The sequence below is a fragment of the Cocleimonas flava genome (assembly GCF_004339015.1).
Lineage (GTDB): Bacteria > Pseudomonadota > Gammaproteobacteria > Thiotrichales > Thiotrichaceae > Cocleimonas > Cocleimonas flava.
On sequence record NZ_SMFQ01000002.1, the window covers coordinates 1,153,433 to 1,210,628 of the forward strand.

The following is a 57,196-nucleotide window of genomic DNA, read 5'->3' on the forward strand; positions in this document are numbered from 1 at the left end:
AGGTTGCGGCATCTGTTTTAGGTATCGGCGATCAAATGGGTTATGCCAGATTGGTAGAGGATATGCTGGGTGTTAGTCTGGCAAAAACCCAATCGAGAACCGATTGGTCTAAGCGCCCACTCAAGCCAGCGCAATTGGAATATGCGATTGATGATGTGCGTTATCTTGCGCAAATTTATCCAAAGATGATTGATAAATTAAAAGAGCAGGATCGATTAAGCTGGCTTGATAAGGATTTTACGAGAGCGACAGACCCAGAAGTCTATGCCAGTAACGCACGTGAACGATGGAAAAAAGTCCGAGGCAACCAAGTATTAAAACGACCTCAACTGGCTATTTTAAGAGAGCTGGCAGCATGGCGAGAAGACAAAGCAGAAAAATCTGACAGACCCAGAAAGTGGATAGTGAGTGATGATATTTTGCTGGATTTGTCCAGACAACAGCCGTCAAATCTAACTGAGATTGGAGAAATCAGAGGTATTAATGCGGATAGAAGCAGTAATACTCACCAAATCTGGTTAGATTTGATTAAAAAAGGTCAAAATACGCCAGAAGAAGAATGGCCCGAACTACCGAGAAGCAAAAAGCCATCACCCAATCAAAATGCGCTTATAGATTTATTGATGATAGTGGTACAAATTCAGGCTAAAAAGCACAATATTACAGCAGCTGTGATTGCGACAAGAAAGCAATTGGCGACGTTGGTTCAATCTGGTGAATCAAGACTTTCTGATGATTGGCGTGGTGAATTAGTGAATGAGCAAATTCACAAAGTAATGTCTGGTGAAATGACGATAGGCGTAGAAAATTCCATCGTGAGTTTAATAGAATAATTTAACTGGCTAATCGACTCTTGATAAACGTTTCAAAATCGCCATCTTTAAACAATATCCATATTCAAAAGTCATCATAAAAACTAAGTGAGCATAGAAAAACAAATGAATTCTCCATTATTAGATATAAAAGATCTTCCAGAATTTTCAAAAATACAAGCTGAGCAGATTGAGCCAGCGCTTGATGAGTTAATAAAAGAAGCGCGAGAGCTTACCCAAACGTTGCTAGATGAAAACACAGAATACACCTGGGCGAACTTAATTGAGCCACTAGAAACAGTTGATAACAAATTAAGTCGCATGTGGTCACCAATTAGCCATATGAACGGGGTTGTGAACTCTCCTGAACTTCGTGATGCATACAACGCTTGTTTGCCAAAACTAAGCGAATACAGCACCGAAATGGGACAGAACAAAGCGCTATTTAAAGCAATCGAACAAATTCAAACGAATGCAGATGCATTAGGTCTTGATGATGCGCAACGCAAGTCACTGGAAGATTCAATCAAAGGCTTTCGTCTATCTGGCGTCGATCTCGAAAGCGATAAGAAAAAGCGTTATGGAGAAATCAGCAAAGAGCTTTCAACACTGACTTCTAAGTACTCAGATAATGTTTTAGACGCGAGCAATGCCTGGACGAAATTGCTGACTGATAAATCAGCTTTGAAAGGTTTGCCAGATACTGCAATAGAGCAAGCAGCAGAAGCCGCTAAGCAAAGAGATGCCGAAGGCTGGATGTTAACGCTGGAATTTCCATCTTACTATGCAGTAATGACCTATGCGGATGATCGCGAATTACGTGCTGAAATGTATCGTGCCTATAGTACGCGCGCTTCAGATCAGGGAGATAATGAAGCATTGGATAATAGCCAGAACATGGAAAAGATCTTACAGCTTCGTCAAGAAAAAGCGCAGTTATTAGGTTTTGATAGCTATGCAAATTTATCTCTAGATACAAAGATGGCAGAATCACCAGAACAAGTTCTGAAGTTTCTCTCTGAACTAGCTGAAAAATCTTTGCCGTTTGCAAAAAAAGAATACGAAGAGTTAAAGCAATTTGCCGAAGAAGAAGTCGGTATATCGGATCTTCAGGCTTGGGACGTGGGCTATGTTAGCGAAAAACTGAAACAGCAACGTTACAGCATTAGTGATGAAGATTTAAAGCCATATTTCCCTGTTGATAATGTATTGGATGGTTTGTTTGAGTTAGTTGAGAAACTCTATAACGTTAAGATCACGCAAAATAAAGATCAGGAAAGCTGGCACCCAGATGTACGTTTTTTCCATATCAATGATGCACAAGGTAACTTGAAAGCTCGTTTCTATTTGGATTTATATGCACGCCAGAACAAACGTGGCGGCGCATGGATGGCTGATTTCTGTAGCCGTTTTAAAATGGTGGATAAGCTACAAACACCCGTCGCATTTATGACGTGTAACTCAGCACCACCTGCAGGCGGCAAGCCAGCGTTATTCACGCACGATGAAGTGATTACATTATTCCACGAGTTTGGCCATGGCTTGCACCACATGATGACTCAGGTAGATTATCTGGATATTTCTGGTATCAGCGGTGTTGAGTGGGATGCAGTAGAACTTCCTAGTCAGTTTATGGAAAACTGGTGTTGGCAGCGTGAAGCGCTGGATATGTTTGCAGCACATTACGAAACGGGTGAAAAAATACCTGATGAGTTATTCGATAAAATGCAGGCGGCAAGACATTTCCAGAGTGCCATGGGTATGGTGCGTCAATTAGAATTTTCGATGTTCGATATGCGTCTCCACATGGATACTTCAATCAAAACATCGCAGCAAGTTCAGGATGTGTTAAATAAAACACGTGATGAAGTTGCGGTAATACACCCCCCCACTTTCAACCGTTTTCAGCATGGTTTCTCACACATCTTTGCGGGTGGTTATGCGGCGGGTTACTACAGCTATAAATGGGCTGAAGTGCTGTCTGCTGATGCTTTTTCGAGATTCGAGGAAGAAGGTTTATTCAATGAAACAGTGGGTAAAGCCTTTCTTACAGAAATTCTTGAAGTGGGTGGTTCGCGTCCGGCAATCGATTCTTTCAAAGCGTTTAGAGGCAGAGAGCCAAAAGTCGACGCCTTACTCAAGCATTCTGGATTGGCAGCATGAGTGAGAGTAGTCCCAGAATCTCTAAAGAAACCAGTATCTATGGCGATAAGTTCAAAATAGCGAGTTGGAATGTCAACTCGCTGAAGGTTCGTTTGCCTCATGTGGAACAGTGGTTGAAAAAAGCAGAGCCAGATATTTTGGTACTGCAAGAAACGAAAACGATCGATGAAAATTTCCCTGCTGAAGAAATTCAGAATATGGGCTATCAGGTCGTATTCTCAGGGCAAAAAACCTATAACGGTGTGGCAATACTCTGCAAAGATGAGTATTTGATTGAAGATGTGGTGATGGATCTTCCTGATCTGGATGATCCACAGCGTCGCATTTTAGCGGCAACTATCAATGGTATTCGCATTCTTGATTTGTATGTGGTGAATGGTTCGGAAGTGGGCTCGGAGAAATTTGAATACAAACTCCATTGGCTTGAAAAAGTAACCAACTGGATTGAAGAACAATCTAAGCAATACAAGAAATTTGTCATTTTGGGTGATTTTAATATCGCCCCTAAAGATAGAGATGTGCATAATCCTAAGTCCTGGCATGAGAAGATTCTCTGTTCTACGCCTGAACGCAATGCCTTACAGAAAATTCTTGATCTCGGTTTTGCAGATTCTTTCCGTTTGTTTGAGCAAGAAGACGAAACCTATAGTTGGTGGGATTATCGCAGCGGTGGCTTTGATAAAAACATGGGCTTACGTATTGATCTGGTTTTATCCAGTAAGCTTCTGGCCGAGCAATGCACCGCGAGTTATGTGGACCCTGAACCACGTGGTTGGGAAAGACCATCGGATCACGCACCAGTAGTGAGTGAGTATCGAAATCTCAAATGAATCTAGGCATTAAAAAAGTGCCTCAAAGTAGGGGGGTGGCTTTAATATTTATAGTTAAACACTCTTTTCTGCTTTAAGTATTTAGTTAATGAGCAATAAGTTTAAAGGAACCCTGTTTGTCTTAATTTGCGTGGCTCTTTGGGCGTTAATTCCGGTGGTTGCTAAGCTGGGTCAGGCGAGCTTGGATAATCACCAGTTTTTGTTTTGGTCGAGCCTGGTTTCTTTGATTGTTCTAAGCCTTACCGCTGTTATAAAAGGCGATATGTCTGAGCTGGGTAGTTATTCTCTGAAAGAATGGCTGTACTATGCTTTTTTAGGTTTGCTCGGCACGTATATTTACTATCTATTTCTTTATCTTGGTTATGCTAAAGCAGTAGGGATGGAAGTGTTGGTGATTCAATACACCTGGCCAATTTTCATCCTTGTACTTTCCTTATTTATTTTAAAAGAACAGCTTACCATCAGAAAAACAATCGCTATCGCCTTGGGTTTTATCGGCGTTATGCTGGTATTAACCAAGGGTGAGTTCGAAAACGTTCAGCTGAATAATCTTACGGTAATTTCATTAGTTGCTGCTGGGTCATTTTGTTTTGCACTGTTTTCTGTGCTTAGTAAAAATATCAAGCGACGAGCGCCGTTAGTAGTGATTAGCATTTATTTTCTGTCGGCAACATTGGCATCACTAATTTCGATGTTGTATTTCTCAGAGTTTGCTGTTCCATCTTCGGCTGAAATCATGCCAATTCTGTTAAATGGCATTCTTGTTAATGGATTTTCTTATCTATTTTGGTTGATGGCTTTAAGATCGGCTGAAGCATCGTATCTTGCGCCTTTCACCTTCATTACACCGGTGTTATCAGCAATCTACCTAATTGTATTCTTTGATGAGCCGATGCTGGGAATCTATCTGGTTGGTTTAGCTTGTGTAATTGTGGGAGGCTTGGTGAATAGCCTTGGTGCTTCAAAGAAAGCTTAAAAGCATTTCTTGCAGGCAAAAAAAAGCCGCTTAAAGCGGCTAAATTCACATCGAAGGAAATCATTATTATTAGAAGTTTAGCTATATTGAGAATCAATATCCTGTAAAGCCACCTGGTAGCGACGTATTCCTTTAAAGATCGCTTTGGCTAATTTTTCTTGGTGTCGTGCAGTTTTCAGGCGTTTTTCTTCCTGAGGGTTGCTGATAAATGCTGTTTCAATTAAAACGGAAGGAATATCAGGAGACTTCAAAACGACAAAACCTGCGCTTTCAACACGGCTTCTAAGTAAATTGTTTACGCTGCCTAGTTCTTTAAGCACTCCGTTCGCAATCTCCAGACTTTTAGTGGTGGTTGCCTCTTGTGCCAGACCCACAACTATTGAGTTTAGTGTTTTATTTTTGTGTAAGCGTGCGCCTGCAATTTTTGTCTCGTATGAGTTTTCACTCTTAGCAAGTAATCTAGCCGCTTCACTGGTAGCCCCTTTGTCCGACAATATGTAGACAGACGAGCCTGTTAATTTGCGACTAGGGTTAGCATCTGCATGTATCGATATAAAAAGATCTGCTCTGTTCTTTCTCGCTTTTTCGATACGTTTACGCAATGTAACGTAATAATCACCATCGCGAATCAAGACACCGCGCATACCCGGCTGTCGATCGATTTGTTTTTTCAGGCGTTTAGCAATTTGGAGCGCTACATTTTTTTCTTTTGTGCCGCGTTTGCCTACAGCGCCAGGGTCTCTACCGCCATGGCCAGCATCAATTGCTATTACGATTGGCTTTCTAATCACCCCCCCACTTACAGCGCTTATCGCCTGGCGGGTTTTTTGTTCGACTGATTTAGGTGCCTGTTTAGGGCTCAGTGCGACTTCAAGGAAAAAGCTTTTGTTATTCGCACTCATTCTGGATGATGGGTGCGCCTGTTGAGCCATGTCTAAAACAACACGATAGTCATTCTTGTTGCGTCTGGCATCTCTTAGTTTATTGATGAGTTGCTTAGAAGCCGCAGTGTTGCGATTTAATTTGAGTTTAGTGAGCGACGTTGTATCAAGAAAATCTATAACGACTCGATCTGGATTTTTTAACGTCGAAACTTTGTGGCGCACGGATTTATCAAGCTCAAATATAAGCTTTTGGCTTCCTTTAGCACCTTGCTTAAGAGAGACTGATTTGATATTCGCGCTGCGACCTTTAGCGAAAGTATGAGGTGCCACGCTAGTTGCTCCAGCGACACCTAATATTTTGCCTAATCTCAGTACGAAGTCTCTACGCTTCTGACTGGTAGTATCCATATTCCCCAATGATTTGTGAGTATCAAAGCCCTATCCGATATTCACATTCAAATGTTATAAGTATGTAGTTTGTAAAACACGAGCTGAAAATTATTTTTATTACTCGCGGTTTGTTTATATAGTAAAACTCAGTAGAGACTTAAATTCAAGTGATTTTTACTATAATTTCATAAGTCTTTGTTTTTAATCGTTATAGATGGTTTTGTAATTATCTCTCTCTGCGTATCTCGATAGAGAATATCGATAATTAAATCAGGCTCAGGAAGGAATCCTTGTGCTTTTTCAGGCCATTCTACAAGGCATAAAGCATCACTATTCCAGTATTCTCTACCGCCGATATATTCGAGTTCTTCAGGGTCAGCTAATCGATAAAGATCAAAATGATAAATCATCCGATCTTTGATTTGATAGGGTTCGACGAGCGTGTAAGTGGGACTTTTTACAGTGCCTTGAAAACCAAGGCTTCTGAGTAAGCCTCGTACTAAGGTTGTTTTGCCCGCGCCGAGATCTCCATTGAGGAAAACCATGCCGCCTTTGGGAAATTTTTCTGCAATTTGTCCACCAAAACTCATCATTTCGTTTTCATCGTGGATGATTTGTTTATCTGTCATCATTATCTTTCATAATTAATTGTCATCTTATCTGCCACTTATATTTTATCTTCATTGTTTATCTTAATTTAGCTTCAGTGTATGGCTGATAATTTGTTGTTCAAGAGTGCTCTCAAGTGAGGGAATAAATCACTGGCTAACATGCCTATTTCACCATTTTCGGCCGCTAAATCAGCGGCATGTGCATGGAGCTCAACCCCAACCGTTGCTGCATCAAAGATATCTAGCCCTTGAGCAACTAATGCTCCGATAATGCCGCTTAAAACATCTCCCATACCACCACTAGCCATTCCGGGGTTTCCATGGGTACACACGAATGTTTCACGACCATTACTGATTAATGTACCTGCGCCTTTAAGAATAATGGCACCCCCGTACTTACAGTGCATTTTTTTACTGCTTGAAAACCTGTCGGATTCAATTTCTTTGGTAGTTGTCTGCAATAGGCGCGAAGCTTCTTTGGGGTGCGGAGTTAGTATCCAGTTGTCTTTTTTGATGGGTTGTTCAGACAGTAAATTTAACGCATCTGCATCCATAATGATGGGTTGACTGGCGTTGATAGCATGTGAAAATAATTGTCGAGCCCATGGTGATTTTCCTAATCCGGGTCCTAGTACGATGGTAGTTGCTTTCGTTATAAGCTCATCAAGCTCTTGTGGTTCTTCAACGCCTTTTACCATCATTTCAGGTCTTGTCGCGTTAATATAATGCGCATGAGAAGGGTGTGTAGCGACATGCACTAAACCAGCACCAGAACGCAAGCAGGCTTCTGCAGCAAGTCGAATCGCTCCTGGCATACCTTCGCCGCCGCCAATTAACAAGACACTGCCGAAATTGCCTTTATGGCTGCAGCGAGGACGGGGTGTGATGGTATTGGTAATAATGTTTTCAGGAATGAGGTGTGTATTGGATTTTGTGCTTAATTGTTCATACACAGAAGTGGGTACTCCCAGATTATCAAAGATGAGTTGACCAACTTGATCCCTTGCTTGTCCGGTAAATAAGCCACGTTTCAGGCCGATATACGTTACCGTTAAATCTGCTTTAATACATGCGCCAAGAATCTGACCCGTATCAGAACTCAAACCAGACGGAATATCGACAGCGACTTTTTTCGCTGAACTTTGATTAACGGCATCAAAAAAGCCTATCCAATCATCTTTTACATTGCGAGTGAGTCCCGTACCTAAAATGGCATCTACAATCACATCAGCGTTCAAAAGTGTTTCTTCAAATTCAGCAGAAATCCCCCCAGCTTTGATGAATACATCTTTGGCAAGTAGTGCGTCGCCTTGTATGGCGTTGACATCCCCCAATTGAATAAGGGTAGTTTTTAGTCCTGCCTTTATGGCAAGCGTAGCAATTACATAACCATCGCCACCATTATTACCAGCACCACATAAAACACATACTGATTTACAATCTGGGTATGAATTTAGTATCGCGTCAAATGTTGCTTGAGCGGCTCTTTGCATTAAAGTAAACCCTGGAATGCCGAAGTCCTGTATTGCTATTCGATCTAGTTCTCTGGTTTGATCGGTACGATACAAGGTCGACACGGTTGATAAAGTAGATAAATTACGTGGTTTAGACATCACAATGCTATTATTACTGCTGGGTTTAAAGGAATGACATTGAATAATATCACGCAAATAAAACTTAAGCAGTGGGCACAACAACTGGGATTTCAGGGGTTGGGCGTGAGTGGTATTGATTTATCCACTCAAGAGAAGTATCTGAAGCGCTGGTTAGCAAACGGTTCTCATGGTGATATGGAGTGGATGGAGCGTCATGGCAATAAAAGAACACGCCCTGAAGAACTCGAAGAAGGGACCATGAGTGTCATCAGCGTGCGTATGGATTATTTGCCGCCACAAACCGTTGACCCAATCATGGTGCTGAATCACCCAGAGCGCGCTTACGTTTCCCGTTATGCTTTAGGCAGGGATTATCACAAGATCATGCGCAAGAAGCTGGAAAAGCTCGCGAAGAAAATCAATGAAGAACTCAGTGACTCCGAGCAAATGCAGTACCGTGTGTTTGTTGATAGCGCGCCTGTCATGGAAAAACCAATCGCGGTGAAAGCAGGTCTGGGCTGGATGGGTAAACATACCAATATTTTGAGCCAGAATGTTGGGTCATGGTTTTTTCTTGGTGAAATATATACCAATTTGCCATTAACTGAATCCCAGGCAGTTGATAATCATTGCGGAGATTGTACGGCGTGTATTGATGTTTGTCCGACCAAAGCGATTATCAAACCCTATGAATTAGATGCCAGACGCTGTATTTCTTATTTAACCATCGAGCATAAAGGCGTTATTCCTGTGGAATTTAGAGAGCCCATGGGAAATAGAATTTATGGTTGCGATGACTGTCAATTGATCTGTCCGTGGAATCGTTTTGCTGTAGATACCAAAGAATCAGACTTTTCAACGCGAAATAACCTTGATTCTGCAAGCTTATTAAGCCTCTTTGCGTGGAGTGAAGAAGCCTTTTTAAAGAATCTGGAAGGGTCTGCAATTAGACGAATTGGCTATGAGCGATGGCAAAGGAATATCTCCATTGCGCTAGGAAACGCGCCCTCATCAGAGAAAATTATCACTGCCTTAAACGCCAAATATGAGGTCTCATCCGAGATGGTTCGAGAACATATCTCTTGGGCACTTCAGCGCTTAAAATGATCCATCTGGCGAAATATTGATCAGTAAAGCTGGTATGTATTAGAATGTTGGCATATCTTACGCTGAACTTCTATCTATTGTGATGTTCTTAATAGCTGCGACATAATTATCAATTCTGTTATGCAAATATAACGATTTTGATTGTTGCTACTCTTTAAACAGTTGCAACGCTATAAGTCCTTCAAAAACCATCGATAAAACGAGAAACCAGGGAATGCTAAAAAAATCTTTGCTGATCTTGCTTCTGAGCTTTTTAATGAGCGCTCAAGCACAAGTAAATGCTGAATTGAATACTGCAAACATCTACACCAACGTTGAAAAATCAGTCTATCAAATACGTGTAATAAATAAAGAAACGGGAAAAAAATCAAGCATAGGTTCTGGTTTTGTTGTCACTAAAGATAATATCCTGGCGACTAACTATCATGTAGTTAGCGAATACATTAACGATCCTGATGTTTTCTCTTTAGAGTTTCTATCAACGACTGGTGCAACAGGTCCTTTAGAGTTAGTTGATTTCGATATCGTTCATGATCTTGCTGTCGTCAAAGCGAATCAACCAATGGGTGTTCCGTTAAGAATTTCTTACCTACCTGAAAAAGGCGCTAGCTTATATTCATTAGGAAACCCAATGGATTTGGGTTTTACCATCATCAAAGGCACCAATAACGGTATTTTAACCAAAGACGAAGACGGTAATATTCTGTTTTCTGGAAGCTTGAACCCAGGCATGAGTGGCGGTCCAACCCTTGATGAAACAGGCAATATCATCGGTATCAATGTTGCTACATCGGGCAATGATATTAGTTTTCTGGTTCCTGCAGAGTATTTAACGGTCGTGTTGGATCGTTTGAAAGAAACTAGCTTTGAAGCCGTAAGCGATCGTTTTGCACATAGTTCCGGTCAATTGCTGGCTAATTCAAAAAAAATCGTGAACAAGATGCTAAATAATAAATGGAGTGGTACCAAAATCGGTTCATTCGTGGTGCCGGCAGAAGTCGATAAATCGATCCGTTGTTGGGATGCGAGTAGAACACCAAAGAAAGATGATCTATTCCGCACGTATTTCACGCGTTGTTCTAATGAAGACAATATCTTTATTTCTAGCCGATTGAATGTTGGCAGTATCAATTATGAATATATGTGGCTAGAAACGGAAAAACTCTCGCCGACACGTTTCTACCGTCGTTATGAAAAAGTGAATAGCAGTGTTATTGGGGGGCATGCTGGTAAGCGTGATGTGACTAACTTCTCTTGTCATACTGATTTCACTAAGATTGGTGATCATGATTTTAAAACGTCTGTTTGTCGAAGAGATTACCTTAAATATACAGGTTTGAGCGATATGCTCTTTACCACCGCACTGGTTGGTCAAAAAGATAAAGGTTTTCTTTTCAATCTGGATTTAACAGGTACAGACCCTAAAGCCGCATTAGCATTATTTCAAAGCATGCTGGAGAAATTCAAATGGCAAAACTAATTCTTGAAACGATTCAGCGTGGCGTTCATCACTATCATAAAGTTGACTCATTTCCGGTAACGGTTGGTCGTGCTTTTGATAACGACGTTATCATTCAGGATGTTACGATCTCTCCTCATCATGTGGTGATTGATCAGGAAGGTGATGATCTCTACATACAAAACCTATCAACGGAGAATGGCACAAAACTTCGTAAAAAAGCGATGGGTGATGAGCGCGTAAAAATTGAAGCGCCGACTAGTTTTCAAATGAGTGGTGTCAAAGCTAGATTGCTACCGATAGATATGCCGGTTGAAAGTACGCATGTTAAAGATTGTAGCGGTTTTTTCTGTATCTTCAGTAATCCACTTTGGGCGATTGGGCTTTTACTGGCAACGATTGCCATGTTCTTCTACGAGCGTTATGTAACTACGCCCGTTCCCAAAGAAATATTCTTTTATCTAAATACCGTATTGCCATCGATATGGATAATTCTGGGTATTACCGTTGTTATTTCTGGCATTAGCCGTATTTCGACGCATCGCTGGGAAATTATCCCTGCGATTAGTATTTCCGCATTGATATTTTTATTGCCCCAAGTCTTTGAATACATTGGTCATTACGCAGCTTATCTGCTTACAGAGGATTCTGTGGGCTTGTGGTTAAAATATGCGGCTAAATTTATTGTGATCCCAGCGCTTATTGCAGTATTCATTGTGAAGACTATACATGCTAAGTGGTTGCCTGCTGCAGGGATTGCAGTACTCGTATACTCGCCATTCCTTGCTTATCAGGTATTGATTCTTGTTGATGAGTTATCACTGAAATCTGGTTTTTCTGAAGTGCCTTCATACAGTCAGACACTGTTACCTAGTGATACCCGTTTAAATGCAACAATCTCTTTGGATCAGTTCATCAAAGAAGCAGATAGAGAAACGACCCGAGATGTTGAGCAGATGTTAACGGAGGCTAAGAAGAAGGAACAAGAGTCTTAGTTGCTGTAAAAAAACTGCCCAAAGTAGGGGGGTGACTTTATCTAAGTACTTTCCCTGTTTGGTTCTATTTTCGCTTGTCGGCTCAATAGCGAGAATGTATAGAGTACCAAGCCAATCCAGATTCCACTGAACCCTATTAACTGATCTGTGTTAACCGTTTCTTTAAAGATAAATGCGCCGATCAGGAATTGCATCGTTGGCGTAATATAAAAAAGAATACCCGAAGTCGTCATTGGTAATAAACGCGCACCAGCGGTGAATAAAACCAAAGGAACAACCGTCACTAAACCGGCTAAGCCCAGAAATATATCAGTATTCAAATCCAGGTTTAGAAAAACAGCTTCACCACTGATTTCGATATAAACCAGATAACCCAAAGAAAGCGGGACTAACAGCAAGGTCTCGACCAAAAGCCCGGGTACTGCAGAGGTTTTAATGAATTTTCTTAAGATGCCATAGGCGGCGAAACTAAAGCCAACCACAAGCCCAATCCAGGGAAATACTTCCACGCTAAAAATGTAATACAGCACGCCTAAGGTAGCGAAGGTTATCGCCAGCTTGCGCAAAGGACCTAGTTGTTCTTTAAAGATGACTAAGCCGCCGAGGACATGAAGCAAAGGGCTTAAAAAATATCCCATGCTCGCTTCAACCACCCGATCATTATTTACAGCGTATACGTAAACACCCCAATTGATAGTAATCAGGATAGAGGTCAGTAATAGCCAGCCGAGCTCGCGTTTATTTTTTAAGGTGGAGAAAAAGTCCGATCGCCAGCTTGTGATGAGAACAACAAAAAGAATAAGTACAGGAACAGACCACAGCATGCGGTGTGATAAAACTTCAAAGGCTGGCACATGTTTCACAAGTGCCCAGTAAAGTGGGAATAAGCCCCAGCCAACGTACCCCAATAATATTAGTATTATGCCTTTATTCATAGGCAAGCATTATAGGACACTAATGTCATATTAACTGCTTTGTGAGCGGCTTAATTAGGTGGTAGATGCCTGAATAAGAGCAACTCCACGATACACTTTATAGATATCAATATGTTACGTTTCCAAACAACACTGTAAGTACAAGAACTTTGCGTGTTTTGAAAGACTTTATTTTACATGGCAGCATAATTGGCAATACCAGAAACGCTAGTTTGAACGATAACTAGCTTTCGCCAAGAGATTAAATTAATTCCTTGGCGCAGTATTTTGATATGCCGTTGATATTAAATAAATGTACTAAAAAACATCACCCAGCTGAAGATGATTAAACCAACGATAAGAATTGAAGGAAATGTGAAATCCCACATAATAAACTCCGATAACTAACTATTTAACGAAGTTTAAATTTACACCTATGCGATTTTTAGAATAATGACTTGGGTCAATACTTTGATTTTTTTTATTATTTAAGTCAGTTTTTACTTGAATACTTTAATCACTTCATCATGTTTGAGGTGACGAGCCAACCCTTTAGGGGTAATGCCGTCACTATTAGATGAGTTTCTGCTTAAACCTCTGCCAATCAAGTATGCAGCGGTTTCAGGGTGTCCAAAACGAGCAGCTTCATGTAATGCTGTCCACTTCTTCTTTGTTTTGGCGTTAAGTTTTGCCCCTTTTGATAGCAGAAGCTTTACGACGTCTAACCGACCTTTAGCTGCAGCTTCGTGCAAAGGTGTTTCATCGTATTGATCTCGCGCATTTACGTTGGCGCCATTTTCGATAATGGCGCGTGCAAAGCCAAGTTGTCCATTAGCAGCTGCTTTGTGCAATAAAGATTCGCCGATACTATCGGTGATGTTTACATCTGCGCCATTGCTGGCTAATAGATTAGCGATGCTCACATTGCCGTTTCTTAAAACCACTTGAAGAGGTGTGCCTTTCTGGCTGCCAGTGTTTGCATTGGCACCAAACTTTAATAGTTTTTCTACAACATCTACTTGTGCCTTTGCAATTGCAAGGTGAAGTGGGTTTCCGCCTCTGCCGGTTTTATTAGGATCGGCTCTGTAATAAAGCAGTTTGTTGATAATGCCAGTCTGGTTTCTCTCAATAGCATTTAGTAGGGGTGTTTCGCCCGCATTACTTGATTTGTCCGGATCAGCGCCATTTTCTAAAAGCAGTTGAACATTACTATCACTGCCTTGGTCTACGGCTACTAGTAATGGCGTGCGTCCTCCACGGTTCGTCGCGTTAACGTCTGCACCGTAAAGTACAAGTTTGTCGGCGATATCATACATTCGTAGTCGAAGTGCGGTGTATAGAACAGGTTCGCCGTTCGCCGCAATTGTATTTGCATCAGCGCCTTGTTTAAGGAAACGTTCTGCTTCTTTTTTTCTCGCAGCCATTAAGTTGTCTGCGAACGCTTTGTTAGAAACGGGATTAGCATTAGGACGACCAGGTATTTTACGTTTTCGTAAACTGCCGTATTTTGATTCAACTTTCTTTTCTGGCTTGGCCTCGGCGCCTTCCTCAGAACTTTTACTGTCCGAAGACGAGGTTGAATCTGCAGATGATTCCGCAGTTGCATCTTCCGAACTTGTAGATTTAATACCAGCTCCCCCGCAACCTGCGAGAAAAGTGATTGTAAAAAATACACTGAAAATAATTCGTAATGAATTAGCTGACATTACTCCACCCTTATTAGATTACCGCTTGATTAGCGGTCTGTTTTTGCCCCTTAGTGGTCGACATAATAGCCAAAATAGTGAATTCTGTCATTTAGAATTCATCTCAATTTGTAATATCGAGTGATACAAAAAAGTATTTTTATCAATATATTGGAAAATATTGGGTAATTTTAACCCTTAAATCCTTATTAGATTTATATATGCCTTTTATAAGACGATATACTTCAGCGCATTAATATATCTGGAGTTCAGAATGAATAACATCAAACCAATAGTTTTAGGTGGTTTTTTATTAAGTTTTTTAACCGCGTGTAATGCCAATACCAATGCTGATAAAAGCGTTGAAATACAATCAACCAAAGCAGCCAATGTAGAAAAGGTAAACACAAAGGGGGCCGATCCTATTCCTCAGCCTGGTGGTTATAGCAATATAGATAATGCTAAATTGAAAGAGCTGGCTCAGCAAGGCGTGCTATTAGTGGATATTCGTCGTAAAGAAGAGTGGCAACAAACGGGAATTATTGAAGGCAGTAATACTATTACCTTTTTCGATAGAACCGGTAATATCAATCCGAATTTTGTACCAGAATTCACCGCGCTAGCTAAGCCGAATCAGCCAGTGATGCTCATTTGTCGCACAGGTAATCGTACTCAGGCAGCGAGCCGAGCGATTGCAGAACAGCTTGGTTATCGAAATGTGATGAATGTAACGAATGGCATTACTGGATGGATGGCTGAAAGACGTCCGATTTCGTCTTTTAACTAATCTGTAGTGTTAATTAGCCACCCCCCTACTTACAGGCACTTTTTTAGAAAGTGATATCAATAAGTCACATCAATAGGTCACATCAATAGGGGGTGGCATTGTTTTATCTGCAAGCTACAAATTTACCATTAGGCCAACATGGCGCAGAAATGGCTTCACCCAGATTAGCCGCAATCAATCTTTCTCTGGCTTCTAATAATCTTTCTACCAGCGCAGCTTCTTTTTTCGAATAAGCATCGGTGTCTTCAACGCGATTGATGACCAATCCTAATAATTCTGTAATCGCATTGCCGACAGAATTTTGAGAAATGGTTACAATCAAGCGGCCTTTATCGTCCCGGTAAAGAATTTGCTTATAAGCAGGGCGCCAACGAATATCATTGGCAAATTGTGGGTCCTGTATAACTTGCTCGCGAAGGTCTCTGGCAACCCGTAAAAAACGATTACTGCTAAGCAGCACATCCGATATTTGAGCAGGGAAATTTGCATTGGGTGGAATCTGTTCTTCGCCGGTTGCGACTAAAGTAAAAAATGTTTGATAGAAATCCAGAAAGCCTCTCAAAACTTGTTCGAACTCATACCAAAAGTATTGGTCGTTGAGTTTCTTGGCGCCTCCTGTTAACTCCCAGCTTGGTAGACCTTGAGGGTAACCGGTGAGTGATAATGCGCAATCTTCTGAAGGCAAGAACGATAGCAGTTGTAAATCAAGAACTTCTAGAAATTCGTGGTAAACGTCGCTTAAATGCCTTAAAAAGAGGGTGTTGTGTCCACTATCGGTTAGGTTGGGGTTGTTTGCATCCGTTAATTTTGCTGCTTTGATATCAGCAATGGGGAATACCATAAAATGATTGTGTATCATTCTAATGCTTGGAACACCGGGTTTATTTAACGGCCAGGTTGAGTCTAGGCTGGCTTCACCGCAAAGGATTAAATGTTGTTCTGGGTCGGGGTATTTTTCCAGCATATATTCGATCAATATGGTGGTCATTTTTGCCCAGACTTTCTTCTGTTGACGGCTCATTTGATCACGGCGCACAGGACGGCCAAGCGGGTCGAGTATTCGTCTGGATGTGTCTAAAATAATTGAAGTATCGAACTCGGTACTGTGGCCGATTAATTTGCGATACATCAGTAAATCTTCAGGGGTTCTGAATAAACCGTTTTCTTCGGCGAGGTTTTTCAAGTTGGCGGCGCTATTGAAAAATTCTGCGCGCGACATGCCATCGGGTATCTTGAGCGACATTGATGGCCTGGGTGTGACTATTTCTCTAGGTTGTAGCGCAATCATGGCTTTTCCCTGCTTCTTTATAGTTTCACTTTGTTTTGGTATTCGTCTTTAAATATTGCTGCTGTCTTTAATCCATTCGATAGAGCATGGTTAATGACCTAATTTCATCAAAACTTTCACAGGTTTCTTTAAGTGCTTGAATGGTTTCACCAGGGAGCTGTGCATTTACAATGATTTCAAGTTCGATTTTACCCTTGATGTAGTGCAAATTAATATTATGTACAGCCTGATCAATATTCAGCGTTTGCAACACTGGGTAGACCTTCACCATGAGCTCGTGGCGATTCGGTAATGTTTTGGATAACGAAGAAACCTCGTCATCTTCCGGGTCTATATGAACAGTAATATCATTCATTTCAGGAAAGTTACGGCGTAATTTAGTGATGACGCTATCCGCAATATGGTGCCCTTCCGAAACGCTTAAATAAGGATTTACCTGCACGTGAATATCACCTAAAACCGAATCTCCCATTTTTCGAGTTCGTAGCATGTGCATTTCTTCTACACCCTCTATCTCCCCGATAAATGATTTGATTTCATCGGTTTTCTCAGGCTCCCATGCAGTATCCACCAGTTCCATGGTGCTATCCATAATGAGCTTTAAGCCCATGTAGAAAATCATCATGGCGACAATGATCGCGGCTGCGGCATCAAGCCAGGGGATTTTTAAAAAGACACTGCCCGCAACACCGATCGCAACCAGGATTGAAGAGATCGCATCCGACCTGTGATGCCATGCATTCGCTTTTAACAGTTTGGAGTCGACTCGCTTGGCGACACTCATGGTGTAGTGGTAAAGACCTTCTTTGCTGATAATCGCAAGTGCTACAAAGAGTAACGCTAAAGGTTTCGGTTGCAATAATGTTTCGGGTTGCATTAAGCGGTTAATGGCATTCATCGCGATACCAATTGCAACAGAACCGAGAGCAATGCCAAGAATGACGGTTGCCACCGTTTCAAAGCGACCGTGCCCATAAGGATGGTCTTCATCTGCATCTTTAGAAGCTGCTTTTGCCGCAAACAATACAACAAAGTCACTCGCTAAATCAGACAGTGTGTGAACACCATCTGCAATTAATGCTTGAGATTGTGCAAAAAAACCACCAAGCAATTGTGCGATAGATAATAACGCATTAACTGCCACCCCTATGAGTGTTACATTGCGGGTGGCTGTATAGCGTGCTTGTTTTTTTTCTTGAGTTTCCGCCATTGGACGTTTTTAGCTGTCGAGGCAGATCTGGACTAGAATGTGATACTCATCATCTTTTTCGTATTTTTCGATGACTTTATGGCCGTGCACTTTGGACCAGGCAGGGATATCATATAACGTGCCAGGGTCCGTACATTTTACTGCTAGATAGTCACCGTCTGCTTCTGGTCCTAATTCAACGATTTTTTTTTGTACTTTAATCACCGGCATTGGGCAAAGTAAATGCCGCGCATCCAGATCATGTGTCGTTATATTTTCGTTATTCGAGGTCATTTTTATTTACTACGCTTCGTCTGGTGTTTTTGCCGTAATTGTAAGCGCATGTAATTCACCCGATGTAATTGCTGAATTTACTGCCGCGTATACCGCTTGGTGGCGTTTTAAAGTATTTAGCCCTTCAAACGTATCACTAATTACTGTCGTTTCGTATTTGTAGCCATCACCATCCACGGTTACAGTTGCACCTGGAATGCCTGTTTCGATGAGTTTGGTTACATCTTCGTTGCTAATACTCATTTTTATCCTTAATACTGAAAGTTCTAAAAAAATCTAAAAAACAATGCGCTAGATTATAAGTTACCTAAGTCTAGATTTATAGCTGTACCTAAGTTATCGATCGTTTGAGGTAGTTCTCTAAATATTATTAAGACAATAAGGTATTGAAAACACACCCCCCTACTTTAAGCGACTTTTTATTTTGCTGTTTAAAATGAGCGAAGGAATTTATACAGGCCTCAGACTCTTTTTTACGCTATTTTTTTGGAGGGAGTCGCTTTCGTGGAGCATTACGGAAACCCAGTTTCATATTACCCCCAATACTGACACCGCTTTGCCCTGAACTTTGATCGTACAAAAGCCCGATTTGTCTTCTGCCTTGGGAAATTCTGCGTTTGGTATCAAATAGTTTTTTATGTAATTCCCGTGAATAAGCTAATACATAAGACCGTGGAGGCCCATTATCTTCCGGTCTAACCCATAAATGTATATTGCCTTCGATATCTTTTAATGGGTTAGGTTCCTGAATATCTGCACTGATGAGTTCAAATTGTGTTGGTAAGGTTTGATCTGAAGGCCAGCCTTTGCTTTCCTGAAGTCCTGTCCAATGTAAAAAGTAAACAAGCGGCAGCAACATAGCCAGAATAATTTTACTTAACACCGAGAGTCGCTTGCCAAAGCCCAACCATGCAACAAAAACAATAAGACTGATATAACTGATGCTTATAAGAATGAGATAGCTATTCATTCTGGCTTACCTAACATTGCATCAGGTATCAGTGAAGGCATGTGATCCAGAGAATAGGGCGTTAATTCAATCGGTAGTTTACTAATGTTGTGTACGCTGCCATCTTCTTTAATGGTGAATCTTACGGCGGTCTTTTCCTGATTCACTTTATCCAGGTTTATGGTTTGTCGGTAGACAGTTTCGTACTTGGGGTTAATTCGATCGACACGAATATCCACCGGAACTGGTTCGCGAGATTTCTTCGTGTAGTAAAAAAGATTGACGATGTATTCGCCTGCATTGCGTTTGCGGATGGTGATGATTTCCTGATTGATGGGATGGATTTCCTCTTTACCATCTATCATCAAGGTGTCATTGAGTTCGCCCCTATCATCACGCTCTAAATGTAACCAGCCTGTTTCTTTTTCCAGATATGAAACAGTATGACCGGTAGGTGCTCGCATCCATAAATCGATGTCATCTTCGAGATCTTGTGGCCAGGTGGCAGAAATAATGTACTCGGCTTGTTTTTCGACTTTGGCTTGATCCGCTTTCGGGTTGATAAACAATAGACTGACTAAAAATAAAAAGCTGAAGCCCATTAAGGTATTGAAAAGCAGGTCTATGAAAGGATCTACTTTGGGTGTATTTCGGCTTTGCTTATAGAGGCTTGGCATGGTCTATTGCTTGGGTGTTTGCATCCCCAGTTCTATAATTTTACTCACTAGGGTATCTGCACAACGGTCTAACCATTGGCACTGAAGACTCACCAACAAGCCGCAGCCTAAGCCAGAAAGCGTGGTATAGAGGGCGACCTGCATGCCACTCCCCATCGTACCCAGAAGCTGTTGTAAGGCTTGAATATCATTGTCCTTAAGTTGGTAAACGGTACTTAGCATTAGGACGAAACCGATTACTGTGCCGATTAATCCCAGCCGCATTAACACGTCAGAAAAGAACCAGCCATTGACATGCCCCCGATGAATTTTCTCGATAAGTCTCGCAAGTAACGGTTCTGATTCATTGTGAGCTTGTTGCCGCTGGAAATGTAATAACGAGAGATGCTCCGACGCCCAACTCTTGTCAATCTTGCCATCATCTGAGTAATTTTGGGTGAACTGTAGTTGCCTGGAAAGTTGCCAGGAGGCAAATCCTAAGTAGAGAGTAATGATGATGAATAAAAGTAAAATGATAGAAGAAAGATAGGTGATATCGTTTTCTACCAGTTGTTGAAATAGACCGAAGTCCCAGAGTAAATAACTACTGAATAGAATTACGCCGGTCATTAGTAACCAGCCATAGAAAGGGTAGTAGCTATCACGTGTCATAACAGAGCCTTTGGTTTTAAAGTGTAAAAATCAAGCTTGTATTGCCATTAAGACTAGCAAATGGTCGTTCGCTTCTCCTATTTATTATTATGAATATAACGATAGATTTTTTAGAAGATGTTTCATAGGTGTGGTTAAAAAGGACCATAAAAAAAGGCTGACAAACGCCAGCCTTTTTTGTGAATATAACGTCTATTACTTAGCCGTTGATAATCCAAGAATTTCCCAGTCTTGCATACCTCCACGGTAGTATTTGATTCTGTCAGCTGGGTAACCGAATTTTCTTAATGCAGCGATACTTGCAGGAGACTGTCCACACCACATGCCGTTACAGAACATGACCAGTGTTTTCGCGTCGGTGAAGTCGAATACTTCAGAGGTGTCGCCGTTTGCGATGGCTTCATCAACATCAACGTCGTCTTTACCGTCTGCTAATTTAACACCAAACTGCTCAGTCATAACCTTCATAATGCCTTCGGTTGTTGCACCTTTGCTTGGTGTTAATTCAACCCAGGATACGTTTATTGCACCAGGGATAGTTCCTTTTGCAACCCAATCCGGTGTACGTGAATCAACAAGCATGATGTTCTTGTCACCTTTACTCATCTTATCTGCGTAATCGATAACTTCTACTTCACCGATAGTCTGGATGCCTTTACCCAGACTCATTGGCTGGATACAAAAAGGAGGACAAGGACGTGAAGTCTTAGCAAAAGCAGGATTAACAGTATTTGCATTATCCTGAACGCGCATAATTTTCGTTTCTTTGCCTTTATGCATCACAGTAACGCTTTCTAATTTTGGCGTAATGTTTACTGGTTTACCATGTGATGCTGCTTGAGCAGATGTTACCGCTACAGTTAAACCGGCAGTTACGAATAATGCAGTTAGGGTTTTTGATAATTTCATAAAGTTTCTCCTCCTAGGGATATCTTAAGGGCACACTATATCTAAATCGTGTTTTTATTTTAATACGTAATTATACGAAGAAAAGCATGGGTTGCTGTTCAGGGTATTGGGTTAGTCGCAGTCAGGCTCTTCGTCTTCTTCGACTTCAGTTTCTTCCTCATTATCATCTTCTTCTTTCTTGGTTTCCTCTGCAGCATCACTAGTTGCTTCAGAGGTAGCTTCAGCTTTTTTTTCTTTATCTGAGTGGCTAGCAGCGTAAGCGGGGGTAAAGGCTAGTAGCATCGATAATATAAGAAGAGATATAAGGTTTATAGTTTTAGTCATAAAAATTCTCTATGGAAAATATTTATCCAACCAATAAAAAATATCATGCCTATCGTTCAAATTCAAGCAGCCCTTGGCATACTGTAAAAATAATAAACATTAAGTATGAAAAATTATCATGATAATTGGCGGTGAAGTACAGGAGAAATTAGCCTGACATCGCTCTCGTAAAGCTTTTTTGTTGGTTATTGGATAACGCTTCTATTTGCGGTTTTATAAAAAAACGCCTCAAAGTAGGGGGGTGGCTTAAAGATTAAGCGTCTAAGTGTTTAGGTCGTTTTGATAGTTCACTTATTTCTTAAGCCAAAAAGTAACGGGGCCGTCATTGCACAAGCTGACTTTCATGTCTGCGCCAAATTGTCCCGTTTGTAGTTTGGACACTTTATTGGAAGCGATTGAAACGAAATAATCGAATAATTCATTTCCAAGTTGTGGTGGGGCTGCTGAAGCAAAGCTTGGCCTTGTGCCCTTTTGAGTATTGGCGGGTAGCGTAAATTGTGGAACCACCAACAGACTGCCAGTAATGTCTAAAAGCGAAAGATTCATCTTCCCGATTTCGTCTTCGAAAATTCTAAAATTCAGAATTTTATCTAAAAGGTTTTTAGCGTTTTCCTCAGTATCCTCTTTCTCTACACCTAAGAGAAGAAGGATACCTTGATCGATCTTGGCTATTTCTTTATCTTCAACGACAACATTTGCATGAGTAACGCGCTGGATTAAACCAATCAATTTTGAAGCAACTTTATCATGTCGTTGCCGGCTTTAATCAAGGCTGCAGTGATGCCTTGTTCGCCTGCAGAATGACCAGCACTTTGAACCACAAAAAATTCAGATTTAGGCCAGGCTTTGTGTAAATCGTAACCTTGCTTGATAGGACAAATCATGTCGTATCTACCGTGTACAATGAAGCCTGGTATATCCTGAAGGCGATCCATATTGTTCAGGATCTGGTTTTCTTCTAAAAACCCATTACTCATAAAGTAATGCGTTTCAATACGGGAGATGCCCATGGCATTTTTAGGGTCGTGGTATTTTTTGATTCCAGATGGGCTAGGTTGCAAGGTTGCTGCTCTGGCTTCCCAAAGCGACCATGCTTTGGCTGCTCCCATTTTTGCTATTTCATTATCGCCATTCAAGCGCTTGTGATACGCAAGTAAGAAGTTGTCTCTTTCTTCTTCTGGAATAGGCTCGACAAAGTCTTCCCAATAATCAGGGAAAATCTGGCTGGCACCTTCTTGATAAAACCAGCTAATTTCTTTTGGTGTACTAAAGAAAATACCCCGAAGAATCAGACCTAGAACATTTTCTGTGTGCGTTTGAGCATAAACCAAAGATAGAGTACTTCCCCACGACCCACCAGAAACGACCCACTTATCTATATTTAATTCATTACGAATTTTTTCGATATCAGAGACCAGGTCTTGAGTGGTGTTGTTATCAATCGATGCATGCGGAGTTGATCTGCCACAACCTCGCTGATCAAAAAGAATGATCCAGTATTTTTCAGGATCAAAGAATTGGCGGTGTACCTCACCACATCCTGCACCTGGGCCACCATGCAAGAAGATGACTGGAATGCCGTCAGGATTTCCGCACTCCTCTACATAGATTTTATGTTGATCTCCAACATCTAGATAAAAATGGCGGTTTTCATGGATAGGTGGGAATAGTTCACTCATTACTTAGAGATGTCCTTAACATTTAGGTGAAGTTTTATGCATAATACCGTTATGACAAAGAATCGTAAATCTATACCGAGCATTGACTTGCCTAAAAAGCTTCGAAAGAACGCGGGAAAGGCGATAGTTGACTTTGAGATGATCAAAGAAGGTGACAAAGTATTATTAGGCCTGTCTGGCGGCAAAGACTCATTGAGCTTATTGCATTTGTTACTGCATTTTCAACGACATGCGCCTATTAAATTTGATGTTGGGGCAATGACTGTTGACCCTCAATCTGGCGAGTATGACCCCTCTCCTTTGATTCCTTATTTGGAAGAAGTCGGAGTTGAATATTTCTTTAAGCAAGAGCCCATTCTGGAAATGGCAGATGATCACATGAATGGTGATTCATATTGTTCATTTTGTTCGCGAATCAAACGCGGAGTGATGTATAGCACCGCCAGAGAAAACGGATATAACGTTATTGCTTTAGGGCAACATCTGGATGATTTGGCTGAAAGCTTTTTAATGTCTGCATTTCATGGCGGTAAACTCAAAACAATGAAGGCGCATTATGTGAATGATGACGCTGACCTTAGAATCATTCGTCCTTTGGTTTATGTGCGTGAAAAAGAATTAGCGAGTTTTGCAAAAGAGCAAGAGTTACCCGTGATTATGGAAAATTGCCCAGCGTGTTTTTCTATGCCTACTCAACGAGAAAGCATGAAGCAGTTATTGGCTCAACAAGAGCAGCAAGTGGATAATTTATTTGGGACTTTATTAACGACAATGAAACCGTTAATGAGTGTGGGATTACCAAAGGTATAACTACCTTTGGTAATCCAGTATTGAATTTCTTATAAATTGCTTATTTTGATGCCATTTTAAGAGATTGAATGATTCTTTCTTTTGTTTCTCTTTTTGCTTCTGAGAACTTCTCTGCAAATAACGTCATGTAATATTTATCTTTCTTCTCTAGAGGGAAATCTAAAGTAGTGATTTCACCTTTAGGAGAAATATATTTCTTCTCGATAATGGTAAGTTCAGACTGATCTGTGCCCAGGTCTTTACGAGATACAGGTTCACCTGTTTCTACATAACCGACTGATAACAAAGCTTTGTTTATATCTTCAAAAGAAAATAGCTCTTTATTATCACTGGTTTGAACCATTACATCAGTGGTACAGCCATCTTCTTCAGGAGACACAGCAAAACTAATACCATTTACATGGACTTCATAAACACCATTGAAATCTTTTGCGGGGGCAAGTTCGGGTGCTTTATCAAGAGAGCTTTGTAATGATTCAGGAGTATCGTATTTCTTTTCACAGTATTGGTTATGAAGAGATAAAAACGTAGAAAGATGTGGCTGTGGAGCTTGTACATTTGCCGACGCAGTCTTATCACAACCATTCAATAGAATTGTTGTTAGAATTGCTGCGCTACAAAGAGCAACTATAGGTAACATTTTATTCATTGGGTTTGCCTTTTTTATTTTTATTATTTTATTTTTATTGGGTTTTAAGTAAATATATCCAATCTTATTTGTTATCACAAGATTTCCCAGACTAGCGGATTATACCGTTTGTAACTTAATTAAATGTTAACCAAAACTTTTTAATAGCCGAGCTGTAGGATTTATATGATTTTTTTAATACCCAATTGTTTGCTATGAATAAAAAGGCATGGTTAATTGATTCCAGTATCTATGTTTTTAAAGCCTGGTTCACTCGTGAAGACATTTATGATGTTAACGGTAATCCAATAAATGCCGTCATGGGTTTTATGGATTTTGTTTACAAACTATTGTCGGTTGAAAAACCACAATTAATTGGTTTCGCTTTTGATGAAAGTCTGGAAACCTCCCATCGTCGTGATATTTATCCAGAATACAAAGCAAATAGAGCAACGGCTCCGGAGTCACTCAGGTTACAGTTTCGTTTGTGTAGAGAGTTTTTACGTCATCTCGGCATTCTAGAAAAGGCTAGTCCGTTTTATGAAGCAGATGATCTGCTCGGCACATGGGGTCAGCAGTTCTATACCGATTTAATTCCCGTAAATTTTATCACCGCAGATAAGGATTTAGCGCAACTAGTAAAAGAGGATGATCACTGGTGGGAGTATTTGAGAGGTGAGATGCTCGACACTAAAAAAATCACCAAACGATTTGGTGCAAAGCCGAGTCAAATTGCCGACCAATTAGCGATAGCGGGTGATAAATCGGATAACATTCCTGGGGTGCCAGGTGTTGGCATGTCGACGGCAGGTAAATTACTAAGAAAGTTTGAAACGCTGGAAAACCTTTTGGCCAATACCAGTGAAATTTCAACCATGCAAATTCGTGGAGCCAGTCGTATCCAGCAATTAATTTCAGATCATCAGGATACGATATTACTTGCGCGTCAATTGACCGGAATTGTGTGTGATATTGAAGCAGTGAAATCCAAAGATTTCGAAATATCAGCTATGAATAACGATGCTTTTGGGGCGTTTTGTGATCAGTTAAATGTCTCCGAAGAAAATCAGCATAGATGGTTAAAACTACACCATGATCTTTTGCAAAATGCAGATAAATAACCCGTTTTTAATTGGGTTGCTTAAAAACTATCCGGTATTTGCCTGACTTATTTCCACTAATCCCTATTCTCCCCCCTGTTATCTTATCCCTTCGAACTTTTTCTTTAGTTGTTGTTAAATTTCCAGCTTCTACATAAAACAAACGGTTACTTGAAATGCTGGCAGAGGGTGAAACATCAAAGAGTCCATTAACTCTGCTTCTATTAATAGGAATATTGGTCATTGCTACGCTAGTGGTTATATCCAACTATTTTTTGCGACCCGGATTGGAATTAAGCATCAAAGATGAGGTTCATGGTGGCCTTATTGATAGTGGTATAAAAACGGTCAAAGTAAGTGTTGAAGGCAGAAATGTATTACTGGAAGGGTTTATTCCAACCCATGAAGATAGAAAGAGAGCCGAAAATATCGTGAATAACATCAGCGGTATTAGTCAGGTAAAGAGCCAGCTTGTGGTTAAAAACCAAACAAACGACTAAAAACTATACAGATTCTCTGATAAACAAGCAGCTAGTACTGATGAACAGAGACACATATTTTACGTTTCGTTGCTAAACTAATAGTGATGGAAATATAAATAAAGATTTATGCAGGAAACATTATTACAAAAAAAGATAAGACTAATTTAACGTTTGTTACGTTGGTCGAAGAGCAAACAATCAAGCAAGGATTGCTGGTTGTTTATAACTGAGAGACATGCGCAGTACTGCGTAAGGTAAATTAACGATGAATCAAGGGTTAGATGCATCGTTATTAATCAAGGATGATATTTATGACATACTTTTTATTTCAGATAGCACTTATTAGTACGGTTGCTATTGTTACTGGTTCACTAATAGGTTGGTGGTTGCATCATTTCTACGGACAGAACAGACAACAAGAGTCAGATAAAGATTTAACATTGGTAAAAGACTATTTAGGGGAATCTATTAAAGAAAACGCACGGTTAAAATTACAGTTAAAACAAATGGAAGAGAAGCTGGAAAAATTATCCTACGAAGAAGTGCCTAAAATTAGTGGTGTAGATTTCGAAGCTTATAAAGCGTTTGAAAACACAGTAAAAGAAGCTAATTTACAAAAGTATTTAAATTAAAAAAACATCAATCAATAAACATCAAATAATGTATTTCCAATAAAAAAGCCCCGCATTGCAGGGCTTTTTTATTGTCAGAAACGAAATATTATTTCATCTTAAATTCAGATAATTTCTTTTCAACCAGTTCTTTTTTTAATGTGACATAGTTCGGCATACCATTTTTATAAGGTGGGTAAGATTCACCTTCAATCAATGGCAGTAAATATTCACGACAAGCCGCTGTGATACCGAAACCATCTTCACTGATGTAATCCATTGGCATCATTTTTTCTACATTTGCAATATCAGCTAAATTTCCTGAACCAATTTCCCATTTATATGGATTGTTAGAAGTGCGAATAATTGCAGGCATCACAGAATTTTTTCCTGCTACTGCCATTTCAACAGCAGCTTCGCCTAATGCATACGCTTGTTCAACATCAGACTGTGATGCTAAATGACGTGCTGCACGTTGTAAGTAATCGGCTACAGCCCAATGGAATTTGTATCCAAGTGCTTCTTTGATCATATTCGCCACGACAGGTGCCGCGCCACCCAGTTGCGCATGGCCAAAATCATCCCGCGTTCCTTGTTCTGCTAAAAATCTTCCATCAGGCCAAGCGGTTCCTTCGGAAACCACAATGCTGCAATAGCCATGACTTTTTACTTTTGAATCAACTAACGCCAGGAATTTTTCTTGATTAAATTCGATTTCGGGGAATAACACGATCACAGGAATATCGTTATCTTCATCAGCCGCTAATGCGCCAGCAGCAGCGATCCAGCCAGCATGTCTGCCCATGACTTCAAGAACAAAAACTTTCGTAGAGGTTTCGGCCATAGAAGCTACATCGTAACTGGCTTCACGTGTTGAAACGGCAATGTATTTAGCTACAGAACCAAATCCAGGGCAGTTATCTGTCACTGGTAAGTCATTATCTACTGTTTTAGGCACATGAATCGCCTGAATTGGGTAACCCATTTTTTCTGACAATTGAGAAACTTTTAGACAGGTGTCTGCTGAATCTCCACCACCGTTGTAAAAGAAATAGCCAATATTGTGCGCTTTAAAAACTTCGATCAGACGATCGTATTCCACTTTGTTTTCTTCAAGACTTTTCATTTTATAGCGACAAGAGCCAAATGCGCCAGAAGGCGTGTGCAGTAGTCCTGCGATATCTTCGTCGGATTCTTTGCTTGTATCAATCAGGTTTTCGGTGAGAGCGCCTATGATGCCGTTTTTGCCAGCGTAGACAGTACCAATTTTATCACTGTGTTTTTTTGCAGTTTGAATGACGCCACAAGCCGAGGCGTTAATGACTGAGGTGACTCCACCCGATTGTGCATAAAAGGCATTTTTTACCGACATACTCTCTCCTGACGATTATTTATGTTTAGGTTATTAATTAGTTATTCCTGTTCTGCGCGATATTTAATTAGAGTCAGGATTTTATTATTATTGTTCACAAGATACATTAAAGTATTACTCACTTAATTAGAATATATCTCAATATTTGAGGTACTTGCGGTTCTAAAAGCACAGGATAATACGTGACTCCAGTGAATAAATCATTAATTGCGCGCGAATTAGTATTATAAGTAGATGACAGGAATGTCTTTTTGTCTAAAAATGTGAAGAACGACTAGCCAGTTATTATCACAAATGACTGGCTATTAATTTTTAAGATAATAGAAAAAAGTGCCCCAAAGTAGGGGGGTGACTTTTAAATATAATTAACCGTTTGCCTGCATTTCATCGGGCTTAATAACTTCGTTCCCTGATTGATACCAAGAGATAATCCCACCGCGAAGGTTTAATGCTTCAATGCCTGTATTTTCAGCAACATATAGACATGCCTGAGCAGATCTCGCGCCACTGCGGCAATAAAAAACGATCGTTTTATCTTTTGGCAAATCGTGCATTTTTACCGGTATCGTATGCAGTGGAGCAAACTCTCCTCCCCTGATGATGCCTTGTGCAAACTCAGCTTGTGAACGGACGTCATAAAGACAAATGTCTTCACCATTATCCATCATCTCTTTTAGGGCAGTTGCATCAATTTCTTTTACAGACATCATTATCGGAACACCAATATAAGCTAATACTAATTTACTTATATTACATTTGCCCTGTTTATTAGTCAAGATCATTGTCTTGGATGGCAAAGCTTTTATGACAGTTATTCCGCAGATATAGAAGATATTGATAGCGCTTTTTAATCAAATCCTTAACGGAACTATCTAACTACGCTACTATCATAAAAGTATGAATAAACTAAATACATTGCTGCTTTCTGTGTTGTTGTCCACGCCTTTATTGCTGAGCTCATCTGTAAAGGCCGATTTGAATTTGGAATTGCCTGATTTCAACTTGCCACAACTTGGTGGTCATACAGGCAGTATTGCAGCATCAATTAAGGAGAGAGAAACGGGACTGGATGTACTGCGTAGCTTAAGAGCGCGTGGACTTCTCATCGAAGATCCTGAAGTGAATTTATGGATTCGCTCACTGGGTAATCGTTTAACAGCGCGTGCGCCAAGCTCTCCAAACCCATTCTATTTTGTTGTCGCCAGAGATACTGCTATTAATGCATTCGCTACATTGGGCGGTGTCATTGTAATAAATTCAGGTTTAATTCTGAATACCAGCTCAGAAAGCGAATTAGCAGCAGTGTTATCTCATGAAATTGCGCATGTTACTCAACGACATATTCCGCGAATGATTGAAAAAGCTAAGAATAATAAATTTGCTACCGGAGCCGCTTTATTGGCCGGTGTGATTGCCGCGACTAAAGATAGTCAGGCAGGTGGTGCAATCATAAATGCAACTCTTGCAACTACAGCACATCAACAATTGGCATTCGGTCGTGAAGCAGAGGCTGAAGCTGATCGTGTGGGATTAAGAATACTGGCAAGTGCGGGCTTAAACCCACAAGGGATGCCTAAATTTTTGCAAAAATTAGAGGAATATGGCGACAGTAAAACCGCGGAGATCAGAGAGTTTTTACAGAATCATCCGCTTACCATAAAACGCGTGAGCGATACTTCCTTTAGAGCGAGCCAGTTTGGTGTGTTTAAAGGTAAAGAAAATATAAGTTATCAATATATGCGAGAGAAAGTGAGATCGCTTGCTAATACTACCTCGCGTGCGCCAGTTTCTGTTTCTGCGCAGATTAAAAACTATTCGAATATTCTGCTTCTCAGAAAACAGGGTGCTTTCCAGCAAGCCTATAATCTCGCAGAAAAACAACTCTCAACGAAAAATATTTCTGAAGCTGCTTTATATGCTGAGTTAGCGATAAAACAGAGACAATACAATAAAGCTATTTCTATACTTTTGCCGCTATCTAAAATCTATCCAGGCAATGAAGTCATCGCCATTCCGCTATCACAGGCATATATTTCTTTAGGTCAGATAGGACCAGCGTGGAAAATTATTCGAGAAATACATACCACCGAACAAACGAGTCTTGAGTTTTTTGAAGTACTGCAAGAATTGTCGAGACTGCGTGGTAATAGCTCTTATGCCTACCGTGCAGTGGCTGAACGCAATATACGCACGAGTCATTATCAGTCTGCCAGAATTCAACTGACCAAGGCGATGAGACTGCCTGGTTCTAACGTCAATGAATTGCAGGAAATGCGCCAAATGCTTGATCAGATTAAGCATAAAAAACTTAAAAAAGGTAACTGAAAAAAACGGCTATAAGTAGGGGGGTGTATTTCATTAAATATACTCTAGTAACAACCTCTAGATTTTATTAACGGCTGCCTTTTCGGCTCAACCTTTTAATTACTTGCAATTAATCAGCCGTACCTTAAGATAAATCTAGGTCTTTTATTTCTATAAATTCAGGGTTATCGCATGGATATGGAACAAGCACGTTTCAATATGATCGAGCAGCAAATACGTACATGGGAAGTTTTAGACGATACGGTGTTGCAGACGATGGGTAGTGTGCCTCGTGAAATTTTTGTCCCTGAGTCTTTAAAATCCTTGGCTTATGCCGATATCGAAGTGCCTCTGGGAAATGACGAAGCGATGATGTTCCCGCGCGTAGAAGGTCGTATGCTTCAAGAACTAGAAATTAACATTGATGATAACTGTTTAGAAATAGGGACAGGCAGTGGTTATGTAACGGCATGTATGGCGAATATGTCGAATCACGTACATAGCATTGATATATACGAAGAATTTCTGCTTTCGGCTGAGAAAAATTTGGCTGAAGTGAATGTGGCTAATGTCGAATTAGAGCAGAAAGATGCGTTTTTTGATTGGGGAGCTGGTAGAAAGTACGACGTTATCGCGATAACAGGCTCAATTCCTGAGTATCTGCCAATGTTTGAAAATTTATTAGAGCCAGAAGGGCGTTTATTCGTTGTTGTGGGAAGTAAGCAGGTAGCGCATGCAATGAAAATTGTAAAAATGGATGATGATTTCATCCGCTCTAGCTTATTCGAAACCGAACTCAAGCCTCTTGTTGGTAAAGAGGCTAAACCTACGTTTCATTTTTAAACAGACTTCTCTTGATACAAAAAACTACAAAGGATAAGTATCGTTTTCGTCAGTCTCCGGGACAATAGAAAGCTTAGGATTATCAGTTATGCGTTGTCGGGGATGTTTATGATTTGCGTGCTGTTTGAGGGTTAAAATCTCCCCTTTCTTATGAATGCTGTAATTAAGGCCCATTTTGTAACAGGTCTGTGCATTGTCATCTTCATTAAGCTCTTCTAATAGTCCTGCAAGTTCCAGATACACCGCTGCAGATGGCGAGAAATTAAGACTGGTATTGTAGAACGTCTTACTCTTACCCCAGAGTTGGTATTTTCTATTGAGGCGAGCCAAGGCAAGTAGCAACATAGGGCTTCTTTCATTGCCCTCTAACCACTTTTCGGCCTGTTTGATAGCATCACCTAAAACGGGGTGATCAATTAATCCGTATCGTTCTACGAGCTTTTCATCAAACGTTTTATTGAGTTGCGAAATTAATAATTTATTACTCGTATTTTCATCGCCAGCATCTGTCAACGCCTCGCAGTATAATAAAACTGCTTGCGGGTTTTCTCTTAGATTAGCAGGCAACTTTTTCCATAATGCGTTAAGACTTGTAATATCCTTTTTGTGTGAAAGAGTATGAAAAATACCCGACAACGCTGTCGTTTGGTATTTCTTATGATCTTTCTCTTTAATCAAAGACAGTTTTTCAAGGTCTGGTAATAACTCAAACAAGTTGGCCCAATCTTCCTGTTGATAGTAGACCTTTGCTAATAACTTAATCGCATAAGGGTGCTTTGGAGAAACTTCCAGCAAATGGATCAACGTCGCTCTGGATTGCTCCAGTTGATCACTATTAAATTGCATTTCTGCCTGCGAAACTGATACCGCAATCTGGGCGTCATCGCCTTGTTCGCTGGCTACTTTCAAATAACGATCTCTTCTGTCATAAGCACCTTGCATGTGCGCCGCTCTTGCGGCAGCAAGATAGTTCAGTAATGGTGCTTCAGAATGATCAACATTATTCAATAAAGTATCTTCAGACTCAGACCAGTGCCCTTCAGTGAAAGATACAAGACCTTTAGTGAGTTCCTGATTTGCTTTGGCGGCTAACTTTGCTGCTTTTCTTTGCTTTAGGCGCTTACTTAATCCGAATAGAAATTTGGATATTGAAAACAGAAAATATAAACCAATCAGCCCGATAATACTTGCGATGAGTAGCGTCGTACTCGTCAAACTTACGCTGATAGGATTTTTGTCCCACTGATAATTGATAGTGACATCAGATGAATGTTGGACTGCAAATATACCCAACCAAAATGCAGCAACAATTAAAAAGAAGAACAGTATATATTTCATTATTCAGTGCCTTTTTTAGCAGTTTCGGTTGGCTCACTGTCTTTCGTTGATTGTGTTTCAACCATCAGTTTTTCGAGTAGCTTTAATGAAGATGAAATGTCAGGGACGACCGGTGCTAAATTAACAGTCGATAATGTATCGAGTTGTTTATTGAAGGCAATGGCGTCCGCCTCAGAATAGTATTTTTCTAATAAGGTTTTGATTCTGGCAATTTGCTTATGGAAATTCTCATCATCGCCTTGAAGTAACATAATGCGCAGTGTTTCAAGTCGTAAAGAGAATAACTGAAACAGATTTTCTTTGGCATCTGCATTCATCTCTTCTTGTAGAGGTTTATCAAACTTCTTGATGATTACGGCGTTATTAATAGTGTTTTTAACTCTGGAAACAATGGACGGTTTTTCTTTCTTTTTTGTGATGTCTGTCGTCGTGTCTTCATTATTGTCATTTGATAGCAACTCAACTTTTTCACCGGTCTCGATCGCTTTATTTTCAGCCGGTTTCAGTTGAAGCATTAAGGCATCAATTTTTTGTGAAAGCGCGCTAATGTCTGCTATTTCGAATTGATTCACCGTCGCAATGTCGTTACTGATTTGTTTACGCACTGGCAACAAATCAATTGAGCCACGTTCTAATAACAAATTATCTGCCAGTTTGAGTGCGGCTATTGCCCCGGACTTATCCTTTTTCAGTTCAAAGTTCTGTACAGCGGTTTGTAGCAGAAAATGTACTTCGCCTAATGACCAGTCATTTATCGTCGGCGTTTGTACTTTTAAGGGTGCTTGTTGTTTAGTAAGTTGTTCAACTTGAACATAAACAGTTTCGGCGATGTGTTGCGTACTATCCTGAATACTACGAAGTTCGTGCATCGCTTCGTTTAGATGTGTTTTATTTTCTTTGATGTTTTCGTTGATTTCTTGTTGTAACAATTCCACTTTGGATTTTTGGGCAAAATCAGGCATATCACCGCGAATTTCTTCAATCTGTTTTAAGCTTAGTTTTGCTTTATCGTGAATTCGTAGCCAGTTTTTATAGCCTGCAGCAATTCCCACCGCAGTAAAAAAGAGGGCTAGCCATGCTAAAAACTGAGTAAACCGAGTTCGTCGATTGATTTTTTTTAGTAGTTTTATTTGGTCTTCGTTGTTCATAATTTATTATCAATCGTTAACTCTTTTAAGAGTGTGTCATCATTCGGGTCTTCGGCAAAAATCACTTTGCCTTTAAAACTATCGGGTATATGTGATTTCAATCTTTCACTACCAAGCAGTAATGTCACTGAATTCATCCAGTTGTTTTCGTTACTTTTGTTGTTACTGTTTGCTACAGCAGTCTCAGAATGTTTATCGGCCAGCTCAAAGAAATGATCAATACTGAAACCGCTCGTGAGAATGATTATATCAAGCTCTTGGCGTTGTTGGTGATTTTTCAGAAGCGCTAAATTATGCTGTGGACACGTTCTGCGATAAACATTAATACTATCAACGTCACCCCCCCACTTTAGAAGGCTTTTTTGAAGTAGGTCTCTGCCACCTTCTCCTTTAATCAGCGCTATTTTTTTACCCGGTATAAATTGTTGGAAAGCATCTAGTGCGAGTAATGCTTCGCTGTTAAAAAAACGCTCGGGGCAAAAGTCACTATCAAGACCATGTTTTTTTAGAGCTAACCCGGTTTTTTTACCGACACATGCAAGCTTCAGCTTTTTTAAAGTGCTTACATCAACCTTATCCAAGGTGCGCTCAACAGCATTGGTGCTAATAAATATAGCCAGATCATACTGTTCCAGTGCTGATAGTTGATGCTCGACATCTTCATAATTTTCAGGAGCATCTATTTCGAGTAATGGAAAGTTGATAACAGTAGCGCCGGCATCTCTTAATTTTTCAGTTAGTGGCTGAGCTTGATGCGCAGCTCTGGTATTGACTATCCATTTGTTTTTTAACGGCAGAGAAGCTTCCATTTTCGACTAGGTATCTATACCAAGCTGTTTCAATATCTCATCACCGCCTTGAGCGAGTAAGTCTTCTGCGACTGCAATACCGAGACTTTCTGGATCAGCTTGAGGTCCCGTTTTTTCACAACGGTATATTTTTGACCCATCCGGGAATCCGATCAATCCACTTAAGTGAATATCGTTACCTTGCAAGGTAGCAAAGCCGCCAATCGGTGCCTGACAGCCACCGTTTAAGCGTGTATTTAGCGCTCTCTCTGCATAGACGCGGGTAGCAGTTTTGTCGTCATGGAGGGGCGCGAGCAGGGCATTCACTTCTTCGTCATCACTACGACATTCTATGCCTACAGCTCCTTGTCCAGCGGCTGGTAAGCTTTGCTCTACAGAAATTCCGTGTTTGATTCGGTCTTCAAAGCCTAAACGAATCAGTCCGGCAGAAGCGAGGATGATTGCATCGTAGTCGCCGTTATCCAGCTTTGCCAAACGCGAATTCACATTACCACGTAAGTTAAGAATTTTGATATCAGGTCTTTTCTCGACGAGTTGCGTCTGGCGCCTTAGACTGCAAGTACCCACTTTTGCGTATTGTGGTAACTCATCTAAAGACGATACAGTATTAGAGACGAAAGCATCAGTTGGATCTTCACGTTGCATAATGACGGAGAGATGTAAGCCATCAGGTAATTGCATGGGAACATCTTTCATTGAATGTACGGCGATATCTGCGCGACCTTCAAGCATGCCGGTTTCAAGTTCTTTTACGAACAGGCCTTTGCCACCAATTTTGGCCAAGGGTGTGTCTAAGATGATATCTCCCTGAGTGGTCATGGTGACTAACTGGACCTCTAAATCAGGGTGATGGAGTTTTAATTGTCGTGCAACTTCCTCAGCTTGCCATAAGGCGAGTGGGCTTTTTCTGGTTGCTATGCGTATCGTTTTCGTCATAAATTTATTCTGTTGTGTGCACTGAAAACGTAAATAATACGTAATGAATGTGCAATAAAACCGTTAGATAAGAGTCGAATGAGACTGTGTGTTATAAAGCTTGCATCTGGCTCAAACAGGATAACGTAAAAAAGTTATGTTATCCCTCCGAACTTTACGTGAATTAGTCTTTAGAGGCAAAAACCCTCCATGAAATTCTTTACATATTTTCTACTTTTATTGATCTCCGTTAACAGTAGTGCATCAAATGACAGTGTTGTCATTGAAGAAAATGATTTCCAGCAACTTGCTCAACAAATGAAGCAAGAAAATCGTGGTCTGGTTTTAATGCTACATGCGGAATACTGTAGTTATTGTAAACAAATGGACGAAGAGATTTTATCGCCGATGGTACTCAGCGGCGAATACGATAAACGTATTTTTATCAGGAAGTTACAGATTGACGATGTCAGAGATGTGGTTGATTTTTCAGGTAAGACAGTAGAGCCTGCCGATATCTCGGGTGAATATCATGCGATGTTAACGCCTACCCTGGTGTTTTTAGACTATCAAGGTAAAGAAGTCGTTAAGCAAATGATGGGAATTAATACCATCGAATTATTCGGTGCCTATCTGGATCGAGAGATAGACAATATGATGGATAAATTGACTAAAGATTGAGAAGATCAAGCTAGTCTAAACCAGATCAAATAAATACCAAAAAGAAACGGCCCAATAAATTGAGCCGTTAGCGGATAAACGTTTTTGTTAAAAAGTCATTAACTAAAGATAATTATTAACTAACAAAAATCCGTTTAATCGTATTAACGATTTCGTACAAAGCGACGAATTTCCGCCACGTGACGACGACTTACTTCTAGTTGATCGTCAATCTTCTCAATTTTCACTTGTACTCGACCGATATTATTCTTAGCTAAGCCAGTAATACGGCTTTTAGCTACTAATGCATTTCTGTGAATACGAATAAACTTATCCGCTAAATCCGTTTCCAAAGATTTAAGTGATTCTTCAATGATCACTTCTCCCTGCTTGTGTCTTACCGTTACATATTTTTGATCAGCCTGGAAATAATAAACATCTTCAATGGGAATCAGTTCCAGATTACCGCGCATTCTTGCGCAAATGTGTTTGCGTCCTGCACCTGTTACTTCGTTGTCATCCAGTACTTTAGATCGCTGTGCACGGTTAAGTGAGCGGGCCTGTTGTAGACTTTTTAATAGTTGTTCTTGTCTTATTGGTTTCATGAGGTACCCTGTTGCTTTGGTTGAAAAGGCTTCTAATGCATACTCCCCATATGCAGTAGTAAAGATTACGGCTGGTGGATTTGGCATGCCTGATAAGTGTTTTGCTACTTCTAACCCATCCATCACAGGCATAGAAATATCGAGTAATATCAAATCGGGCTGATGGCGCTCAACCATCATTAATGCTTCGGCTCCGTTTTCTGCCTCTGCACAAATTTTGTATTCAGAATTTTCCTGAAGTAAGCTTTGTATTCTTTGTCGAGCTAGTTCTTCATCGTCAACGACTAGGATATTCATTGTCATTATTATGTCTCCTTCGGTATAGAAAATGAGACGCGGTATTGGTGTTCGCTTTTTGTTATTTTTAGATTAGCGCGATCACCGTATGCGAGTCTCAGACGATTCTTTAGGTTTTCTTGGGCGATGTGGTTGCCCTTTTGGTGTGAATTGGTTCCTACTGGTGGCACAGGATTCGTTACAACAACATCTAAACGAGGTCCTGCATCATATAAACTGATTCCTAAAGTGCCGCCGTCTTTACAAGGTTGAATGCCATGGTAGATAGCGTTTTCAACTAAAGGTTGTAATAACAGAGGCGGAATTTCCATATTAAAAGGAAGCGTTTGACGATCCATATCCCAAACGATGTTTAATCTGCGTTTTCCTAATCGTAAACCTTCCATACGTAAATAACGTAAAGTCACATCAAGCTCTTCGCCTAGTGAAATACGGTTTCGGGTATCGAGGGTCGATCGGAAAATATCAGCGAGGTCTAACAAAGCATCTTCAGCCTTGTTTTGGTCAACTTGAATCAGTTGAGCAATGCTGTTTAAACTATTAAAGAGAAAGTGAGGACGCATTCTAGATTGAAGTGCATCGTATTTAGCGCCTGAATCAGCACTCAAAAGCTCAGCTCTTTGGCTATGCACATAAAAATAATGCAACGTCATAAGACTAATAACCAGTGCTACAAATACATTTCTAAGAATAAAAGGCGTATCCCAAAAGTACATCACGCCAACTTTCTGGTAACTATCCATCATAATGGCAAGAACAGAAGCTCCAATGGTAAATGCAACTACGATTCCACTTACTGCTGCCGCAAATTTAATAACAGGTAATCGTTTGATTTTATTGGATAAAAGACAGATCGTTAATGTCGAGCTTAAAGCAACCCATTGCACAAACAAAGAAGTTAAACCTAAACGTAAAATCGATGCCTGATAAGTCGCAGAAGAACTGGTTAACGCTAACACCAAAGCCAACACTTCAGCACCAACCATAACGCGAAGCACTGCCTGTGGCGTGCAAAGCTCTGGTAGGAAACCGATAGAGTTTTCAGTGGTGGTTATATTCATTTATTATTATTAACTTATTTATTGGATCTAAGGTTTACAGGCTTTGCTATAATGCGTAGCTTGATATAAATACCTTAAATCTTATTTTTATTTAAAGTAGCGTAAACGCTACGACTATCATTTTTTTTATTATATTCGTCGCTTTTTTTGTAGCGTTCGTCATATTGTATGTAAACCTTACTGACTGGAAACTGAACAACCATGCCTGATAGCAAAAATTCTTCAAATGATAACCAAAATAGCCTTAATCCCGAAAAGAGCGGTACTGCGGACAAGCTTTGGGGCGGACGTTTTACTGAATCTACCGATGCGTTTGTAGAAGCATTTACCGCATCAATTAATTTTGATCAACGTTTATACAAGCACGATATCGCAGGTTCAAAAGCACATTCGCAAATGCTGAATAAAGTAGGCATCCTGACTGATGAAGAAATGAATGATATCCATCAAGGTCTGGCTGAGATTCAGGCAGATATTGAATCAGGCAATCTGGAATGGTCAATACAGTTAGAAGATATTCACATGAATATCGAAGCACGTCTGACTGACAAGATTGGCATTACGGGTAAAAAATTACACACTGGACGTTCAAGAAACGACCAAATTGCTACAGACATTCGTCTTTGGTTACGTGAAGAAATCGATGCAATTTCAGCTGAATTAAAACGCTTACAAAGTGGTTTATTAAAAGTAGCCGAGCAAGAGGCAGAAACGATTCTACCTGGCTTCACTCATTTACAAGTCGCACAACCGATTACCTTTGGCCACCACATGCTTGCATGGTACGAAATGCTGGTTAGAGATTTCGAACGTCTGCAAGATTGCCGCAAGCGCGTAAATATCATGCCATTAGGTTCTGCAGCATTGGCAGGTACCACTTACCCAATCGACAGAGCTTACACTGCAGAGCTATTAGGTTTTGATAGACCTTGTAACAACTCGCTAGATGGCGTGAGCGATCGTGACTTCGCCATTGAGTTTGTCTCAGCCGCGTCTTTAATCATGATGCACCTATCACGTTTCTCAGAAGAATTAGTGCTGTGGACATCAGCGCAGTTTAACTTTATTAATCTGCCAGACCGTTTTTGTACCGGCTCATCCATCATGCCGCAAAAGAAAAATCCAGACGTGCCTGAGCTAGTACGTGGTAAAAGTGGCAGAGTATTCGGTAGTTTATTCTCACTGCTGACATTAATGAAAAGTCAGCCACTGGCATACAATAAAGACAACCAGGAAGATAAAGAACCACTTTTTGATACGGTTGATACCTTATTAGGTAGCTTGCGTGCGTTTGCCGATATGGTGCCAAATATCACTACTAATAAAGACGCCATGCGTGCAGCAGCGATGCAAGGCTTCTCAACCGCGACTGACTTAGCTGATTACCTCGTAGGTAAAGACATGCCATTCCGTGATGCGCATGAAGTGGTAGGTAGTGCGGTTGCTTACGGTGTGGAAACAGGCAAAGACCTAAGTGAAATGAGTCTTGAAGAATTACAGAAATTCTCAACCATCATCGATCAGGATGTATTTGAAGTATTAACGCTAGAAGGTTCGGTAGCAGCGCGTAATCACTTAGGCGGAACTGCACCAGAGCAAGTTAAAGCGAGAGTAGCTGAAGCCAAGAAGAATGGATAAATTGAGCTATATCGTTGCAGCGGTATTATTGATAGCTACCTTTACTATTAGTTATCTTTGGCTGTTTGATTAGCCATTTGTGAAAAACAGGCGTGTGATTTTGTATTTAAAATCACACGCCTGCACTTTCTGACAGTACTTGAACATTGAGGGTTTGATTGATTTGGCCTGAGTTTTTCAACAACTCAGCAAAACTCTCAAGCATCATTTTCGATCAGCGACTCGTTTGCGCGTTAACGCTATCCCCAAAATTATCAATAACATCGCCGCTAGGCTAGTCCATTCAATCGCTTCGCCCAAAATAAGCGCACCAGTGAAATACGCCACTGCAGGAATCACGTAATTAATATATGAAAGAAAGGTTGGGCCTGCCGAGCTGATAACGGCAAACAAAATAATGGTGGCAAATGCCGTTGGACCGACACCTAACCACAATAACGATAAGGTGGGTTTTAAAGAGTAGCTTTGTTGCCACGGTAAATCTTGCCACAACCACAATGGCACGATAACAATGCTGGAAATTATCATTACGCCAGCTGCCGTTACAATAGGGTTATAGGAAGGCAAGCGCCGCACCAAAATGGCATTTATCGCATAGCTAAAGGTGGCGAGTAAAATCAATAGACCACTCAGTAAGTTACTGTGAACGCCGACTATAGATGGCCAAAGCACAATTGCCACACCAGATATGCCCAATAGAAAACCGAGTATTTTAAAGCGGTTGAGACTTTCCCCTGCCACAAAATAATGCGCCAAAATCATCGTCGCCAGCGGCATAAACGCCATCAATAAACCCGCGATGCCCGAGCTAACATCCTTCTGACCTGTAGAGATCAGAAAAAACGGTAACAGGTTGCCCATAATTCCCAATAGTAGAAACACCGCCCAGGCCAATGGGTCGGAAGGCAATCGCAAACCTTTAGTAAATAAGAAAAGCGTCAAAATAATCGCTGCAATCAACACCCTAAGAGAGACTATACCCACAGGGCTAAAACTTTGCAGTGAGACAGCGGTAAACATAAATGATGTTCCCCACAGAAGAATAAGCAACAGTAGAGAAAACCAGTCTTTAACAGTAGGTGTGTCGTTGAGAGTCAAGAGTATGAGGCGGTTAACATGATTAGTGGAGTGTAGACGACGCCTTCTTATTTTGTTGATCTTTTTAAAGATTAAATACCTTTTAATGACTTGCTAAAAAGCGATGAATAATGGGTTCAGTGTATGTGTTAATTGCAGGCAATTTTAAGCATCTTGTATGGTTAGTAAAACTAACATAAGGGTAGAGAGCCCAAGAAAACGCTAAATTATTCCAAGAAAGATATTTATCTTTTAAGACTATTGGATTAAGATTTTTTCCGTAAGTCTTCGGGGTTGGGTGTAATTCCCTACCGGCGGTAAAGTTTTCAACATTGTTGATGAAAACAAGCCCGCGAGCGTCAAAGTGATAACTTTGAGTCAGCAGATTTGGTGTAATTCCAAAGCCGACGGTTAAAGTCCGGATGATAGAAGTTTACAGGTTGTAAGTCCTATCTAAGGTCTTAGCGCGTGCGTTCTAGAAATGCCTTCGCGTTTTCCTGCGTTATTTCTTCATGCCCATTATTGTTAATTGTAAAAATGGTAGTGAAAAATGAATAATCATAATCAAGCAAAAATTTGTTATATCCAATCCTCATGGCATAAAAACATTGTCAATGAGCTTAAAAATTCGTGTATAAATACTCTAATTGAGCAAGGAATTGCAAAAGAGAATATTAGCGAAGTTGATGTACCCGGCGCTCTTGAAATACCTTTGCAGGCAAAACTGCGAGCAGAAACAGGGCAGTACTCTTTAATTATCGTTGCAGGATTAATTGTTGATGGCGGTATTTATCGTCACGAATTTGTCGCTGATAGCATAATTAAATCGATTATGGACATTCAGCTAGATACTCGAATCCCCATTATTCACTCCATAATGACGCCAATTAATTTCCACGAAGGCGCTGAACACGAAGCGTTCTTTTTTAAACACTTTGCGACAAAAGGCAAAGAGGCCGCGGAAGCCTGTATCCAGACTTTAAATAACTGCGAAGATGTTAAGCAGTATTCCCATGAAAAATTGAAAATTGCCTAAAAGTAGAAATGTTTTCACAACACACTAAAGCCCAGCGACGATTTCTTATGGAATCGTCGATGGGTAATGGTCAAACCAGCTTAAATATTATGTAAATAAGATTTAAGCCACCCCCCTACTTATAGAGGGTTTTTTGCTTAAGGTCGGTTAAACACCTATAACAAAGACTGACATTGATCTATCTAATCGGATAAGCCTTTTGAAAGAAACCACAAATTTTCTTATCGCAGGTGCCACAGGTGGCATCGGCCATGCAATCTGCGAAGCATTAGCAATTCGTTATCCTGATGCAACCTTGATTCGAATGGCGCGCAATCTGGAAAAATTAACTGCCCTGAGTTGCAAAACTATCGATATCCAGTTTGATCTGGCTTCGGAAGATTCTTTACTGCAAGCAATAGAACAAATCCCTGCGGATATTAATATCGACTGGGCCTTTATAGCCTCAGGTTGGTTGCACGATGAACATACGCAACCAGAGAAAACCTATCGAAGCCTGTCGGCTGAACAACTAGCACAATCGTTTAGTTTAAATGCCATTGGCCCGTCATTGCTGGTGAAGTATTTATTAGAACAAAACGACAAGAAACATCCGCTTAAAATCGGCGTGCTATCTGCGCGAGTCGGGAGTATTAGCGATAACCGCCTTGGTGGCTGGCATTCGTATCGCGCCAGTAAAGCCGCTTTGAATATGCTGATAAAAAATTATGCGATTGAGCTTACTCGTATGAAAAGACCCGTGGTTATCGTTGGCTTGCAACCCGGAACAACAGACACCTTATTATCAGCACCGTTTCAACAAGGCGTTCCAGAAGGGCATTTACAAATGCCAGAATTTACCGCCAGTAAATTGATTGATGTTGTGGATAATTTAAAGCCCGACGATAGTGGTTACCTATTCGATTTCTTAGGTGAGAAATTCGAGCCTTAAAGCGTGTTGTTAACTGCATATCGGAGGCTTGGAATCTGTTGGCTGATTTAGCCACCCTCCTACTTTAGGGCACTTTTTTCTATACCTTTACAAAGCAACTGAATTATTAACGATGATATCAAAGCTCAAAAAGGTTCTTATCATGATCAGCCTGAGTATTCAGATAGGCGTTTACTCTGTTTTATAAACCCTATTGAATGCGGCCTTCTATCGTAAGTATTTGATTTTAGGTATCGAGAAAAGTATATTTACCTTTCTAGCAAATAATTTTCGTATGGTTTTTTAAGAGCGAAAAATAAGCGCGGATAGTTTCATCTGAATCACTGAAGCAAGCAACTTTAACAGTTCTTCTTTATACGTTGTGCGTCGACTTGGTTTTGTATGAAATGATGTAATACCCCTCACGTTTAGTACTTTCCCATTGTAAGAAGTCATAATAATGGACAAGGTATGGTCTAGGTTCAGGTCTAAATATAAATTTCAAATCAAATTTCACAAGGACAGAAATTTGAAAACACGGCCTAAAGTAGGGGGGTGGGTAACAAACTGGTAATTAATGAACAATAAATAAAGAAAAAAGGAAATAAGGATAAATCCTTATGGTTTGTTAAGCCGGTAAAATATGTACTTTTTAAACTAACACTTTGTCTTTTAACGTTAAATTAAATTAATTTGATCTGAATTTCAAAATGTGTCGTATAACACTACAGATATCAAATGATGTCTTAAACCATTATTAATTAAGAGATTTATTACTATGAAAAATTCTACGAATTCTGCACTAATCGCTGGCGCTGCTCTAGCTGTTCTAACTTCTGTTGCTACTGCAAAGCCTAACGACCAATTAACAATTTCTGCAGATGCTTCTGATAGCGCTAAAAAGAGCTTTAATTCTTGGGTTGCAGGTGCTGAGATTTCAGGACGTAAAGATAAATGTTTCGGTATTGCATTAACAGCTGAGAACGATTGTGCAGCAGGTCCAGGTACAAGTTGTCAGGGTACTTCAACAAGTGATTTCCAGGGTAATGCATGGACTTATGCACCAAAAGGCACTTGTGAATTCATCAAGACACCAGTAGGCATGGGTTCTAAGTCTGAAATTAAAGCGTAATATTTCTAAGCTTTAATACACTGAATATGCAAAGTCATTTGGCCCAATTTGATTCGAAGCAGTCAACGCTGACAGGCGCGGGGATAAACTTGAAACCCCAGCACTATGAAGCAGCACTTTTATTAGCTGATGGACATTTTTCAGCTGACGCAGGCTCCCAGCCCAATGCTGTATCAGAACTCTGGTTTGAAGTTCATACCGAGAACTACTTCGTACAAGGCGGGCCAAGACTTCGTTATTTACAAGAAATCGCCGATCGCTTTCCGCTTAGCTTTCACGGCGTCGCAGGTTCTCTCGGATCCTTTAACGAGAAACCTGCCACTATTACTACCAGTCATTTGGCACAGGTATCCAGTTTAGTTAAACGTTTTAGCCCTGTGTTAGTGTCTGAACATGCGACTTGGTCAACAAGTCAGCATGCTTATTTTTCTGACTTATTGCCTTTGCCGCGAACACAACAGGCTTTGAATTGCCTTTGTGATGGTATTGATCGCTATCAAGAGGCGATAGGTCGTACTATTCTGATTGAAAATCCAACCAATTATTTAGATTTTATCTCAGAAATGGATGAAGCAGATTTCTTGATGGAAGCTGCAAACCGAACCGGAGCAGGATTACTGGTCGACGTAAATAATTTATACCTCAGCTACCGTAATACTGCTTTAAACCCTCAGCAATACCTGGAATCTTTAAATCCTGCCAAAGTCGGTGAGATTCACATAGCCGGTTTTGATGCCGACCCTAATTTTCCCGATGATTTATTAATCGACAGTCATGGAGCTCCAGTAGATGAAGCTGTGTGGGATTTATTAGAAACGGCTATTTCAATTTTAGGGCCTAAACCGGTGCTATTAGAACGTGATGATAATGTGCCCGAGTTTAGTGAGTTAATGACCGAGCGTAATCGCGCTTATTCGATTTTGATGGACTCATCCAGAATGGCTCAACAGCCTCAATTGGCGGTGACTAATGCCAGCTGATCATTCTTCACACAGTGAGTATTTGCGTGCATTTCAGCAATTCATGCAAACGGGAGAAAAAGCACAGTTAGCTTCTTTCCTCGAAGACAGCAGACCTGAAGCATTCTTAAGCGTTTACCGGAATGGTTTTATCCGAGCCAGTGTTTCTGCACTTGAAAGTAATTTCCCGACGCTGGTTAAACTTTGGGGAGACGACTACTTCGCACAAGTGGCAGGCGCTTATGTCAACGCTACACCGCCATCCAATGCAACGCTAATAGGCTATGGTTTTGAAAACCGTACCGAACAATCTGTGGATGATGAATTAGAGCCGTCAACCCTTAGCTTTTTAGAGTTCCTTCAGCAACATCTCGCTGAGGTGTTAGTTCAATTTCCTTATGTGCCTGATATCTGTCGTTTAGATCAAGCCTGGTTAGAATCACTCAATGAGAATGGAGAGTCGTTTCTAACACTTGAGGTTGTTCAGGATTTAATAGCACAAGGGGAAGATTTATCGGAATTACCATTAACAGTGGTTGATTCAAGCCGAGTGGTTGATCTGGAGTTCGATATCTTTGAATTATGGGGGCAACTGCGGTTCGGAGAAATTTCAGAAGACCATAAAATAGAGTTAAATCCACATCAGAACTCCGTGATTTTTTGGCAGATGGATTTACAGGTGCAAGCTAAACCTTTGTCTGCCGTTGAAGCGGTATTCATGAAGTGTTTGAAACAGACTGCAGATATTGATGAAGCAACAAAGCAGGCGTTGGCAATGGATGAAAGTTTTGATATTTCAACCTTATTTGCTGAGCTACTGAACGCCCATCTATTACAACGCTTACAAAAACTTCCACAAAAATAAAATTTAATCGAGTAACACGCTATGAATTTAATCCGATCATTTTATATTGCCGTATTTGAATGGCTGAATATATTGTTTAAACCACTGGCTATGCTGGGCTTACGCTGGCAACTTTTCAGTGTGTTCTTTTATTCTGGTTTAGCCAAATGGAATGGTTTTTTGAAACCCGATCCCGGCGTCTATGATTTATTTCTGTATGAGTTTTTCTGCCCTGAAGAACCACGAGAAGGCGCGCTTTTGCTGTGTGATCCTAAAACTTTAGAGTATGTGGATGGCTCATCTACCGTTGCTTATATTAAGTACTTTGCTGTAGCTGCAGGCGTGGCAGAAATCGTATTGCCACTAATGATCATCGTTGGATTGTTTACGAGATTTGCCGCACTAGGCATCCTCGGTATGACTATCTTTATCCAGTTAGCAGTATTCCCGACATGGTCGCACTGGGTGAATCCTGCAATGTGGTGGGCCGGAGTTGCGGCCGCATTGATTGTTATCGGGCCAGGTAAGTTGTCGCTAGATTACTGGTTGGGTTTAGAGAAAAAGACCAGCAAATAACTCCAGCAAGAATACACGAATACGATTCCAATTGTAATCGACGGCTTGTGCTGTCGATTACCGCAAGCTAAGCACCTTTTTCTTAAATACGTTTGCTAAAAACCTGGCTCAACAAAAATAAAGAAGAAGCAGCTACTACGATCGATGGGCCCGCAGGCGTGTCCCATAAGAAAGAAGCGCTTAATCCCAGAATCACAGAAATACAGCCCACGACGATAGCAAGCACTGCCATTTGTTCTGGTGTTTTAGAGAATTGTCTAGCCGTTGCCGCGGGTATAATTAACAGTGATGTGATTAGCAAGGCGCCGATTATTTTCATCGCTATTGCCACCAAAACCGCAATCAGCAATGTATAGATCGCGCTGATTAGTGAGATATTAACGCCTTCTACCAAAGCCAGTTCTTCATGTACGGTTAATGATAATAATGGTTTCCAGATCACGGTGAGTACGGCTAAAACCACCCCCACACTTACAGCGATTAATCCTAAATCTGTCCATGTAACCGCGAGGATGTCACCGAATAACCATGCATTCAAATCAACCCGCATGCCATGCACAAAGCTGATTAAGACTAAGCCTAGCGACAATGCGCTGTGTGAAATGATGCCGAGTAGGGCGTCGCTACCCAGTCGTTTTTGCCGCTGCGATAGTATCAGTAAGGCAGCGACCAATAATGTAGAAACCAGGATGCCAATATTCACATTGATCGACATGAGCATGCCGAGAGCCACACCTAATATCGCTGAGTGAGATAAGGTATCGCCAAAATATGCCATCCGACGCCAGAGTAGAAAAGCACCTAATGGGCCGGCAATTAATGCAATCGCGACGCCTGCCAGAATGGCGCGGACTAAAAAATCATCCATGCGTGTGTTTTTCCTGCTCTTTAGTTGTTACTTTTTCAATGGCGATATCTGTATGTTCATGATGCGAATGATTGTGGTCTGCATGTTTACATTCGCCCACCACAACATCACCGTTTAACTCGTGACAATGATTATGGTGATGGGTGTAAACAGCTAAACCTTCGGCGGGTAAATTGCCAAATAGTCGCTGATATTCTGGGTGTTTGCTGACATCATCCGGTTGTCCGCTACAGCAGATATGCTGATTTAAGCACAGCACCTGATCTGTTTTTTGCATCACTAAATGTAAGTCATGAGAAACCATTAAAACACCGAAACCATAGGTGTTTTTTAAGGCGGCAATTTGTTCGTAAAGCTCTGCTTGGCCGGTAACATCAACACCTTGTGCAGGTTCGTCGAGTATCAGTAATTCGGGTTTACGTAGCAATGCTCGTGCCAGTAAAACGCGCTGAAATTCGCCGCCAGATAATTGTTGAATCGCTTGTTTTGCAAGGTGCTTAACCCCGGTTTCTTCTAACGCGTCTTTTGCTTTTGCGGTATTGCTAAATGATCGGGAAGACAGCGACACAAACCGTTCTACAGTAAGCGGCAACAGTGAGTCGATTGCCATTTTTTGTGGGACATAACCAATGCGTAATTTGGGTTTTCGATACACCCCCCCACTTTGAGCCGTTTCTAATCCTAAAAGAATGCGAATCAGTGTCGATTTGCCTGCGCCATTAGGGCCAATAACCGTCAGGATTTTTCCTGCTTGCAATTGCAGGCTTACATCATGCAGAATCGTCTTCCCTTGCAGGCTAAGGTTGATATGATCTAGCGAAGCCAGTAACTCAACATTTTTATTTTGGATAGGATCAGACATGCGCGGTATTGTACTCTTTTTTTTGCTTTCTGGAATGCTCACTGCGTGTGGAAATAATGGTGGCGATAAAGAGTCGGTAGAAAACAAAGCAGAAAACAAAGCAGAAACTAAAACAGTAACCGAAAAAATTAAAGTATCCGAACCATTACATATTGTTACCACGATTAAGCCATTGCAATCGATTGTTTTGGCGATTTTGGGTGATCAGTTAGAAGACCATGTGAGTAGTTTTCAACTAATCCCCGACTATTCATCACCGCATAATGCCAGTTTTAAGCCTTCTGATATTCGTAAAGTGTCGCAGGCGGATATCATTTTCCGTATCGATGAGCACATGGAAGTGATGCTAAACCCTTTGCTGGAAAAGCATAAAGACAAACTCATCTCATTAGCCGAAGTTGAAGGTATCGCGTTAATAGACTGGGATAGCATGCGCAAAGCAAAAAACAAAATATTAAAACAAGCGGCGCTGGAATTGGGACATGGCGAACATGATCACGATCATGAGCCACACGAAGGTCATGTCGATGGTGACGAACATGAATCTCATGCGTCTGAAGCGTCTGAAGTAAAACCTGATGATAATGTTGAAGTCAGCTCTGAGACCATTTCTGAGACTAGTCCCGAGACCAAAGCTGAAGAGGAAGCATTAACATCTAAAGAAGTCATTGCTGAAACGAAAATTTTCGATAGTCATAATCATGGGAAACAGGATATGCATATCTGGACATCCCCCAAAAATGCACTATTAATGGCACGTAAAATCACTCAGGAATTGTCCAGGCTAGACCCAGAGAATCAGAAAATATACGAGAAAAATCTGGATACGTTTGACGCTAAACTGGGTCAGGAGTCAATGCAGATAACGCAGCAATTAAATGGTAAAACAGCCATTCCGTATATTGTGTTTCATAATTCATGGCAGTATTTTGCACACGAATTTGGAATCGCCGATCCAATCGTTCTTAATACACATGAAGGTTTAACAAGTGGAGCGAAGAAACTAAGCGCAACCCGCCAGTTAATTTCTGATTTGAATATACGTTGCGTTTTTACTGGCCCAGATATCACAAAATCTCAGGTAGATAATTTGCTGCCTAAAAATGCCAGTAAGGAAATAAGAGTGGTAGAAATAGATGTACTTGCCAGAAAAATAGAGCCAAACCAAGATGCATATCTTGGTTGGCTCAACAATATGGGCAAAGCCATATCGAACTGCTTGCAATAGTATTAATTGGGAGATTTCACTATTGCCAGCGGTACCTTGAAAACCAGAAGCTGCTAGCAACTACCAACGCAGCTCAACTGGGAATGGAGAAAGATAACGCTGTTTAGCAATGTAGTCATTAGGGTGTCTCGAAAAATGATGCTTGAGCAATGTAAGCGGCATTATTAATGGCACTTCGCCTTTTTGAAAAGACATAATGCTATTTAACAATTCCTGACGGTCATCGCTATCAATCTTCTTTCGTAAGTAACCCATAATGTGCTGTAACGCATTAGTGTGACGTTTACGGTCTGGTTGTTTCTTTAGTACATTCATTGCCAGTGAGATGTACGACTCAGCTAACTCATCGATATCGGCACTGCCTGCTGTGGCGATCATTTGACCGAGTTCGCGAGCAATGTGCTGGTTGTGCGCCATAAACAAATATTTTTGTTGTGCATGGAAGTTTACCAGGCCACGTGGTGTGATACCTTCTTTAACCATACACTGCCAGTCGTTGTATAAGTAAACACGGGTGAGGAAGCTTTCACGAAGATTTACATCGTTCAAGCGGCCTTCTTCTTCCATTGGCATGTGTGGGAAGTGCTCTTTGATTACAGCCGCGTAAATGCCAACGCCGTCTTTATGTACAAAATGTCCTTCAGGGCTGTACACCTTTACACGTTCCATGCCGCAACTAGGTGAGTCCTTCTTGAAAATATAACCACTGATATCAGATAGATAATTTTTTGCGATCATCTCTGAGTATTCATGTAGGTCATTGGTAAAATCTAATTCGTTATTTTTAACATCTACTGCGTACGCTTTTTTACCATCATCTTCTGACTTACGTACTAAACGAATAGGTTTACGAGGGATACCCATACCTATGGCAACTTCAGGACAAAATGTCTGGAAATCAAAAAAACGGGCTAATGTATTTTGAATATATTGACTGCGCTTGTGTCCGCCATCAAAGCGAACTTCATTGCCAAGAAGGCAACTGCTGATACCGAGTTTTAGTTTTGGGAAATTATTGTTACTTAGCATTTCAGTCTCCTGAAGTAGGTTATTTTCAATCAGTATACATGGCTATACATAAGTTGTACAATTAATTTAAATAGTTATACAATTATGATCAAAATAGAGTTGTATATTTAATAATTTAAGGCGTTTAAACGCGCTAAGGAAAAGCATTTATGATTGGTATCGTCTGGTTTAGGCAAGATTTACGGTTAGCGGATAACGCTGCATTGCTACACGCGTGCAATGAGTGTGATGTCGTAATCCCCGTATTTATTGACGATGCTATGGAGGAAAGTATTAGTAGTATTGGTGGTGCAAGTAGTGCCTGGTTACATCGAAGCTTAGAAAGTTTGTCAGCAGATTTAAGCTCTCAGCAGTCAAAGTTAATTTTTAGGCAGGGCGAACCGTTAAAGGTTTTAAGCGAACTGATCAATGAAACTAAGGCTACACATCTGTACTGGAATCGTTGCTATGAGCCAAAAGTAAGAAAACGCGACGAAGAAATTAAAACGACCTTAAGTAAGCAAATCTTAAGCAAGCAAATAAAGGTAAAAAGTTTTAAAGGCAGTTTATTACTGGAGCCATGGGAGGTATCAAAACAAGACGATACACCGTATCGCGTATTTACGCCTTATTGGAAAGCATTGGTACAAAAACTCATCCTTACATCGCCGTATGAAATGCCATCGGATTTAAAGCCGGCAGAAAAGTGGCCAGATTCTTTAGAGCTTAATCAACTTAAACTTCTCCCTCAGGAACCTATCCCAAGATGGGATGAAGCAATGATGAAGCATTGGAAAGTAGGCGAAGATGCTGCACATGATGCATTGCATGAGTTTTTAGAAGATGGCGTACAAAACTACAAAGAAAAACGAGACTTCCCTGCAATTGGTGGCACTTCGTTACTTTCACCACATTTACACTTTGGTGAAATAAGCCCATTACAGGTATTTCACTACAGCAATATGCATAAAGCACAAAACCCGCATCACGATCACGGCGTTGGACATATTTTACGTCAAGTCGTGTGGCGTGAGTTTGCCTATGCATTGTTGTACCACTTTCCTGAAACGGTTACCGATCCTTTATTCGAAAAATACAAAGGATTTGAATGGCGTAACAATGAAGAAGAATTAAAACGCTGGCAGCAGGGTAATACGGGTTTTCCTATCATTGATGCGGGTATGCGAGAGCTTTGGCAAACAGGTTATATGCATAATCGTGTCAGGATGATCGCTGCGTCCTTCTTAACCAAAAATTTATTAATTCATTGGCACAAGGGCGAAGCATGGTTTCGCGATACTTTGGTTGATGCAGATATCGCCAATAACACAATGGGTTGGCAATGGGTTGCAGGAAGTGGTGCGGATGCTGCGCCGTACTACCGAATATTTAACCCTGTGTTACAAAGCAATAAATTTGATGGCAAGGCAGAATACATTCGTCGGTGGGTTCCAGAGCTAAGTAAACTGGATAATAAAGCGATTCATCAGCCTTCTGAAGAGCAAGCAAAGCAATGCAATTACCCAGAAGCGATGGTTGATCTGAAAGCTACGAGAGAGCGTGCGCTTGATAGATACTCCCAAATTAAATAGTGCCTTAGCTTATTTAATCAGAATTTAATCAGAGAATTAGTAATAGCAAATTAGTTAAAAGCCACCCCCTACTTATAACCATTTTTTTAGTATAAAAAAACGCCTCAAAGTAGGGGGGTGGCATAGGCTAGATTGAATAGGTGTTGATTAAGCTAATGTCGCATCAATCACTTTTAATTGCTCAATAGCATTATCTGCTAATAACACAAGCCCACTTTCAAGCAGGTTTTTTGTTTCAGTTTCGCTGTGTTGTCCCGCAATAAATACTGGAATCTTCTGGCTATCTGCAACCGCTTTGATAGATGTAATCATTTCGGTTGCGTGCGCAGGCTCATTTTCTTCCGGGGTTGATAATGCGTTTGTAGATGGTACGGCAGAATAAATAATCAGCGCATCGCAACTCGCACGAGATAAAGTCATCGGGATGGCATCGAATGGGATATCGCTGCCAAGCACGACGACTCGGTAACCATGAGTTAGCAGTGGCAGCCCGAATAACATTAGCTCTACATTTGCTTGAGGGTCACCATAAGCCATTAACAGAATTTTTTTACCGCGATTCTGCAAGGTGCTTTTTAAGAATAAACCACCGATTCGTTGTTGCAGGAATTGCCAGTAAAAATGGTAATTGCCAGACAAAGATTGCAGTTGATCAGCCTGACTACGGAGTTCGTGCAGTAACGGTTTTAACAAACTGTGGTTAATAATTTCTATCGGATAGAGCGAGAAGATCTCATGATTGAGTCTTTCAAGTGTCTCTAAATCATAACTATTAACAGCCGCCATTAGTTTATCTTTATAGATTTTCCACTGATTTTCAGAAGGGGTTTCTGTCTTCTGTTGATCTGCTGCTAACAGATTATCCTCGGTCTTGACGATATCGTTTTGCAAGGTGATATCTTTAAGGTCTTCTAGCTTGGCTTCTTTGTTTAAAGCATTAGATACTCGCCCTATAGACACACCCTTTTCGAGCAATTGTAAAACTTGCTGAATGCGCAAAATATCTTGCTGGCTGTATAAACGATGCCCTTTCGGAGTTCGTTGTGGTTTAAATAACCCGTAGCGTCTTTCCCAGGCACGAAGCGTTATGGCGTTTACGCCTGTCACTTCGGAAACGGTTCTAATCGGGTAGAAACCTTCTTCCGATGCGGGTAATAAGCTATCAAGATCTTCGTTCATGCTGTTAACCAGTTAATTTGTCGTGTGTAAAAAATGGCGCTATATTAACATGCTGTACAGATATTGTATAAGCGCGTATTTAGACTGTTCTAAGGTAAGTGTTTTTCTATTAGGGAGACGATTTCTTTGCTCTCAGGAGTAACCTGACTTTTAAATGAGCCAATCAAATTCCCGTTAGTATCTAACACGTATTTATGAAAATTCCATTGCGGAAACTCACCTGCCATCTTCCCTAGGGTTTTATAGATTGGTGAGGCATTACTCTCGGCGGCATGGGTTTTCTGGAACATCGGAAATTTCACGCCGTAAGTGAGGCGGCAAAATTTAGCGATATTTTTTTCATTCTCTGGATCTTGATTGGCAAAGTCATTGGAAGGAAAGCCTAAAACGACTAAACCTTTATCCTGGTATTTTTGGTATAAGGCTTCAAGCCCATCAAACTGGCCAGTGAAACCACATTTGCTCGCGGTATTGACGATCAAAACCACCTTGCCTTTGTATTCTTCACATAAATTTACTTTATCAGATTTAGCTAATTTTCTAAGATCAAAATCCAGTGTCGCAGGACAACCATTTGAGTTAACTGGAGCTGAAATCGTTTTGGCGGTTGCTATGGAAAAGAAGGGTATTAATAGTGAGAAACCAAGCAGTAGCGCTAACAAGGTCGATACCTTGAATAGTTGGCTTACTGCTGGGTTATTGATGCTTTGTTCATTCATGTCTTTGTGCCTTATTAACCGATACTATTTGCTGTAATCGTTACTTGCTGTTAATCGTGATTTAAGAAAATTCATAAGCGGTCTAAGTAATCCCACTTTGCTGTAAATTTGTTCAGCAGGATCCCAGTAATCTATGTGCTCTTTTACTTGGTCGTTATTATCAAAGGTCACCATGCTGGAGCCATCTATTGCCCACATGGTTTTGTTTTTACCAAAACTGAATTGCCATTGGATAAAGAGTATTTGCTGATTAGATGCGTAATGATTGATCCTGAATTTTGGTCTTTCTGTCGTATCAAACATGTGAGTGAACACGGTTTTAATCGCATCTATTCCGTATACATCATTGAATGGATCTTTAAAGTGCGCATCAGGGGCAAATATCTCGTTAATCTGGATAAGATTCTCAGCGGTTAACTCCGTGAAAAAACGCATGAATGTTTTTTCACGGCTTTTTTCATTGTTATCTATAGCGCTATTTTCGATGTTAATTGTTTGATTTGCTTGTTGATTCATTTCAGGCTTCCTTCACTTGATCGGTTTGAAGTGAGGATTTTGTTAACGCAAAATAGAGTCGATAAGGGAGTATTCGAAACGTTTTCATAATGTAGGCAAAACGTTTTGGGAAAGTGATTTCAAAGTTACTTTTAGGTAACTCTTTATAGATGTATTCAGCTGCTTTCTCGGGGCTAATCATAAAAGGCATCTTAAAGTTGTTCTTATCAGTCAGCGGAGATTTAACAAAACCAGGATTGATTAAACGCAAGGTTATTCCTTGCTGTTCAAGTTCTAATCGAAGTGATTCTGTCAGGCTGATTACGGCCGCTTTACTGGCGTTGTAAGGAGCAGATTTTGGGAGGCCACGATAGCCTGCAAGACTAGCTGTTACATAAATTTCACCAGATTTCTCGCCTTGCATATAAGGCAGGATGGTATCCAGTCCGTTAACTACGCCAAGATAATTAATGGAGATTAACTGTTCAAATAAAGCAGGGTCGAATTCATCCAGTGGCATTGGGGTGTAATCCCCGGCGTTTAGAAATAGCGAATTAATAGAGCCGAGTTTATCAAGAATTAAACCTCTGGCCGTTGCTAAACTTTCTTTGTCTGTAATATCTAAAGAGAAAGGATGGAGGTTTTCGTGGTTGCTGGCGATGTCTTCTAAGGCGTTTTGGTTGCGGCTGCTAATGGCAACCTGCCAGCCATTTTTGACCATTAGCTCGGCAAGACATTTGCCTATTCCTGAGCTTGCTCCAATAATCCACGCTGTTTTCTGTTTATGCATATTCTATTTATACTAAAATTATACATAACTTGTACAGCTTTATTTTTATTCGTTGATTTTTGCCTTGGCAATAGCGAGTTCTTCTTCAAGCGCTTTAAAGCTACTGATGTCTTTTTGTACACCAATGTAATACATCACGCTTTCTACTTTGTCGAAATAAGGGGTGATAGTGAGATCGTTCCAGAATAGGGTGCCATTTTTGCGGTAGTTTCTAAGGACTACTCTAACAGGCTCTTCATCTTGAATCGCTTTGTGAATTTTCTTAATTTCTTCTTGCTGCTTATCTTCACCCTGCAGAAAACGGCAATCCTTATATAGGCATTCATCTGGCGTGTAGCCTGTCATTTTTTCAAACGCCTGATTCACATAAAGCAGAATTGTATCGTCACCTTCACGCTCAGCAATGGTTATACCATGTTCTGCATGATCAATAAGGGCGTGCAGTAAGTCGGGCCTTATTGGGGTTTGTTCCGGTATTGAATCGTTTTCGTTCGTATTATGGTCATTGCTCATACGATTGCTTCCATATCTCTTCATTTCTTAATGTAAACACCATATCAGTCTATAACAAAATTGATAGTTAAATGCTGTGTTTTTAGGGTTTTTCACGGTTTTTTTATTCCTTTTTGCCATGCCTATTTTCACTCATAAATTTTCACATCCATTTCGCATTTATTTCACAGAGTTAGCAATAAAATGGCACATAGTAAAAAATAGTTATACAAACAGACTCAAATGCTATACATTATGTATAACTATTGTATAGTAAATTAATTTGGTGTGATCACATGATTAAAGAAAAACAGTCAATTTCAATTATCGGTTCAGGGGTAACAGGATTATCTGCGGCTTGGCTTTTGAGAGATAAATATGATGTCACACTGTTTGAAAAAAATGATTACCTCGGTGGTCACACTCACACTCACGATGTAGTCGAAAATAATAAAGAGCTGGCTATAGATTCTGGCTTTATCGTCTACAACGAAAAAAATTACCCAAATCTGGTTGGTCTTTTTGAAGAGCTTGAGGTTGAGACGCAGGCTACCGATATGTCTTTTGCGTTCTCTATGAATCAGGGAGAGCTTGAATACGCAGGTTCCGGATTGAAAGGGATGTTTGCACAGCGCGGCAATCTGGTAAGCATCAAGCACTGGCGTTTAATCCAGGAGATAGTTCGATTCAATAAAACGGCTCATGCAGAGTTGCCTGTGTTAGAAAAAGATAAATCCAGCGAACACTCGCTTGGTGACTTTCTCAAGCAGCACAAATTTTCCAAAGACTTGCAACAAAATTACCTGCTACCGATGGGTGCTGCGATTTGGTCTTGTCCTGTCGAGATTATGAATAGCTTCCCGGCTTACAGCTTTTTGAGATTTTTCGCGAATCACGGACTGATTGATTTGCAAAATAGACCACAATGGAGAAGTGTGGTGGGTGGTAGTCGAGAATACATACGTAAAATGATGCCTGATTTAAATGATCAGATTTCGATTAAAGGCGGCGTTCAATCTGTCAGACGCGACAGCAATAATGAAAAGGGTGCTGTTGAAGTCATTAGTGGTGATGAACGTTTTTATTTTGATCAAGTGATCTTTGCCTGCCATGCAGACGAAACGCTTAAACTGATTGATCAGCCAAGTGACACTGAACAGGAAATTCTGGGTTGCTTTAATTATCAGGAAAATATCACCTACTTACACACTGACGAAAACCTGATGCCTAAGCGCAAAAATGCCTGGTGTTCGTGGAATTATTTAGCTCAATCTGGCGCTAAATTAGCGGATGGCTCAGATGAAAGTAAGGTCACAGCAACCTACTGGATGAATAATTTACAGAAGGTTGAAGCAGAAAAAAATTATCTGGTAACACTCAATCCATACCAGCAATTAGATGAAAGCAAAGTCATTAAGAAAATGACTTATCACCATCCTGTTTTTGACCGTGATGCTATTTATGCTCAGTCTCGTTTGAATGAATTGCAAGGCGAAAATAATAGTTGGTTCTGTGGCAGTTACACCGGATATGGATTCCATGAAGATGCGTTATCTTCATCTGTAAACGTCTGTGAACAGCTAGGTGTTATTGCACCGTGGAATAAGGTAATAACAGGATCAAACGCTGAGCAAAAAGTT

59 protein-coding genes and 1 riboswitch (2 of these 60 cut by a window edge) are annotated in these 57,196 nt (G+C 40.6%); of the genes, 25 read left to right on the top strand and 34 right to left on the bottom strand.

Going from position 1 to position 57,196, the window contains the following annotated elements; genetic code table 11:
* From rnd to EV695_RS05245, 4 genes are all read left to right on the top strand, one after another.
* Nucleotides 1-833 carry the 3' portion of a ribonuclease D gene (rnd, locus tag EV695_RS05230; RefSeq protein WP_131904839.1) on the top strand. 307 nt of this gene lie to the left of the window's left edge, so 833 of the gene's 1,140 nt are visible here — the last part of the coding sequence; its start codon lies off the left edge, out of view; its stop codon occupies nt 831-833.
* A gap of 105 nt (nt 834-938) precedes the next feature.
* Entirely contained in the window at nt 939-2,975 is a 2,037-nt protein-coding gene (gene prlC / locus EV695_RS05235; RefSeq protein ID WP_131904840.1) for an oligopeptidase A, read from the top strand.
* Nucleotides 2,972-3,805 (top strand): exodeoxyribonuclease III, encoded by an 834-nt coding sequence (gene xth / locus EV695_RS05240; protein WP_131904841.1) that lies wholly within the window; start codon nt 2,972-2,974, stop codon nt 3,803-3,805. The genes prlC and xth overlap by 4 nt, the downstream gene beginning before the upstream one ends.
* 88 nt (nt 3,806-3,893) lie before the next feature.
* The gene (locus EV695_RS05245) at nt 3,894-4,781 is read left to right on the top strand and encodes a DMT family transporter (RefSeq protein WP_131904842.1); all 888 of its coding nucleotides are present in this window, start codon (nt 3,894-3,896) and stop codon (nt 4,779-4,781) included.
* Nucleotides 4,782-4,858: 77 nt separating this feature from the next.
* Here EV695_RS05245 and EV695_RS05250 read toward each other — a convergent pair whose 3' ends face one another.
* From EV695_RS05250 to EV695_RS05260, 3 genes are all read right to left on the bottom strand, one after another.
* Complete coding sequence (locus EV695_RS05250; RefSeq protein WP_131904843.1) at nt 4,859-6,073, bottom strand: N-acetylmuramoyl-L-alanine amidase; 1,215 nt, start codon at nt 6,071-6,073, stop codon at nt 4,859-4,861.
* Between the two features lie 167 nt (nt 6,074-6,240).
* On the bottom strand, nt 6,241-6,687 hold the full coding sequence (gene tsaE / locus EV695_RS05255) for a tRNA (adenosine(37)-N6)-threonylcarbamoyltransferase complex ATPase subunit type 1 TsaE (protein WP_131904844.1): 447 nt from the start codon (nt 6,685-6,687) through the stop codon (nt 6,241-6,243).
* A 71-nt stretch (nt 6,688-6,758) separates the two neighbouring features.
* On the bottom strand, nt 6,759-8,279 hold the full coding sequence (locus tag EV695_RS05260) for an NAD(P)H-hydrate dehydratase (protein WP_131904845.1): 1,521 nt from the start codon (nt 8,277-8,279) through the stop codon (nt 6,759-6,761).
* A 33-nt stretch (nt 8,280-8,312) separates the two neighbouring features.
* Between EV695_RS05260 and queG the strand changes: the two genes are divergently transcribed.
* The 3 genes from queG (at nt 8,313) to EV695_RS05275 (ending at nt 11,822) form a co-directional block, all read left to right on the top strand.
* Nucleotides 8,313-9,368, top strand: a complete 1,056-nt coding sequence (queG, locus tag EV695_RS05265; RefSeq protein WP_131904846.1) for a tRNA epoxyqueuosine(34) reductase QueG — start codon at nt 8,313-8,315, stop codon at nt 9,366-9,368.
* A 256-nt stretch (nt 9,369-9,624) separates the two neighbouring features.
* Nucleotides 9,625-10,848, top strand: coding sequence for a S1 family peptidase (locus EV695_RS05270; protein WP_243651473.1), 1,224 nt, complete (start codon nt 9,625-9,627; stop codon nt 10,846-10,848).
* Entirely contained in the window at nt 10,836-11,822 is a 987-nt protein-coding gene (locus EV695_RS05275) for an FHA domain-containing protein (protein WP_131904848.1), read from the top strand. Before EV695_RS05270 ends, EV695_RS05275 begins: the two co-directional genes overlap by 13 nt.
* Nucleotides 11,823-11,863: 41 nt before the next feature.
* Here the strand turns inward: EV695_RS05275 and rarD are convergent, their stop codons facing one another.
* Nucleotides 11,864-12,757: an EamA family transporter RarD gene (gene rarD, locus EV695_RS05280; protein WP_131904849.1), complete on the bottom strand. Its 894-nt coding sequence runs from the start codon at nt 12,755-12,757 to the stop codon at nt 11,864-11,866.
* Between the two features lie 479 nt (nt 12,758-13,236).
* Nucleotides 13,237-14,442 (bottom strand): ankyrin repeat domain-containing protein, encoded by a 1,206-nt coding sequence (locus EV695_RS05285; protein ID WP_131904850.1) that lies wholly within the window; start codon nt 14,440-14,442, stop codon nt 13,237-13,239.
* Between the two features lie 253 nt (nt 14,443-14,695).
* Here EV695_RS05285 and EV695_RS05290 point away from each other — a divergent pair, with 253 nt between their 5' ends.
* Nucleotides 14,696-15,208, top strand: a complete 513-nt coding sequence (locus EV695_RS05290) for a rhodanese-like domain-containing protein (protein WP_131904851.1) — start codon at nt 14,696-14,698, stop codon at nt 15,206-15,208.
* Between the two features lie 103 nt (nt 15,209-15,311).
* Here the strand turns inward: EV695_RS05290 and EV695_RS05295 are convergent, their stop codons facing one another.
* From EV695_RS05295 to pip, 11 genes are all read right to left on the bottom strand, one after another.
* Nucleotides 15,312-16,496 (bottom strand): hypothetical protein, encoded by a 1,185-nt coding sequence (locus tag EV695_RS05295; RefSeq protein WP_243651474.1) that lies wholly within the window; start codon nt 16,494-16,496, stop codon nt 15,312-15,314.
* Between the two features lie 67 nt (nt 16,497-16,563).
* Nucleotides 16,564-17,706 carry a cation diffusion facilitator family transporter gene (locus tag EV695_RS05300; protein ID WP_131904852.1) on the bottom strand — a complete coding sequence of 381 codons (1,143 nt, stop codon included), beginning with the start codon at nt 17,704-17,706 and terminating at the stop codon, nt 16,564-16,566.
* Between the two features lie 9 nt (nt 17,707-17,715).
* Nucleotides 17,716-17,979 (bottom strand): sulfurtransferase TusA family protein, encoded by a 264-nt coding sequence (locus EV695_RS05305; protein ID WP_131904853.1) that lies wholly within the window; start codon nt 17,977-17,979, stop codon nt 17,716-17,718.
* Between the two features lie 9 nt (nt 17,980-17,988).
* Entirely contained in the window at nt 17,989-18,222 is a 234-nt protein-coding gene (locus tag EV695_RS05310; RefSeq protein WP_131904854.1) for a BolA family protein, read from the bottom strand.
* A 235-nt stretch (nt 18,223-18,457) separates the two neighbouring features.
* Nucleotides 18,458-18,949: a hypothetical protein gene (locus EV695_RS05315; RefSeq protein ID WP_131904855.1), complete on the bottom strand. Its 492-nt coding sequence runs from the start codon at nt 18,947-18,949 to the stop codon at nt 18,458-18,460.
* Nucleotides 18,946-19,605, bottom strand: coding sequence for a hypothetical protein (locus EV695_RS05320; protein WP_131904856.1), 660 nt, complete (start codon nt 19,603-19,605; stop codon nt 18,946-18,948). The genes EV695_RS05315 and EV695_RS05320 overlap by 4 nt, the downstream gene beginning before the upstream one ends.
* A gap of 3 nt (nt 19,606-19,608) precedes the next feature.
* Nucleotides 19,609-20,256, bottom strand: coding sequence for a MotA/TolQ/ExbB proton channel family protein (locus tag EV695_RS05325; RefSeq protein WP_131904857.1), 648 nt, complete (start codon nt 20,254-20,256; stop codon nt 19,609-19,611).
* A gap of 195 nt (nt 20,257-20,451) precedes the next feature.
* Entirely contained in the window at nt 20,452-21,165 is a 714-nt protein-coding gene (locus EV695_RS05330) for a rhodanese-like domain-containing protein (RefSeq protein WP_131904858.1), read from the bottom strand.
* Nucleotides 21,166-21,276: 111 nt separating this feature from the next.
* The gene (locus EV695_RS05335) at nt 21,277-21,489 is read right to left on the bottom strand and encodes a hypothetical protein (protein WP_131904859.1); all 213 of its coding nucleotides are present in this window, start codon (nt 21,487-21,489) and stop codon (nt 21,277-21,279) included.
* Between the two features lie 291 nt (nt 21,490-21,780).
* Nucleotides 21,781-22,218, bottom strand: a complete 438-nt coding sequence (gene dtd / locus EV695_RS05340) for a D-aminoacyl-tRNA deacylase (protein ID WP_131904860.1) — start codon at nt 22,216-22,218, stop codon at nt 21,781-21,783.
* On the bottom strand, nt 22,215-23,168 hold the full coding sequence (gene pip / locus EV695_RS05345) for a prolyl aminopeptidase (protein WP_131904861.1): 954 nt from the start codon (nt 23,166-23,168) through the stop codon (nt 22,215-22,217). Before pip ends, dtd begins: the two co-directional genes overlap by 4 nt.
* 36 nt (nt 23,169-23,204) lie before the next feature.
* Between pip and EV695_RS05350 the strand changes: the two genes are divergently transcribed.
* Nucleotides 23,205-23,978 (top strand): PP-loop family protein, encoded by a 774-nt coding sequence (locus tag EV695_RS05350; protein WP_243651476.1) that lies wholly within the window; start codon nt 23,205-23,207, stop codon nt 23,976-23,978.
* A 40-nt stretch (nt 23,979-24,018) separates the two neighbouring features.
* Here EV695_RS05350 and EV695_RS05355 read toward each other — a convergent pair whose 3' ends face one another.
* Entirely contained in the window at nt 24,019-24,627 is a 609-nt protein-coding gene (locus tag EV695_RS05355) for a hypothetical protein (protein ID WP_131904862.1), read from the bottom strand.
* A 194-nt stretch (nt 24,628-24,821) separates the two neighbouring features.
* Between EV695_RS05355 and EV695_RS05360 the strand changes: the two genes are divergently transcribed.
* The 3 genes from EV695_RS05360 to EV695_RS05370 all read left to right on the top strand — a co-directional run bounded on the left by EV695_RS05360 (nt 24,822) and on the right by EV695_RS05370 (nt 26,820).
* Nucleotides 24,822-25,727 carry a 5'-3' exonuclease gene (locus EV695_RS05360; RefSeq protein ID WP_207906951.1) on the top strand — a complete coding sequence of 302 codons (906 nt, stop codon included), beginning with the start codon at nt 24,822-24,824 and terminating at the stop codon, nt 25,725-25,727.
* Nucleotides 25,728-25,882: 155 nt separating this feature from the next.
* Entirely contained in the window at nt 25,883-26,206 is a 324-nt protein-coding gene (locus tag EV695_RS05365) for a BON domain-containing protein (RefSeq protein ID WP_131904863.1), read from the top strand.
* 293 nt (nt 26,207-26,499) lie between these two features.
* A complete protein-coding gene (locus EV695_RS05370) occupies nt 26,500-26,820 on the top strand; it encodes a hypothetical protein (RefSeq protein WP_131904864.1) in 321 nt (106 codons plus the stop codon).
* A gap of 88 nt (nt 26,821-26,908) precedes the next feature.
* On the opposite strand, the gene EV695_RS05375 is transcribed toward EV695_RS05370, so the two are convergent.
* Together EV695_RS05375 and EV695_RS05380 are read right to left on the bottom strand one after the other, a co-directional pair.
* On the bottom strand, nt 26,909-28,171 hold the full coding sequence (locus EV695_RS05375; protein ID WP_131904865.1) for a 6-phosphofructokinase: 1,263 nt from the start codon (nt 28,169-28,171) through the stop codon (nt 26,909-26,911).
* A gap of 365 nt (nt 28,172-28,536) precedes the next feature.
* The gene (locus EV695_RS05380) at nt 28,537-28,947 is read right to left on the bottom strand and encodes a rhodanese-like domain-containing protein (RefSeq protein ID WP_243651477.1); all 411 of its coding nucleotides are present in this window, start codon (nt 28,945-28,947) and stop codon (nt 28,537-28,539) included.
* Between the two features lie 121 nt (nt 28,948-29,068).
* On the opposite strand from EV695_RS05380, the gene EV695_RS05385 reads away from it, so the two are divergent.
* Nucleotides 29,069-30,496, top strand: a complete 1,428-nt coding sequence (locus tag EV695_RS05385; protein ID WP_131904866.1) for a M48 family metalloprotease — start codon at nt 29,069-29,071, stop codon at nt 30,494-30,496.
* A 171-nt stretch (nt 30,497-30,667) separates the two neighbouring features.
* Nucleotides 30,668-31,318 (top strand): protein-L-isoaspartate O-methyltransferase family protein, encoded by a 651-nt coding sequence (locus EV695_RS05390; protein WP_131904867.1) that lies wholly within the window; start codon nt 30,668-30,670, stop codon nt 31,316-31,318.
* A 24-nt stretch (nt 31,319-31,342) separates the two neighbouring features.
* On the opposite strand, the gene EV695_RS05395 is transcribed toward EV695_RS05390, so the two are convergent.
* The 4 genes from EV695_RS05395 to hemC are packed head-to-tail and all read right to left on the bottom strand — an operon-like array spanning nt 31,343 to nt 35,549.
* Entirely contained in the window at nt 31,343-32,656 is a 1,314-nt protein-coding gene (locus EV695_RS05395; RefSeq protein ID WP_131904868.1) for a heme biosynthesis HemY N-terminal domain-containing protein, read from the bottom strand.
* Nucleotides 32,656-33,804, bottom strand: a complete 1,149-nt coding sequence (locus EV695_RS05400; RefSeq protein ID WP_131904869.1) for a uroporphyrinogen-III C-methyltransferase — start codon at nt 33,802-33,804, stop codon at nt 32,656-32,658. The genes EV695_RS05395 and EV695_RS05400 overlap by 1 nt, the downstream gene beginning before the upstream one ends.
* Entirely contained in the window at nt 33,801-34,613 is an 813-nt protein-coding gene (locus tag EV695_RS05405; protein ID WP_131904870.1) for a uroporphyrinogen-III synthase, read from the bottom strand. Before EV695_RS05405 ends, EV695_RS05400 begins: the two co-directional genes overlap by 4 nt.
* A gap of 6 nt (nt 34,614-34,619) precedes the next feature.
* The gene (gene hemC, locus EV695_RS05410) at nt 34,620-35,549 is read right to left on the bottom strand and encodes a hydroxymethylbilane synthase (RefSeq protein WP_131904871.1); all 930 of its coding nucleotides are present in this window, start codon (nt 35,547-35,549) and stop codon (nt 34,620-34,622) included.
* A 189-nt stretch (nt 35,550-35,738) separates the two neighbouring features.
* Between hemC and EV695_RS05415 the strand changes: the two genes are divergently transcribed.
* On the top strand, nt 35,739-36,209 hold the full coding sequence (locus EV695_RS05415) for a thioredoxin family protein (protein ID WP_131904872.1): 471 nt from the start codon (nt 35,739-35,741) through the stop codon (nt 36,207-36,209).
* A gap of 143 nt (nt 36,210-36,352) precedes the next feature.
* On the opposite strand, the gene EV695_RS05420 is transcribed toward EV695_RS05415, so the two are convergent.
* Entirely contained in the window at nt 36,353-37,096 is a 744-nt protein-coding gene (locus tag EV695_RS05420) for a LytR/AlgR family response regulator transcription factor (RefSeq protein WP_207906952.1), read from the bottom strand.
* A 2-nt stretch (nt 37,097-37,098) separates the two neighbouring features.
* Complete coding sequence (locus EV695_RS05425) at nt 37,099-38,151, bottom strand: sensor histidine kinase (protein ID WP_131904873.1); 1,053 nt, start codon at nt 38,149-38,151, stop codon at nt 37,099-37,101.
* 201 nt (nt 38,152-38,352) lie between these two features.
* On the opposite strand from EV695_RS05425, the gene argH reads away from it, so the two are divergent.
* Nucleotides 38,353-39,789 (top strand): argininosuccinate lyase, encoded by a 1,437-nt coding sequence (gene argH, locus EV695_RS05430; RefSeq protein WP_131904874.1) that lies wholly within the window; start codon nt 38,353-38,355, stop codon nt 39,787-39,789.
* A 204-nt stretch (nt 39,790-39,993) separates the two neighbouring features.
* Here argH and EV695_RS05435 read toward each other — a convergent pair whose 3' ends face one another.
* Nucleotides 39,994-40,887, bottom strand: coding sequence for a DMT family transporter (locus EV695_RS05435; protein WP_207906953.1), 894 nt, complete (start codon nt 40,885-40,887; stop codon nt 39,994-39,996).
* 259 nt (nt 40,888-41,146) lie between these two features.
* Nucleotides 41,147-41,304: riboswitch (FMN riboswitch) on the top strand.
* A gap of 112 nt (nt 41,305-41,416) precedes the next feature.
* Between EV695_RS05435 and EV695_RS05440 the strand changes: the two genes are divergently transcribed.
* The 6 genes from EV695_RS05440 to EV695_RS05465 all read left to right on the top strand — a co-directional run bounded on the left by EV695_RS05440 (nt 41,417) and on the right by EV695_RS05465 (nt 46,323).
* Complete coding sequence (locus tag EV695_RS05440; RefSeq protein ID WP_131904876.1) at nt 41,417-41,902, top strand: 6,7-dimethyl-8-ribityllumazine synthase; 486 nt, start codon at nt 41,417-41,419, stop codon at nt 41,900-41,902.
* Nucleotides 41,903-42,101: 199 nt separating this feature from the next.
* On the top strand, nt 42,102-42,833 hold the full coding sequence (locus tag EV695_RS05445; RefSeq protein WP_243651480.1) for an SDR family NAD(P)-dependent oxidoreductase: 732 nt from the start codon (nt 42,102-42,104) through the stop codon (nt 42,831-42,833).
* Nucleotides 42,834-43,590: 757 nt separating this feature from the next.
* The gene (locus tag EV695_RS05450; RefSeq protein WP_131904877.1) at nt 43,591-43,944 is read left to right on the top strand and encodes a BufA1 family periplasmic bufferin-type metallophore; all 354 of its coding nucleotides are present in this window, start codon (nt 43,591-43,593) and stop codon (nt 43,942-43,944) included.
* 89 nt (nt 43,945-44,033) lie between these two features.
* On the top strand, nt 44,034-44,924 hold the full coding sequence (locus EV695_RS05455; RefSeq protein ID WP_207906954.1) for an MbnB/TglH/ChrH family RiPP precursor modification enzyme: 891 nt from the start codon (nt 44,034-44,036) through the stop codon (nt 44,922-44,924).
* Nucleotides 44,914-45,768: an HvfC/BufC N-terminal domain-containing protein gene (locus EV695_RS05460; protein WP_131904879.1), complete on the top strand. Its 855-nt coding sequence runs from the start codon at nt 44,914-44,916 to the stop codon at nt 45,766-45,768. The genes EV695_RS05455 and EV695_RS05460 overlap by 11 nt, the downstream gene beginning before the upstream one ends.
* Nucleotides 45,769-45,789: 21 nt before the next feature.
* Nucleotides 45,790-46,323, top strand: coding sequence for a DoxX family protein (locus EV695_RS05465; protein WP_131904880.1), 534 nt, complete (start codon nt 45,790-45,792; stop codon nt 46,321-46,323).
* 82 nt (nt 46,324-46,405) lie between these two features.
* Here EV695_RS05465 and znuB read toward each other — a convergent pair whose 3' ends face one another.
* Both znuB and znuC read right to left on the bottom strand, forming a co-directional pair.
* A complete protein-coding gene (gene znuB / locus EV695_RS05470) occupies nt 46,406-47,191 on the bottom strand; it encodes a zinc ABC transporter permease subunit ZnuB (RefSeq protein WP_131904881.1) in 786 nt (261 codons plus the stop codon).
* A complete protein-coding gene (znuC, locus tag EV695_RS05475; RefSeq protein WP_131904882.1) occupies nt 47,184-48,053 on the bottom strand; it encodes a zinc ABC transporter ATP-binding protein ZnuC in 870 nt (289 codons plus the stop codon). Before znuC ends, znuB begins: the two co-directional genes overlap by 8 nt.
* On the opposite strand from znuC, the gene EV695_RS05480 reads away from it, so the two are divergent.
* Nucleotides 48,052-49,281 carry a zinc ABC transporter substrate-binding protein gene (locus EV695_RS05480; protein WP_131904883.1) on the top strand — a complete coding sequence of 410 codons (1,230 nt, stop codon included), beginning with the start codon at nt 48,052-48,054 and terminating at the stop codon, nt 49,279-49,281. The genes znuC and EV695_RS05480 overlap by 2 nt on opposite strands.
* A 60-nt stretch (nt 49,282-49,341) precedes the next feature.
* Here the strand turns inward: EV695_RS05480 and EV695_RS05485 are convergent, their stop codons facing one another.
* Entirely contained in the window at nt 49,342-50,310 is a 969-nt protein-coding gene (locus tag EV695_RS05485; RefSeq protein WP_131904884.1) for a YbgA family protein, read from the bottom strand.
* A 149-nt stretch (nt 50,311-50,459) separates the two neighbouring features.
* Between EV695_RS05485 and EV695_RS05490 the strand changes: the two genes are divergently transcribed.
* Complete coding sequence (locus EV695_RS05490) at nt 50,460-51,881, top strand: cryptochrome/photolyase family protein (RefSeq protein ID WP_131904885.1); 1,422 nt, start codon at nt 50,460-50,462, stop codon at nt 51,879-51,881.
* A gap of 147 nt (nt 51,882-52,028) precedes the next feature.
* Here EV695_RS05490 and EV695_RS05495 read toward each other — a convergent pair whose 3' ends face one another.
* The 5 genes from EV695_RS05495 to EV695_RS05515 form a co-directional block, all read right to left on the bottom strand.
* Nucleotides 52,029-53,060, bottom strand: a complete 1,032-nt coding sequence (locus tag EV695_RS05495; RefSeq protein ID WP_131904886.1) for a MerR family transcriptional regulator — start codon at nt 53,058-53,060, stop codon at nt 52,029-52,031.
* Between the two features lie 89 nt (nt 53,061-53,149).
* Nucleotides 53,150-53,779 carry a glutathione peroxidase gene (locus EV695_RS05500; protein ID WP_131904887.1) on the bottom strand — a complete coding sequence of 210 codons (630 nt, stop codon included), beginning with the start codon at nt 53,777-53,779 and terminating at the stop codon, nt 53,150-53,152.
* A 24-nt stretch (nt 53,780-53,803) separates the two neighbouring features.
* A complete protein-coding gene (locus EV695_RS05505) occupies nt 53,804-54,295 on the bottom strand; it encodes a nuclear transport factor 2 family protein (protein ID WP_131904888.1) in 492 nt (163 codons plus the stop codon).
* A gap of 1 nt (nt 54,296) precedes the next feature.
* Nucleotides 54,297-55,064, bottom strand: a complete 768-nt coding sequence (locus EV695_RS05510) for an SDR family NAD(P)-dependent oxidoreductase (protein WP_131904889.1) — start codon at nt 55,062-55,064, stop codon at nt 54,297-54,299.
* A gap of 45 nt (nt 55,065-55,109) precedes the next feature.
* The gene (locus EV695_RS05515) at nt 55,110-55,577 is read right to left on the bottom strand and encodes a PAS domain-containing protein (protein WP_131904890.1); all 468 of its coding nucleotides are present in this window, start codon (nt 55,575-55,577) and stop codon (nt 55,110-55,112) included.
* 275 nt (nt 55,578-55,852) lie between these two features.
* Here EV695_RS05515 and EV695_RS05520 point away from each other — a divergent pair, with 275 nt between their 5' ends.
* Nucleotides 55,853-57,196, top strand: partial view of an NAD(P)/FAD-dependent oxidoreductase gene (locus EV695_RS05520; RefSeq protein ID WP_131904891.1) — the 5' portion only. Its footprint extends 33 nt past the window's final position; 1,344 of the gene's 1,377 nt are visible here — the first part of the coding sequence; it begins with the start codon at nt 55,853-55,855; its stop codon lies beyond the right edge, outside the window.

What these genes read in the sequence shown, in the direction of transcription:
- prlC (WP_131904840.1), top strand. Translation starts at nt 939, where the DNA reads ATGAATTCTCCATTATTAGATATAAAAGATCTTCCAGAATTTTCAAAA.
- xth (WP_131904841.1), top strand. Translation starts at nt 2,972, where the DNA reads ATGAGTGAGAGTAGTCCCAGAATCTCTAAAGAAACCAGTATCTATGGC.
- EV695_RS05245 (WP_131904842.1), top strand. Translation starts at nt 3,894, where the DNA reads ATGAGCAATAAGTTTAAAGGAACCCTGTTTGTCTTAATTTGCGTGGCT.
- EV695_RS05250 (WP_131904843.1), bottom strand. Translation starts at nt 6,073, where the DNA reads ATGGATACTACCAGTCAGAAGCGTAGAGACTTCGTACTGAGATTAGGC.
- tsaE (WP_131904844.1), bottom strand. Translation starts at nt 6,687, where the DNA reads ATGATGACAGATAAACAAATCATCCACGATGAAAACGAAATGATGAGT.
- EV695_RS05260 (WP_131904845.1), bottom strand. Translation starts at nt 8,279, where the DNA reads ATGTCTAAACCACGTAATTTATCTACTTTATCAACCGTGTCGACCTTG.
- queG (WP_131904846.1), top strand. Translation starts at nt 8,313, where the DNA reads ATGACATTGAATAATATCACGCAAATAAAACTTAAGCAGTGGGCACAA.
- EV695_RS05270 (WP_243651473.1), top strand. Translation starts at nt 9,625, where the DNA reads ATGAGCGCTCAAGCACAAGTAAATGCTGAATTGAATACTGCAAACATC.
- EV695_RS05275 (WP_131904848.1), top strand. Translation starts at nt 10,836, where the DNA reads ATGGCAAAACTAATTCTTGAAACGATTCAGCGTGGCGTTCATCACTAT.
- rarD (WP_131904849.1), bottom strand. Translation starts at nt 12,757, where the DNA reads ATGAATAAAGGCATAATACTAATATTATTGGGGTACGTTGGCTGGGGC.
- EV695_RS05285 (WP_131904850.1), bottom strand. Translation starts at nt 14,442, where the DNA reads ATGTCAGCTAATTCATTACGAATTATTTTCAGTGTATTTTTTACAATC.
- EV695_RS05290 (WP_131904851.1), top strand. Translation starts at nt 14,696, where the DNA reads ATGAATAACATCAAACCAATAGTTTTAGGTGGTTTTTTATTAAGTTTT.
- EV695_RS05295 (WP_243651474.1), bottom strand. Translation starts at nt 16,496, where the DNA reads ATGATTGCGCTACAACCTAGAGAAATAGTCACACCCAGGCCATCAATG.
- EV695_RS05300 (WP_131904852.1), bottom strand. Translation starts at nt 17,706, where the DNA reads ATGGCGGAAACTCAAGAAAAAAAACAAGCACGCTATACAGCCACCCGC.
- EV695_RS05305 (WP_131904853.1), bottom strand. Translation starts at nt 17,979, where the DNA reads ATGACCTCGAATAACGAAAATATAACGACACATGATCTGGATGCGCGG.
- EV695_RS05310 (WP_131904854.1), bottom strand. Translation starts at nt 18,222, where the DNA reads ATGAGTATTAGCAACGAAGATGTAACCAAACTCATCGAAACAGGCATT.
- EV695_RS05315 (WP_131904855.1), bottom strand. Translation starts at nt 18,949, where the DNA reads ATGAATAGCTATCTCATTCTTATAAGCATCAGTTATATCAGTCTTATT.
- EV695_RS05320 (WP_131904856.1), bottom strand. Translation starts at nt 19,605, where the DNA reads ATGCCAAGCCTCTATAAGCAAAGCCGAAATACACCCAAAGTAGATCCT.
- EV695_RS05325 (WP_131904857.1), bottom strand. Translation starts at nt 20,256, where the DNA reads ATGACACGTGATAGCTACTACCCTTTCTATGGCTGGTTACTAATGACC.
- EV695_RS05330 (WP_131904858.1), bottom strand. Translation starts at nt 21,165, where the DNA reads ATGAAATTATCAAAAACCCTAACTGCATTATTCGTAACTGCCGGTTTA.
- EV695_RS05335 (WP_131904859.1), bottom strand. Translation starts at nt 21,489, where the DNA reads ATGACTAAAACTATAAACCTTATATCTCTTCTTATATTATCGATGCTA.
- pip (WP_131904861.1), bottom strand. Translation starts at nt 23,168, where the DNA reads ATGAGTGAACTATTCCCACCTATCCATGAAAACCGCCATTTTTATCTA.
- EV695_RS05350 (WP_243651476.1), top strand. Translation starts at nt 23,205, where the DNA reads ATGCATAATACCGTTATGACAAAGAATCGTAAATCTATACCGAGCATT.
- EV695_RS05355 (WP_131904862.1), bottom strand. Translation starts at nt 24,627, where the DNA reads ATGAATAAAATGTTACCTATAGTTGCTCTTTGTAGCGCAGCAATTCTA.
- EV695_RS05360 (WP_207906951.1), top strand. Translation starts at nt 24,822, where the DNA reads ATGAATAAAAAGGCATGGTTAATTGATTCCAGTATCTATGTTTTTAAA.
- EV695_RS05365 (WP_131904863.1), top strand. Translation starts at nt 25,883, where the DNA reads ATGCTGGCAGAGGGTGAAACATCAAAGAGTCCATTAACTCTGCTTCTA.
- EV695_RS05370 (WP_131904864.1), top strand. Translation starts at nt 26,500, where the DNA reads ATGACATACTTTTTATTTCAGATAGCACTTATTAGTACGGTTGCTATT.
- EV695_RS05375 (WP_131904865.1), bottom strand. Translation starts at nt 28,171, where the DNA reads ATGTCGGTAAAAAATGCCTTTTATGCACAATCGGGTGGAGTCACCTCA.
- EV695_RS05385 (WP_131904866.1), top strand. Translation starts at nt 29,069, where the DNA reads ATGAATAAACTAAATACATTGCTGCTTTCTGTGTTGTTGTCCACGCCT.
- EV695_RS05390 (WP_131904867.1), top strand. Translation starts at nt 30,668, where the DNA reads ATGGATATGGAACAAGCACGTTTCAATATGATCGAGCAGCAAATACGT.
- EV695_RS05395 (WP_131904868.1), bottom strand. Translation starts at nt 32,656, where the DNA reads ATGAAATATATACTGTTCTTCTTTTTAATTGTTGCTGCATTTTGGTTG.
- EV695_RS05400 (WP_131904869.1), bottom strand. Translation starts at nt 33,804, where the DNA reads ATGAACAACGAAGACCAAATAAAACTACTAAAAAAAATCAATCGACGA.
- EV695_RS05405 (WP_131904870.1), bottom strand. Translation starts at nt 34,613, where the DNA reads ATGGAAGCTTCTCTGCCGTTAAAAAACAAATGGATAGTCAATACCAGA.
- hemC (WP_131904871.1), bottom strand. Translation starts at nt 35,549, where the DNA reads ATGACGAAAACGATACGCATAGCAACCAGAAAAAGCCCACTCGCCTTA.
- EV695_RS05415 (WP_131904872.1), top strand. Translation starts at nt 35,739, where the DNA reads ATGAAATTCTTTACATATTTTCTACTTTTATTGATCTCCGTTAACAGT.
- EV695_RS05420 (WP_207906952.1), bottom strand. Translation starts at nt 37,096, where the DNA reads ATGACAATGAATATCCTAGTCGTTGACGATGAAGAACTAGCTCGACAA.
- EV695_RS05425 (WP_131904873.1), bottom strand. Translation starts at nt 38,151, where the DNA reads ATGAATATAACCACCACTGAAAACTCTATCGGTTTCCTACCAGAGCTT.
- argH (WP_131904874.1), top strand. Translation starts at nt 38,353, where the DNA reads ATGCCTGATAGCAAAAATTCTTCAAATGATAACCAAAATAGCCTTAAT.
- EV695_RS05440 (WP_131904876.1), top strand. Translation starts at nt 41,417, where the DNA reads ATGAATAATCATAATCAAGCAAAAATTTGTTATATCCAATCCTCATGG.
- EV695_RS05450 (WP_131904877.1), top strand. Translation starts at nt 43,591, where the DNA reads ATGAAAAATTCTACGAATTCTGCACTAATCGCTGGCGCTGCTCTAGCT.
- EV695_RS05460 (WP_131904879.1), top strand. Translation starts at nt 44,914, where the DNA reads ATGCCAGCTGATCATTCTTCACACAGTGAGTATTTGCGTGCATTTCAG.
- EV695_RS05465 (WP_131904880.1), top strand. Translation starts at nt 45,790, where the DNA reads ATGAATTTAATCCGATCATTTTATATTGCCGTATTTGAATGGCTGAAT.
- znuB (WP_131904881.1), bottom strand. Translation starts at nt 47,191, where the DNA reads ATGGATGATTTTTTAGTCCGCGCCATTCTGGCAGGCGTCGCGATTGCA.
- EV695_RS05480 (WP_131904883.1), top strand. Translation starts at nt 48,052, where the DNA reads ATGCGCGGTATTGTACTCTTTTTTTTGCTTTCTGGAATGCTCACTGCG.
- znuC (WP_131904882.1), bottom strand. Translation starts at nt 48,053, where the DNA reads ATGTCTGATCCTATCCAAAATAAAAATGTTGAGTTACTGGCTTCGCTA.
- EV695_RS05485 (WP_131904884.1), bottom strand. Translation starts at nt 50,310, where the DNA reads ATGCTAAGTAACAATAATTTCCCAAAACTAAAACTCGGTATCAGCAGT.
- EV695_RS05490 (WP_131904885.1), top strand. Translation starts at nt 50,460, where the DNA reads ATGATTGGTATCGTCTGGTTTAGGCAAGATTTACGGTTAGCGGATAAC.
- EV695_RS05495 (WP_131904886.1), bottom strand. Translation starts at nt 53,060, where the DNA reads ATGAACGAAGATCTTGATAGCTTATTACCCGCATCGGAAGAAGGTTTC.
- EV695_RS05500 (WP_131904887.1), bottom strand. Translation starts at nt 53,779, where the DNA reads ATGAATGAACAAAGCATCAATAACCCAGCAGTAAGCCAACTATTCAAG.
- EV695_RS05505 (WP_131904888.1), bottom strand. Translation starts at nt 54,295, where the DNA reads ATGAATCAACAAGCAAATCAAACAATTAACATCGAAAATAGCGCTATA.
- EV695_RS05510 (WP_131904889.1), bottom strand. Translation starts at nt 55,064, where the DNA reads ATGCATAAACAGAAAACAGCGTGGATTATTGGAGCAAGCTCAGGAATA.
- EV695_RS05515 (WP_131904890.1), bottom strand. Translation starts at nt 55,577, where the DNA reads ATGAGCAATGACCATAATACGAACGAAAACGATTCAATACCGGAACAA.